A 49374-nucleotide genomic window follows, 5' to 3' on the forward strand; every position below is an offset into this window, starting at 1 on the left:
CCCTTCTTTCCCTTCTTTCCCTTCTTTCCCTTCTTTCCCTTCTTTCCCTTCTTTCCCTTCTTTCCCTAGCCCCTAGCCCCTAGTCCCTAGCCCCTAACCGCTGAAAGCGGTTGCTATATTTGCCATAATTTACCGTTGAATTAACAGCGCAAACGTCTGTAAAAAACCAATTAGTACACCCAAAATTCCTCCTAAATTCACAATTCCTTGTAACTCACTTTTAACTATTCCTTGAATTGCCAGCTCAAGTTCTTCGGGAGAGGTATTCTTAACCCTATCAATAATTACTTGATCGATATTCAAAATTGGGATGGCTTGAGCTACAATTTTCTCTAAATCTCGCTCTAGATAGCGCTCTAAAACTAAAGCCAATTCTTTGCTGACTATTTCTAGAGAAGCATTCATCACTGATGAATTTTGTAATCTGTCGAGAATTAAGGCTGACATATTTTCCCAGTCTATAGATTTGCTCAATCCTTGAATTAAATCAACTCCCTTTTCTTGTAGGTAACTGCGAACGCTATCTCGCATCGTTTTTCGTAACTGCCGTACTGTCGCCACTGGTAAATTTTGCATTGACAGATTTTGCAGCCATTCCTGAATTCTGCCTCGCAATCCGAGAGAAACAATTAATTCAGCCAATCTTTGATTTGTTAGTTCTTTTTCATCTAAACAAAAAGTCCGTAGCCGAGTTAAAGTATTACGCAAACCAAATAAATTAGCTACTACCCAATAAGTGCCGCTAGTCTTTTCTCGAAAGCCTTCATCAATAATTGAAATGTTGCGGTCAGTGAGGAAATCAATCAATACTTGCCGCAGCACATCTGGGGGTAATACTGCCTGCAATAACCAGTCTGCCAATTGAGCAGATTGAGCTTCAGTTAACTGTAATTCTAGTAAAACTTGGTCAAAAATTTGATTGAGTTGGACTTCTAAAAAATCTTCGCGTTGTGATAAAATATTCAGGATTTTTGGTAGAGATTCTCCTAGTAAATCTCGGAGAATATTTGCCAGAATTTTAGCAGTTTTCAGCTCTGTATCTGCTTTTACTTGATCCATTGCCAGTTGCAGTAACCAGAGAATTCCTACTTGCATTCGCTCAGTTTGTAGCAGGCGACGTGCCAAGTTTTCCAATTCTGTTGGTGTTAGCAGTGAACCCATGATCGTGTCAGCAATTCGCTTAGCTAAACGCTCTTGGTTACGGGGAATCAAGCCCGGAGTAAAGGGCATCTGCCGACCGTTAATGTAGATAGGGCGATAGGGGCGAAATAACATTTTGATGGCTATATCATTAGTGAAATAACCGATAATTCCGCCCACGACAGGAGGAGCGATAAGAAGCCAAAGGTCAGACAAGTTCATCACCATTAAAATTTAAAATAACAAACGCAGATTAAGCAGTTTTAACTTGCATGAGAACAGTTTAAGTGCTAATTGTTAATTGCTAATTGCTAATTGCTAACAGTTAACAAAGTGGTAATTAATTATTAAAAGCAGTATCTACCCAATTGCAAACTGCTATTAATAATTTAATGTAAGGTGGGCAATGCCTACTCTACAATTACTTTGTAATTACCAATACTCCCATCATAGCCCCGGCAATGGGGTAGTGTGTGGCGCTAGCAAATCCGGTTTGGCGAGATAAAGCTATTTGCTCCGATCCTGTCGGGAATTTTTCTAAGCTGGAATTGATGTAAGCATACTCTTGGGTCATGCCGAATTGGTTCGCCGCTGGTACTACAAGGGTTTCTAAATACCACTGTTGAAAGCTCCGCATGAGGGGACTGCTAGGACGGTGGAGGTCGAGGATCGCGGCTTTGGCACCTGGTTTAAGGACGCGGTACAATTCTTGCAAACTCCGGGGGATATCTGTGACGTTGCGGAGGCCATAACCCATTGTGGCGCAGTCGAAGTGGTTGTCGGCAAAAGGTAAATTTAAGGCGTTTCCTTCTACCCAAGTGATGGGGCTGGAAGGGGAAAGGATGGGTGGAGCTCGGCGGCTGGCTTGAGCCAATAGTTCGGCCGAAAAATCAAGAGCAAAGACATGGCCCGCAGCACCGACCTGCTTTGCTAAAAGTAGAGCTAAGTCACCGCTACCGCAGCACAAGTCTAGGCAAGTATCGCCAGGGTGAGCATCGCTCCAGTTTACGGTCATTTGCTTCCAGATGCGGTGCTGCCCTAAGCTGAGCCAATCGTTTAACTGGTCGTAAACTGGGGCAATGCGGTTAAATATGGCTTGAATTTGTGCTGGGTCGTTTGTCATCTCTTAAATGAATCCCCAGTAGTCTAATTGTGTAATCTCAACAATAATCTAAATGGGCGATCGCGACAATCAACGCGATAATCAAAGCGATCGCTTACCTAAATAGAACTAGCGATCGTCCTCACTCAGATTTACACCCGTTTGAGCAATTTTTAAATGAGAACGGCAATCTTAAACGGGAAACGAAACAGAACAATACCTGTTTTGGTAAAATCTACATTGGCTATTATGGGGGTGCTGCTACGGAACGCCTGATATCATGTCCGCCAAATTAACTTACGATCTGTCATTGCGAGCGAAGCGAAGCAATCGCAGAGACTAAGCGATTGCTTCGCTTTGCTCGCAATGACAAGTATTTAACCGGACATGATATGACGCGATCGCCAGACAGCACCCTGTTCTGATATATTCAGTTGTCAGGTAAAAAGTGGCTTTTCCCTGCCATGCTTTCCTCCCCATCCAAACCGGATCTGTTCTCCAGCGAAAATTAATATTAATAATGAATTCTGATAATCTAACTCAAATGCTGCAAAAAGGATTCCGCGTGACATTGGGCGCAACTTCCTTTGTGATTGAAACTTTGCAAGACTCCCAAAAACGAGATGAGAACCTCAGCAAACTGAAATCAGAAAATTTCAGCCAACTCACCGAGGAGTGGGCCCAACAAGGAGAAATGACGGAAAGGGAAGCCCGCAATTTTGTTGATACTATTTTGGCTCAACAAAACACCCAGGATAGCGCTCAGACTGGAGCCACTTCTGATTCTCCCGTCAGCACTCCTACTGAACCTGCACCCGACTCCGATCCACGGCCAGAAATTCAAGAATTAACTGCACAAGTAGCCGCCCTCAGAGCTGAGTTGGAAAATCTTCGCGCCGATAACCAATCTCAGGGCTAAATAGTATTTACCCTTGATTGTTTAACAGTCTTAGGGTTGCTCAATAGAACTTATCCTTATTTGACTGCAATCAACCAAGTATTTGCTTCCTGCTTTAATAGGCAGGCAGCAGATTCTAGTTAATCGGGGCAACTTCAGGTTGAGCCAACCTTAAATTTTTCTAGTTTTGCTCCACAATTAGCTAACTGCTGCGCTAATCAAGATTAGCAGGGCGTGTTTTGGCATCAGGCAGCTTCGTGTCTTGTTTCGACTTAGCTGACTGAACGCTGCAAGTCAATGTTAGCGTCTGCCACACTCCGCTGATAGTCTCTGAAGACTATTCAGAGTGGAGTAGAGCTTTAGTCGTTATCCCAGTTTTCAGCACCGATCAGGTCGCCAATTCGGTCTCTGAGTAAAAAGTCGCATTTTTCTAATTCGCCCTCTACGCAAGACCATTCACGAGCTGGAATGTATTGGCAGAGTGTATAAATGGGCTGTTGACGGCTGACGACACCCTCGTGCACCAGTTGACGTGCTTCATCTTGGATGACATCTAAGGAGTATTGGATTGTAGTGTGAATCATAAGCCCTCGTGGGGTTGCCTAAGAAATTTACCGCACTTGTAATACTATAGTGCATATCGAGTGGAGTGAACACAAATTTTGTCCGTATCGTCTGATACAAATTACTTATTCTTGTTGCAGAAATCTCATAAAACTATGAGCGGTCACTATTGTGTTTGCTTAATATTTCATAATTAAAAATTGTGATATTTAATTTTTAATTTTTAATTTTTAATTAATCGGAGGGGAGGTGGCCCGGCGGTTTCATTCTCGGAAAAACCGCGATTTTGTAGGGGTAGTGCCCCGTGCCTACCCCCCTCAACAACTAAAACCTCAAAACTCCCCTCTTTCCCCTAGCTACCAAACAGTGCTTGAAGAGCGATCTCTTGGGCTACTGGCATTTGCCCGTAAGAAAAAACGTAAGGGATTGAAGGCGGTAACGCTGGCAAAAATTGCTCAAGGATATAGGGGCTACCGTAAATGACGACTGCTTGGAGTTCGCCTGTTTTTAACAAACTTTTAAACAAGTCTCCTGCTGCTTGGGTTAAACCTGCACTGCCTCGAAAACAGTTACCGCGAATGAAGACTTGTAGCAATGTAGGCAAAAATTCTGCTTCTGGAGAGGGACGCGGAGTATTCTTAGAAATTATGAATGGCTCTTCCTTGCGTCTTTCGGTGCGATCGTCAATTATTTGCAGTTTGTAACCTCGCTGTTTGGGGACTGCGATCGCAGGAGTATGATGTCCCAAAAACTCACAACCCAAAACATCATCCACAATCACTAAATTACGTAAATTCTCCCCAGTTTTGGGCGCTTCTACCCGCAAAGGCACAGAACCACCAACTTTTAGAGAATCTCGCAAAATATTCGCTGCTACGGTTAAGGAAGAAGGAAGAAGAGAGAGGGGAGATGGGGAAGATGGGGAAGATGGGGAAGATGGAGCAGATGGGGAGAATTTAGCTACTCGATCTCCGGTATCTTTGATAGACAAGCCGACTTTAGCCTTCGCTTGCCAAATCCGTTGCACAGAATCTTCAATGCGCGATCGCTCAATCCGGCCCTGAGCGACAGCATCACACACTGCTTTAATAGTAGCCTCCGGGTCTTGCGGCATCAACAAAATATCAGCACCCGCTGCGACTGCTAAAATCGCCGCTTCCTCAGAACCGTACTGATTCGCGATCGCACCCATCACCAAAGCATCCGTCACAATCAACCCCTCAAAGCCTAACTCTTGGCGCAACTTACCCGTCAAAATTTTGGGCGATAGAGTTGCAGGCCATTCTGCATCCCAAACCGAAATAATTAGGTGAGCACTCATCACCGCATCCACCCCAGCAGCAATAGCCTCAATAAAAGGAGGCAATTCAACCTCAGCCAATCTCGTAGCAGAATGAGGTAGCGTCGGCAATTCTAAATGAGAATCAACCGCCGTATCGCCGTGACCAGGAAAATGCTTAGCTGTAGTTAAAACTGGATATTTCTGGGCCCCATGAATAAAAGCAGTTGCCAGACGGCTTACCAAATCAGGAGTTTCAGCAAAAGCGCGAACATTAATCACTGGATTATCAGGATTATTGTTGACATCCACCACCGGCGCTAGAACCCAATTCAAACCGATCGCGATCGCTTCAGTTGCCGTAATCGCTCCCATTTCTTCAGCATAGCGCTCAGCCTGATTGCCATCTTTCTGAGCAACAGCACCAATCGCCATCGGCGGCGGGAACCAAGTAGCACCTGCAAACCTTTGGCCCACACCTTCTTCAATATCAGCCGCCAACAGCAGAGGGATTTTTGCCCAAGATTGGAGTAATTGCGATCGCACAGCCAACTCCGCCGCACTTCCCCCCACCAAAATCACCCCACCAACACCAAGCTTTTCCAGCCAATAGCGAAGCTTACTAGCAGGCGGCTCCCACTCAGGATATCGAATTTGGTGGTCAAAAAGGTAGCCAGAGGCTCGTACCACCACCATTTGAGCTACGAGTTCTGCTAAAGATAGATTTTCAATCATGGACAGCAAAAAAATAGGAATAGCTAATGGCTATTTAGGCAATAACCCACTAACCATTAGCCTTTACCAATTATCACGCTTGCCCGCAGACAAAAAACTAATCGATTTCCTCTGCGTCAATGTCATCATCCGGCGCAGACTCTTCCTCATCGAGAATGTCAGGTTTCCGCTCTTGCGAGAGCTTATTGAGCAACAACAGCATCTTATCGCCCCGTTCTAGAGAATGGTCTTCTAAAAACACCACCTCTGGCGTGCGCCGCAGACCCACCCGATGACCCAACTCGCTACGCACATAGCCAGTAGCCGATTTCAAGCCGGCCATCGTCTCTGCTTTGGCTTCATCAGTACCGTAGATACTGACAAAGATTTTGGCGTGCTGAAGGTCGCCAGAAACATCCACGTCAGTAACACTGACAATCCCTGCACCTACGCGGTCATCTTTGATACCGTTAAGCAACAGCAAGCTGACTTCACGTTTAATCAGCGAACTCACGCGCTCAACACGACGGCTTGTAGCCACGATCTTTACCCCCTACAGTCTTATTGCCCGTGTTTTTATCTATACTTTCAGTGTTACATAAAGGGAAGATAGGGACTAGGGGCTAGGGAAGAGAAGGGGCTAGGGGCTAGGGACTAGGGACTAGGGAAAGAAGGGAAGAGGTCGAAGATATCAGAAAAGTTATGGTTTGAGCAACTCAGAATGTCCTAATAGTCTTAACCGTTGCTATAAAATAAAATCAATCAGGACTTTGGCACCCAACCAAAGAAACCAGGTTTTTTGACGAAAATACTTCGTCCTACCTCCTGCCTCCTGCATTACCCACAGATTCTCTCAAAAACCCGGTTTCTGGAGCCATGAGCGTAAGTCCTAATCAATAAAAAAACTGGCTTTGCCAGCTTATCTTAAATCGATAGTAGAGATAGAAAACAAACAAATAGAATAATGGAAAAACAATTTACTATTGGCGAGAAAGTTAGAGTTGCAGTCTTACCTCCCTACGTCAAAACTGCTGAACCTATGCCGATGCTGCGACCTCCCCACGTAATTAGCCTTGGTGAAGAGGGAACGATCGCAGATCGCCGTCCAGGGAATTATTGGGGAGTCCGCTTTTCTAAGGGAACATTTTTGATGGACAGCCAGTACATTGAGTCAGTAGAAGTTTCTGGGCAAAATGTCAAGCCAGATGCTCAGGGTTCCCTCTCTGACTAATGGCAAATTACTTAGAGTTGAGCAAGTTTTGCAGATTTCCTGATAAACCCTTGAGTTTTTCAACAGTATTGCCAATATTTCCAACTTCCACATCGATCTCAGAGGTGGGATATTTTTGCAGGACTTCAAGTAAAGATAACTTGTTATTGTCCGCCGCCGAAAGAATCACAGCACCTCTTAAGGCTTTATGACTTTCGTAACGGGAACGAGTCCGAAGACTCTTGCCAATTTCGATCAGTGCATTTTCCCCAACTTTGCTGTTGAGTACGCGGTCTAAAGTGACGATGTTGACTCCAATTTCGAGAGACATCAATCCCCGCACTGTATCAGCATCTTGTTTGGAGATTCGCAATATGGTAGCCAAGGTGGGAGTTTTTGCGCCCGTTTTGACAAAATTTTCTAGATCGCTGATGTTGACTGACTGGGCAATAGGGCCGTACTTAAGTACGATTTTTTCTGCCGCGATCGCACTGTTGCTCGCGAACAGCGTTGCAGTTGCTCCTAAAAGTAATGTGCAACATACCGACGCAAACTTTGGAAATTTCATAGTTAACTACCCAATTAAAATTGATATGCGGAGGTTACTACAGCTTAGATGCAGTCGCTCAATTACACAAGATCGCTAGTGTAACTTGTCAGAGTGTCACACTCACAATCCCCGGAAACAGTAGGAAAATCGTCCTTCTGTATCGAAGTACACCGTCCTAATTCTCTAGTTGTAGGATCTTGATTCTGGTTATCGTCCGTTGCTAAGTACGAGAAGATAATTAAGCGATCGCATATATGGCGATCGCCGCTGCTGTCTCAAGCATTCGCAGATCGCCAGCAAAAAGACAAGGGAATGCCTTAAAATCGATAATTGCGATCGCGCACCCATAGGCTGATCGGTACTGCATTACCCTCAGTATCAATCTTCGTTTCGACTACAAAAGACTGTGGTTGCCGAGATTGAGTTTGAGTGATATCAGCATTGACTTCTTCGCGACGATTTTCGGGCATATAATAAGTTTCTAGTCCATATTCAATGCGCCATCCATTATAGTTTCCCTTAATCGCCACCTGATTTGCTGGCAAGTTAGTGGACTTATTGAAGCTAACCCGCACTGGTTTCCAAGGCTTAGGACGACCAGAATTTGTCACCGTTTTAGGTGCTTCCAGAATTACGTAAATACTGGTTCCTGGCTTTAAATATTTCGGTGATTTTGAGCAATTAGTGTTGTTAGATTGACAAGTGAGCGAGTCATTTGGTAAATCTTTCCAGCCAGGGAGAGCATTAAGATTATTTGGATTAGAAATGTCATAGCCCAGAGTTTGGGAATATCCCCGCAAAAAGTCGTATGGATCTACGGGTGCTGTTTGAAGGATAACGGTCTTTCCTGTAATATGAGTATAAACTGCCTGAGCTGGGACTGAGACAATTAGTGCTATTTGTAACAGCAAGGGAGCCCAGACTCTCCAAGCCGGTAATCTCTGTTCAGAAGCAGACAATTTGAAGGCTGAAGGCTCAACTAAATTCTCGTTTGTCAGCTCAGGATTAGTCTCTGAAATCTCTTGATTTTCAGAATCTACCACAGATTTCTCATTAGATGATTTCATGGTAATGTACCTTTAATAGTTTATGGTTTGTAAGCTAAGCGTATTAGGCTAAACCTCTAGAACGATTAAGATAAATCTTTCGTAACGCCGCCCTCTGGGCGGTGAAATAACGCCCAGAGGGCGGCGTTACGTAAATTTCCCCCTTCAAGATTACATTCTCATTTCTTCTTGCTTTTTCAGTCTGGCAAAGTGTCTCTCATACCAAATTCCCGCAGCAATTACACCAATTCCGCACAAAGCGAACACAAAAGATTTAAGCAGTAATTCAGTGTTGTATTCAAACAATCTGCTGATAATTTGTAGGGTTATCAATACCATCCCGCCCCAAAATGTAGCTCTATTTCCTAGTGCCAAACCTTCTCTAATTAGACCCACAGCCAAGAGGAATAATAACACATTAAAAATAAATGTGGCGAGGATGGGAATAGGAGTAAAAGTCAGATTCCAAAGATGAGTTAAGGCAGTGACAGCTAGGAATCCAGCGATCGCATTCGTTGTCAAATCGACTCCCTGACGTTTGCGACGTTTTCTCTCTTGACGACCCAAACGCAGCCATTCAAACACAGTCAAGCCGGCGAGAAGCGCTACATCCAGCAAAGGAATCCAGTCTATTACAGTTCGATCGTTTATTGAGCTCGGAAAACTATTCCACAGCCCATAAAAAGAGGTGAGGTAAAATAGACTGGCAAGAAATAGGAGTGCTAGAGTACGAGCAATAGGTTGAAATACTCTGCTGTGTGCTTGAGGAAAAATCAAGTCATCGTACCCCCACAGTAGAGCCGGAGGCAAAACGCAAGCGATCGCGAAACCCCAACCTCCTTTCAATTCCTGGAAAATAGAAACTTCTAGAGAAAAAACTATGGCGATCGCAGCCAGGGTAAAAATCGCACGGGAACGACACCAGTAAGCTAGTGGCACCAACATTAAACTGGCTACTACAGGGAAATGTTGCACCAATATATCAAGCCAAGAAAACTCGTCTTTTGACGACCACCAATCAAATACCCCCAGCCAATAACCCAATCCCATCAACAAAATGGCTACAACTCCCAAGGAAGTCAAACGCAGGCTATAAGCCATTGCCAATACGCCTAACCCCCAAACGAGGTAAAGACCATAAGGAGAGCCGCCAATGTGGAACATTTGCGCCATCAGTGCCATATTTGCACCTAAGCTTAAAGCTCCTAACAGCAATAATCCTTCACCAAGTCGCTTTTGCCATCCCATCTGTTGTCGGCTGTTAGATAGGGGAGTTCGCCATAGATAAAAGCCACCTGCATTGACTCCCACGAACACGCTCAGCAGTAAAACAACTCTGAACTCGCGAGGCCACTCTTGCCAATTGGCTGCGACAAAGGTAATTACACCTAAGCCTAAGAGAATGCCGCCCAAGCCAATTAAAATAGCGAGGAAACGATTGCGGGATGCTGTTTCTAGGCTATCGAATTGATAGCGATCGGAGAGTTGTTCGTATAATGGAGCGTTAATAAGTCCTTCTGCCTGCCAGAGTTTGGCTTCGGAGCGCAACTGGCGGCGAAATTTATCTGAAATCATTTGGTAAAAACCTTATTGACCGCGATTGCTTTCTAAAATGTGTCATTTACAAGTAAGTTTTTTTAGAAAGCTAGGACACCTGTGTAAGTTGCACAGTGGGTAATTGCTAATTGCTAATTGCTAATTGCTACTTTTTGATACTAAAGATTTTCCCGTACCCAATTTTTGAAAGCTTGAATAGCGTGGGTTCTGCCAGCAACTTGACTCTGCTGAGCGTACTGATTAACCAGTTCGACAATTGGGATATTGGGGAAAGTGGGACTCACCTCCGATTCAATATATTGTTCGACTTGCAAGAGATTGATTTGTAGCCCTCGTCGTCCGTATCGCCAAAGTTCCGGTACTCCTAGAACTTGATAATTATCCAACTGCGTGCGAGATGTGAGGTCAATTTCTATTGCTAAGTCGGGGGGAGGATCGACACTCAGATCGAGGCGGTTTTTACCGATAACTGCTGCTTGATTTTGAATGTAAAAACAGCTATCCGGTTCGACAGCCTGACTCATACGTTCATTTTTTAACGTTGTCGAACCCAACGACTCAAATGCTATTTGTCGTGCTTCCAACAAAATTTTTACCATGTCCCCAATAATTTCTTTGGCTTTTTCATGTTCGGCCAGAGGAACCATAATTTCTAACCGTCCGTTACTATAGGAAAGTCGAGAAGCACGTCGTTCTCCCAATTCCGCCAAAATATTTTCAAATTGTTGCCAGCTCACACCCTCAACCAGTAATTGCTGACCAGGTTGAATCCTCAATTGTCTTAACTCTAATAGCATAATTGTTCACCCATTTTCTCTACAAAATCTGGTAAACACTAAGTAGAAGGAAGAAGGAAGAAGGAAGAAGGAAGAAGGAAGAAGGAAGAATGCTTATACAACAAGCTTTTTAGCCATCCGTATCTGACGGTTAATTAAGTGGATTCACTTAACAACTAACAACTAACAACTAACAACTAACAACTAACTAATTAGTTTAATGTTTTTGAGGTGGGATATTGCTGTCTAACTGCTGCCGACCATTGCGGATCACTCGCAGCATTTCAGTTAGCTGCTGCTCGATATTATCAAGTGCGTGGTCAGCGTAGTCATCAGCTCCGTTTTGAATTTCTTCGCATTCAGCGATCGCTCTGGCTCTCATTTCCTCTAATTCTTGTTGAGCCTGATAGCGAATCTGTTCAATTTCTGCGATCGTAGCTTGCTGGATTGCCTCGCAATCCAACTGAACTTGTTGCCGTAATTGATCTGCTTCTACTTTCGCCTGCTGGATTAGGCCCATTTCGTTCAAAAGCTCAGAGGCCCGCTGTTCGGCTGCTCCGATGATTTCTTGAGCGTAGAGTTCGGCTTCTTGAACCAGTTCGTCTTTGTGGCGGATGATGAGCTCGGCTTCTTGAAAGGCGATCGGCAAATTCAGCCGCACTAGATCGAGTTGGTCGAGCAATTGTTCTTCATCGACGAGTGTGCGTCGAGTCAGGGGAATCCGAGGACTGTCGAGAACGATTTCCTCAAGGCGGTTGAGTTCCCGCTGAATATCTACCCCTGCTGTTCGCGTGGCTTCTCCGTAGGAGCCTACAGTTTGAGGCGATTCAGTCTCGGTGCTGTGTCCGTTATTATCGGGTTCGATGCGGGTTGAGTCCTGCTGGCGTAACATTTGCAAATATCCTATGTACTGCCTGTTGACGAGGGTTAAGGGCTGTTCACAACAGTTAACAGCCAACGGTCAATTTTTGCAACAAACCTAATGTATTAAAAATAGCTCATTTTTATGGTAAGTTTTTGTAACATTTATAAATATCGACAGCGACGTGCTTCGGTACAAGATGATCGACTGAGCCCCCAAATCTGGCTATCTCTTTGACTACGCTACTACTTAAAAAGCTGTACTCGTTGGAAGTCGCCAGAAACACTGTCTCTATTTCGCCCAAGAGGGTTTTATTAGTATGGGCCATTTGGAGTTCCATTTCAAAGTCTGTTAATACGCGCAATCCCCGCAGCAATACTTTGGCTTGCCGTATTCTGGCGTAGTTTACTGTTAAACCCTCGAAACTGGCTATTTCTACGTTGGGTAGGTGTTGGGTGGAGTGGCGAATCTGATCTATCCTTTCTTCGACGGTAAATAAGGGGCTTTTATTAGGATTTCGTAAAACGGCCACTATTACTTGCTCGAAGAGTTTACAGCCTCTTTCGATGATGTCGAGATGACCGAAGGTGATCGGGTCGAAGCTGCCGGGATAGATTGCTATCACAAATGAGGAATATTTGGGTTACTCAGCAATTATAGGATATGAAGGAATAGAAGTTTTGAGATTGCTGCGTTGCACTCGCAAACCCTAAATCCTGCGAGTAGGCGACACCAACCCAGTTTTGAAGCGATAAGAGTAAGTAATCCTCCCCTCTAAAAATTAAAAATTAAAAATTAAAAATTAAAAATTAAAAATTAAATCTCACAATTTTTAATTTTGCATTTTTAATTTTTAATTGATTAAGTTGCTCCCCCGCTCCCTATCTCCCCTTAAGGGAATGGGCTTTATAGAAAGTTTCTAAGCTGTGGCGATCGCCTACATATCTCCAGTGCCAGGGTTCGTAACTCACGCCTTGGGAATTGTTTTTAGGGAAGGACATCTCGAAGCTGAAGTATGCGGCGTTAGCTTGCAGCCATTTGAAGGCAATTGTATTTTCAAAGCTTTGGCTGAGGTTGGTTTCGGGAGCGCTGCCATCACCGATATCGATCGCATAGCCGGTGTGGTGTTCGCTGTAGCCGGGAGGAGCGCTAACTTCTGCTCGTTTGCTGGGTGCTTGTCCTCGTTCTGCTTTGATGTCGAAAAATACGTGCTGTTGGTCATCTACAGAACGAAAGCCGGAAATAGGGACAAAGTAGATTCCTTCTGCGGCGGCGGCGTTTGCCATTTCTTGATACTTGGCTGCTGCTGCTTTTCGCAATTTGAGGCTACCGTCGGGGGTGATGGCTTGGATTTCGGAGAGAGGTGCTTCTTCGTAGGGGAGATGTCCTAGCAGGTTATCTGGGCTATTCGAAGCAACAGGCGTTTCTGAGGCAGAGGGTGAAGTTTGAGGAGATGGGGAGGGTGAGGCGGGGCTGGTTGAGGCTGTTGAGGGCGAGTTTGCTAATGCGGCTGTGTTTTGTTCGCTTTGGGCGGAGGGAGAAGTGAAGGGGATTAAGTTATATCGCATTTGTAGCCACAGGCTAGCTGCTAATGCGATCGCACCTAATCCAGCCAATCTCCAGATTAGCCATTTTTTTTCTTGCTGACGAGTTTGAGGTTGTACGTCGGGGGTGTCGCGCACTGCCTCTGGAATGTCGTCGGCGGCAAGCTCTGAGGCTTTTGGAGGTTTTCTCTTTAGACTAGCGTTATCCAAGCCAGCTTCACTCCTGCACTTCAATCAAGGCTTAACGTTAAAGATTGTAACTGAGACTGGTAAATCCACAGCTATATCTATAAACGTCATAAATTTTGTCTTATCTGGAATTTTACAGCAACCGCCAGGGCGATTACGGCAAGTCCAACTGTTACCTTTAGTCCATAATCCCTTACGGAGTAACATTTTATCCTCTTTCCTGTTTCATCTTCCCTAGCCCCTAGCTTGGGGCGATCGCGATCGCCCCTTTGTTTGCTTTCTCACCCGCCTGCTCTAGAATCGGCAATCTGTGCAATTCCGTTGTCGATTAACCGCTTGGGTCTTCCCGGTTTGCGCTTGTGCCGCTGATTCATTGATTTTTGACTTGCTGTTGCCATCTCTTCTGGGGTACATTGAAACAACTGTAAGGCTTCTAGGTATTTGTTGGGGGTCATAGTGGGTTCTGTGCGCCCCGTTTCCCAGTTGCGAACGCTGGTTTCACTGATTCCAAGTCTGACTGCAACTTCTGCACGGGTTAGCCCCGCACGTTCTCTCAGGGCTTCCAGATCCATATTTTTGAGGCTCCCTCTTAAAATATCAAACTACTTTTTGAAAATGAGTTTACATTATATAGCAAAATTATCTAAATTTGATCGCTATTAAAGATTAGGAGCGATCGGCTACTTCTTTAAGTGTCCAGCCTTCTCCGGCTTTAACCCTCACTTTAAGCCTCTCACTGCCATTGAGTCCCTTTGACGCGGACAGTGAGCTTGGGTTGGCCTGAGCGCGGTTCGGCTAAGCATGGGGTTCACCGTCGAAGCCAACCAACAACTAACCACTAACAATTAACAACTAACATATTCAGGAGGAGTAACACCCAACTTTTCTGACCACTCCCCGAACTCTAAAGCTACCGCCGCCTCAATCGGAATCCCTACTTCGCGGCGATTTGTTTCCGATTTATACTCAGGTTCCCCAGGAAAAAGAATCGCCTCACCCTGAGATTTTAGTTCCTGAATCGCCTGAGTCACAACCTGCGAAAGCATCGCACCTCCAGCAAACCTTTGGGGGTCAATTGCGATCGTCAAAGAACCCAAACAGCGGTTTCGATCCAAATCTTTATACATATTAGTAACATGAGGCCCAAAAGCCATCCCATTCAAAGGGCCGCACAGCATATCAATCATAAACCCCAAGGCATATCCCTTATGTTCAGCTATAGGTTTAAGCGCCACCATTTCCTTCAAGTCTTCAGTATCTTCTCCCTGTTCATTCACCGCCAATCCTCGCGGAATAGATCCTCCATCGCGACGGGCATTTACAATTCGATTCCAAGGTACTATACTCGTAGCCATATCCACACATAACGGTCGATCTACAATCGTTGAAGGAATCGCAATTGAAATCGGATTAGTGCCAAAAAAAGCCTGCTTTCCTAAATGGGGAACCACCAAAGCATCCGTATGAGTAAAAGCAATCCCGATCATCCCTGCTAAACAAGCTTGGCGGGTATAAATTCCAATCGCACCGCAGTGAGAAGAATTACTAATCCCCACAATTCCTACTCCTGCATTTCTAGCCAGAGCAATTGCTTTTTCCATAGCGAAATGGCACACAAATATCCCTAAACCATGATTTCCGTCTAATTGACCAGTCGCCGCCCCAGTCTCAGTAAATTGTAGTTGAGGGTGAGGGTTAAGAGTGCCACCAGTGAGACGATTGAGATAATGGGGAACTCGCGAAACACCGTGAGAATCTATTCCCCAGAGACTCGTTTGTACTAAACTAGATGCTACAATTTCTGCCTCACTTTCAGGCATCCCGGTTGCCATTAAAACTTGCCTAACCCAAAAAGATAATTTATCTGAAGAGATTGCTAACATTTATTTGTGATTTTGCTCGAAATATGGTTGTGCCTCAGTCCTATTGGGAAATATAGGATTTAATCTCACGGGATTGACAAATTCAGTTAAAACTGGAGATATTCATAAACTGTGGTTTTTTTGAGGAGAAACGTATTCAATTATGGCAAATATATTCGGTACTGACGAAAACGACGAAATTGTAGGAAATCCAGCTAGCGACCGAATTCGCGGCTTAGATGGCGACGATACTATCTACGGAGTAGGCGGAGACGATACTTTAGAAGGAAGCCAAGGTCTAGATTTGCTCTTGGGGGGGGATGGAGCTGATTCAATTCTAGGCGCAGAAGGCAATGATACTTTAATAGGTAACAGCGGTCGCGATTTAGCTTTCGGGGGTATCGGCGATGACTCCATTCAGGGCGGTCTAGGTAACGATACCATCCTGGGCGAAGATAACAACGATACCTTGTTTGGAGACGCTGGAGATGATTTTGTCAACGGCAACCTGGGCTTTGATATCGTCACGGGCGGCACTGGCAACGACACCATCCGAGGTGGTGAAGATGACGATAGCGTGTTTGGGAATGCTGACGATGATTACTTGTATGGAGATACGGGTAATGATTCTCTCAGTGGCGATCGCGGTAGCGACCAACTTTTAGGTGGCGATGGTCAAGACTTCCTCACTGGAGGCGACGGTGAGGACACCCTGTTTGGCGAAGCTGGCAACGATGTACTCAATGGAGATTTTGGCAACGACCAAATCTACGCTGGCAAAGGTAACGATACAGCCTCTGGCGGTGCTGCCTCAGACACCATTTTAGGAGGTGAAGGTGACGACTCCCTATTTGGAAATGACGATAACGATTTTATCTTCGGTGGCAAGGCTAATGATGCTCTTGATGGCGGCTTTGGCGACGATTCCATAGCCGGAGGACTCGGCGATGATACCATCATTGGCGGCTTTGGCAATGACAATTTATTAGGAGCAGAAAATAATGACATCCTGATTGGAGGCGAGGGCACGGATACCTTGACTGGCGGTAGTGGTAGCGATTTATTTGTATTAGGCTCTGGTGCTGGTAGTTTGGCTATAATTACTGACTACGATGATGCCGCAGATTTTGTTGGGTTGCCCAGCAATTTATCTTTTAACGATCTCCAAGTCCAGCAAGGCAATGGTTTAAATCGCAGAGATACTATTGTTTCCATCGGCGGCAAGATTTTGGCAATCTTTGTAGACAATCCTTCGGCGCTGATCACTGTAGATGATTTTATAGATGTTGATGAAACGTTGGTATCAGTACCGACGAGAACACCATCGCCAACGCCAACGCCAACTCCGACACCGACACCAACTCCGACTCCGACACCAACGCCAACTCCGACACCCACACCAACCCCAACAGCTACCCCTGCGCCAACACCGACACCAACAGCTACTCCTACGCCAACAGCCACGCCAACTCCTACGCCCACAACTTCCAGGCTTACTTCCCCACCTGAGATTAATCCGCCAGCGACATTGCCGCTCTCAGGTATGAACGTCAGTCCCGCGTCTGAGCATAGCCTGTTGCCAGTGATTCCTGGTCAAGTACCAACTATCCTGCCGGTGCAGCCCAACCTGACACCATGGATATCCAACCCAACAGTACCGACTTTGTGGCCGTAGAGTTTTACAACTCCAGAGGAGTCTGAGTGGGATAACACTCAGACTCCTCGTGTTCATCTTCTACAAGCGAGAGGCGATCGCAGCCACTTAAAAACGATCGCAACTTCATGCGGTGAATATAAGGCCAACCACCTTCCGCTTCAATATTCCTTAGTAACTGATAAAGTGCTTGGCGGTTATCTGGCAAAGACGATTGAAACAGGCCCTCCCGAATTTCCCGGTGCAAACCCTCCAAAGTCCGCAGTAAAGCTAAAAGTAGCAGACTGTTCCCTTGACAACTCTCCGCTAAACCATAAACCTCTTCAGTAAGGGATTGCAACTCAGACTGCAACTTTCCCGACTCCAAATTTGTGTCCCTGTCCATATCTTGTCTGGTGTCCCCTTGGTGGTTGCTACATTAGCCCACTTTTTTTTCTCAATGCTCAACTGTACCAGTTGATGCTACCATAATGAACTTAGCCTACCAAGTTGGTGAAAAACCTGGCAGTTGGCAACCGTACTGTTAAAAACTTTACAAAAAGTAGCCATAGACTCAATGCTTCGACTAAGCTCAGCAACCATTGAGCGAGTGGGTAGTGGGTCACTGACAGATCCTTTAAGCATCAAGCTTTGGGCGGATTCACCCCCTAAAGGTTGTCCTTGGGAATCCCCGCGTATGCGAGACCGGGGAGTGTCAATTCCACCATAAGTCAGTATGTGAGCACAAGCCATGTACAATTCTGTATTGGGCTATTAACCGAACCTTTTCAGAAATTTTAAGTTATTGCTTAACTTCACCGCACTTGCTCAAAATTTGAGTCGAGTGCAGCGGAGTATTTTGGATGGTTGTGTTGCCGTAGCCTGCCCTGCCTGCACAGCGTCTTGCCCAGAGTAGGGCTTTCTACATTTATTATTCCGATGTTGGATATTGAGGTTGACAATGAGGTATCGCGCTTTAATTGTTGCACTCCTAGCTCTGTGCTTGAGTGTACTGACAGCTTGCTCAGAAGGGCCGACGGTTGCTAGTAGTGAGGCACTAACCTACGACCAAATTAGAGGCACTGGTTTGGCAAATAATTGCCCTAGTTTGCCGGAAACTGCTCGTGGGTCAATTCCTTTGGCTTCAGATAGCACCTATTCGGTGGCTGGTTTGTGTTTGCAGCCAACGAGTTTTTTTGTTAAGGAAGAACCTCTTAATAAGCGACAAGAGGCTGAATATATTCCTGGTAAATTGCTGACCCGGTTTACATCTAGCATCGATCAGGTACAAGGAAGGCTAAAGGTTAGTTCTGACGGTACTCTGACTTTCAAGGAAGAGGACGGCTTAGATTTCCAAGCGATTACTGTTCAGCTTCCCGGCGGCGAACAAGTACCTTTCCTGTTTACCATTAAAGAGCTAGTTGCTAAGTCCGAACCAGGATCGGCTACTCTCAATACTTCTACTGATTTGGAAGGAACCTTTAACGTGCCCTCCTACCGCAGTGCTGGTTTCCTAGATCCTAAAGGTCGTGGCGTGTCTACTGGCTATGACAATGCTGTGGCTCTTCAAGGGAAAGGCGAGCAAGGCGAACTTACTCGCGCGAACGTGAAATTAGCTGACACCCAAACTAAAGCAGGTAAAATTTCTCTGCAAGTCGCTAAGGTGAATGGTAGCACGGGTGAAATTGGCGGGATCTTTGAGAGCGAACAACCTTCTGATACTGACTTGGGAGCTAGACCATCTCTTGAAGTCAAAATTCGCGGTTTATTTTATGCTCGCATTGAACCCTCCGAGTCCTAATTTCGGGGGGTTGGCAGAGGTGGGCGATCGCTTGTCACTGTTGAAGAAAGTAACTGCGTTTTTAAAGTCATAGGCGATCGCGCTACCCGCTCCAAACTAAGGCGAAAGATTTAGCCTCTAGTTTTCAGGGGTTAAGTTTTCTCTACTGACTCTGCTTGAGATACTTGGAGGGGCAATTAGCCCCTCTTTTTTTAGGAAGAAGGGGCTTAGCCCCTAACCTACGAAAGCGGTTGCTTACTTCTGGTGTTAAAAAGTTTGCTCAGTCTACTTAAATAGGGTCTTGCGATCGCATCGCTAATCAAGTAAGATACGCACTTAAGGAAATATAGGAAAGGGCAAAAACTACAGGAAAAAACCTGACAGAGCCAAAGCGCAAAGCATCCTATATTTCCTTTAAAGTGTCTTCGATCACTTCTGTTTGGTGCCGCGATCGCAGCAGTTTAAGCAAAATTTGCCATACTAAAGCTCAAGCACAATCAGTGGTCTACTCTACCAACCCAAACCTCACCATGTCTACCAGAGTTAACAATGACCTAAAAACTGAAAGCTTACAATTGTTACGGGAGTACCAACAAGCTCCTTCAAACGAAGTACGCAACGAATTAGTCAAACTCAACATCGGACTGGTGAGGAAAGAAGTTCACCACTGGCTTCACCAATGCACTGAAAGCTACGACGATCTACTACAAGTAGGTTCTATTGGCTTAATTAGAGCTATTGAGCGGTTTGATATGTCAAAGGGCAATGCCTTTAGTTCTTTTGCTATTCCCTACATCCGAGGTGAAATTCAGCACTATTTGCGCGATAAAAGCCCTTCTGTCCGAGTACCTCGCCACTGGATAACTCTAGAACGTCAATCATCCTCGATAGTCAAGGATCTGCAAGTGCGGCTGAATCGCCACCCTACTGATATTGAAGTAGCAACAGCTCTGAACATTTCTGTGGGAGAATGGCAAGAAATTAAATTAGCCTGCCGCAATCGCGCCCCTCTGAGTTTGGATGCTCCTCTACAGGATGAAGAAGAAGGTGCTACTTGTCTGGGAGAATTAGTACCAGATAATCGCTATCGTAGTTTTCAGTTGGCTCAAGAGGATCGAATTCGTTTACAGCAAGCTCTGGCTAAGTTGGAAGAGCGGACTCGCGAGATATTGGAGTTTGTTTTCCTCTACGATTTGACGCAAAAAGAGACAGCCGAACGTTTAGGTATTAGTGCAGTGACAGTTTCTCGGCGAGTAAAGAAAGGGTTGGATTCGCTCAAGGAAATGATGACTAAATAACTATTAGAAGATTGAAGAAAATAGATTTAAGATTTTTGGGAGCGATCGCAATCTTTCTATTAGATATCGACCGCACTTAAGTATTTTTTCAAACCGAGCAAGCATTTAAGCTCGGATTATTTTTCACATAGGTCTATGTAGCGCTAAATCTTATTTAGAACACAGTACCTCAACCGACCTATGAAGTTCGCCAAGCCTTAATTGGAGTTTATCGGGCTCATGCTCCATAGTAAATACACCTTACGAACATCGACGGTGATTGCATTTAGTGTCTCTTACCTGTTTGTCGAATAAGCTTTCGAGCGATCGCAATCTCGACATGAGTCATTATATCCTGTCCGGCAAATTACTTACGATCTGTCATTGTTCGCTGTGCGAAGCAATCGCAGAGACTAGGCGATTGCTTCACACAGCGAACAATGACAAGTATTTAACCGGACATGATATTACTTAACATGATATTACTTATATTTTTAAAGAAATGTTAAAAATAAATAACTTTATTTAAAACCTTTATTTTTGCTTAAATTCTAAAGTAGTCTAATTATTATAAATACATATAAATTGCAAATTAACGCTTCATAAAAAATTTGTGTATTAATACTTAAAAGAGACTGCAAGAATGATTAACTTAGCTGGTTACGAGATTACCGACCCAATTCATGAAAGTAATAATTCTTTAGTTTGTCGGGGAGTGAGAAAGCAAGACAATCAACCCATCATTCTCAAATTTCTCAAGCAAGATTATCCGATGCCAGCCTCATTAGTTAGATACAAGCAGGAATACGAGATTACGCGCAATCTCAATTTAGAAAGTGTACCTAAAACCTACAGTTTAGAAAGATATCAGAACAGTTTGGTTATTATTTTTGAGGATTGTGGTGGAGAATCATTAAAGCTCTTCTTGGCTTCTCACAAATTTACCTTAGAGGAGTTTTTGTCAACAGCGATAAAAATAACCAGAGCTTTAGGTCAAATTCATCAACATAACATTATTCATAAAGATATCAACCCCAGCAATATTATCATTAACTCAATCACAGGGCTAGTCCAAATCATAGATTTTGGCATCTCTTCTGTATTATCGCGCGAAAATCCTAGTATTAACAACCCCAATATTTTAGAAGGAACTCTTACCTATATATCGCCGGAACAAACCGGTAGAATGAACCGCGTCATAGACTACCGCACTGATTTTTACTCATTAGGAGTTACCTTTTACGAACTACTAACGGGGCAACTGCCCTGTGATTACAGCGATGCAATGGAATTAGTCCATTGTCACATTGCTAAACAAGTCGTCTCGCCACAGGAAATTAATACAGGAATTCCTAAAGGGATTGCGGATATCGTGATGAAGCTATTAGCAAAAACGGCTGAAGCGAGATATCAAAGTGCCTGGGGAATCATTGCTGACTTAGAGGAATGCCTGACTCAATTACAGACAAAAGGAGAAATTGCTGATTTCGCGATCGCGCAAAAAGATATTACCGATAAGTTTCAAATACCCCAAAAACTCTATGGGAGAGAACGAGAAGTTGAAACCTTATTGTCAGCCTTCGATCGTGTCAGCAATGGCATGACAGAAATCATGTTAGTATCGGGTTACTCTGGCATTGGTAAATCCGCCTTAGTGCAAGAAGTTTATAAACCAATTACTAAGGCAAGGGGTTATTTTATTGCTGGGAAATTCGACCAATTTCAACGCAATATCCCTTACTCAGCTATTGTTAAAGCTTTTCAGTCATTAGTCAAGCAACTATTAACTGAGAGCGAAACGCAACTAGCCGCCTGGAAAGAAAAACTTTTAGCAGCTTTTGGTGATAACGGTCAGATCGTTATAGATGTCATTCCCGACGTAGAACTTATCGTTGGCCAACAGCAACCCGTGCAAGAATTAGGGGCTACAGAAGCACAAAACCGCTTTAATTTAGTCTTTCAAAAATTCATCAGGGTATTTTGTTCTGTTGACCATCCATTAACGATCTTTTTAGATGATTTACAATGGGCTGATTCTGCTACCTTGAAGCTGCTACAAGTAATGATGGCAGATGAGGAAACGAAATATTTATTTTTAATTGGTGCTTATCGAGATAACGAAGTTAACCCCACACATCCTCTAATAATGACTTTGGAGGGGCTGCAAAACCAAGGTGTGACTATTAATCAAATCACTTTAACTCCCTTAGATATCGAACATATAGCTAAATTGATTGCTGATACTGTGCGTATGGATAGAGGCTCAATCATGCCACTAGCTGAGTTAGTTGTTGGTAAAACTCAAGGCAATCCTTTTTTTGTCAATCAGTTCCTCAGAACTCTCTATGAAGAAAACCTCCTGAATTTCAATTTACAGAAAAGAAACTGGGATTGGAATATTTCCGAAATTGAAGCAGTAGGGATTACCGATAACGTCGTTGAGTTGATGTTAGGTAAATTGAGAAAAATGCCAAATTTAACTCAGCAGGTTTTACGGTTGGCCGCTTGTGTTGGTAATAGTTTTGACTTAAATACTATCTCTATAGTCAACGAAAAATCTACATCCGAAACGTTTCAAGAGCTATTTCCCGCCATCCAAGATGGATTAATTTTAGCCACTTCTGAATTAGGCGTAACAGAAAAAGAAATTTTTAAGTCTTCTCTAGTCATTACTAATTATAAGTTTTTGCACGATCGCGTGCAACAAGCAGCTTATACTCTGATTGAGAAAACTTCTAAAAAAATAGTCCATTTGCAAATTGGTCGCCTGCTTTGGCAAAATATATCAACCGATATGCGAACGGAAGAAATATTTGCGATCGTCGATCATTTGAATTTAGGAATTGAACTGGTTAGCGACGAATGCGAACGAATCGAACTCGCAAAACTCAATTTAATCGCAGGCCAAAAAGCCAAAGCAGCAATGGCTTATGCTGCGGCGACCGAATATTTGCAAGTAGGGTTGCAACTTTTAGCCAAAGATAGTTGGACTCATAATTACGAACTGACATTAGCGCTGCATGAAGAAGCAGCAGAAGCAGCTTTTTTAAGAGGTGATTTTGAAGGAATGCAGAGATTTGTTGAGATAGTACAAAACTGCGCTAAAACGCTGCTGGACAAAGTGAAAGTGTATGAAGTCCAGATCCAAGCTTACATGGGACAGAACAGGCTGGTAGAAGCAGTTAATAGAGGGCTACAAGTTTTAAAACTACTAGAGGTAGAGTTTCCCTTTCAGCCAAACCCATCAGATATTGGGCAGGCACTAGGGGAAACTGCGGCAATTTTAAAGGAGAAGCGAATTGAGGATTTAGTTGACCTGCCTCGAATGACCGATCCCTATAAATTAGCAGCCGTCAGACTTATGTCAAGTATATTTGCTCCTGCATATATTGCTGCTCCTGCACTGTTACCCTTGACGGTATGCAAACAAGTAGATTTATCCGTCCAATATGGTAATGCTTCTGTTTCTCCCTTTGCTTATGCCAATTATGGTTTTCTTCTTTGTGGAGTTTTAGGAGATATTGATTCAGGTTATCAGTTCGGTCAATTAGCTTTAAGTCTAGTCTCCAAGTTAAACGCTCAAGAAATCAAAGCCAAGACAGCCTTCATCGTAAATTTATTTATCCGACATTGCAAAGAGCATTTGAGAGAAACCTTAGAGCCGTTGGTGTCAGCTTACTCTACCGGGATAGAGACAGGAGATTTAGAATATGCAGGCTATAGTTTATTACAGTCATCGTGTTCAGCTTACTATAGCGGCAAAGAACTGACCGTCCTTAAAAGAGAGATAGCAATCAACAGAGAGGCTATTTATAAAATTAAGCAAGAAACAGCGCTTAATTATATAGAAATATATGAGCAGGCTATATTAAATCTCCTCGGCGAAAGCGAAAATTCCTGCATTCTAAAGGGTGAAGCGTGTGATGAGGAGTTGAAGTTGCCATTGTACCAGCAAGCAAATGATAAAGTGGGAGTGGCATACATATATTTGAATAAAATTTTACTTTGTTATTGGTTTGAAAATTACGCGGAAGCTATTGAGAATACTGCTAGAGCAGAGAAGTATTTAGATGCAGTGGTAGGAATGCCGATTGTTACTATCTTCCATTTTTACGATTCTTTGGTGTGGTTGGCGGTGTATTCTGATACTCCACAGTTAGAGCAACAGGGCATTCTTGACAGAGTACAAGCTAATCAAGAAAAAATGGATAAATGGGCGCATCATGCTCCAATGAATTATCTGCACAAATTCTATTTAGTAGAAGCAGAATGGTATCGGGTTTTAGGTGAAAAAGTAGAGGCAATGGAAATGTATGACAAAGCTATTGCCCTTGCTAAGGAAAACAAATACATTCATGAAGAAGCACTTGCTTACGAACTGGCAGCTAAATTTTACTTGTCATGGGGGAAAGAAACGATCGCCCAAGTTTATATGCAAAATGCTCATTATAGCTACCAACTTTGGGGCGCTATAGCTAAAGTTGAGGATTTGCAAGCGAAATACCCCCAATTCCTAGCTAGAACATCAGCTAAGACAACAACTCAAACAAAAGTTAACCGAACAACGACTGTGCCTACTACCACTAGCACTAATTTGCGAGATACGCTAGATTTAGCCACAGTCATGAAAGCTTCTCAAGCGATTTCAGGTGAAATCGTTTTGAGTAAGTTGCTGGAAAGATTGATGAAAATTGCGATCGAAAATGCTGGCGCTGAAAAAGGCTTTTTGATTTTAGAAAAAGCAGGAAACTGGGCGATTGAGGCTGAAGGTTCTGTTAAGAAAGATGAAGTGAGCGTGTTGCGATCGCTTCCCCTGAATGCAAAAGCTGATTCTGAGGAAATACCCAAACTGGCAAGTGCGATCGCTAACTACGTCATCCGCACCCAGGAAAATGTAGTTTTAAATAACGCCACTCAAGAGGGACAATTTACGCGAGATCCTTATATTGCCGCCACTCAACCGAAATCGATTCTCTGCACCCCTCTGATACACCAAGGTAAGCTGACAGGCATTCTTTACCTGGAAAATAACTTGACAGAAGGAGCCTTTACTACAGATCGACTAGAACTGTTAAAATTGTTATCAGCCCAAATAGCTATTTCCATTGAAAATGCCCAGCTCTACAATAACTTACAGGAGTTCAATCAAAACTTAGAGCAATTAGTAGGCGATCGCACTCAAGAATTATCCAACACGCTGGATGCTTTAAAAGCAACCCAAAGTAAACTCGTGGAATCAGAAAAAATGGCATCTCTGGGAGGATTAGTCGCTGGCGTTGCCCATGAAATTAATACTCCCGTCGGAGTTGGTGTCACTGTTGCTTCAGCTTTAGCAGAACATACCACAGAATTTGCATCTATTTATAATAGTGGCAAAATGAAGCGCTCCGAGCTAGAAGAATTTTTAGATATAGCGATCCAGAGTAGTAATACACTTCTAACTAATCTAAATCAGGCGGCAGCATTGATTCAGAGCTTTAAAGAAGTGGCAGTCGATCGCTCTAGCGAAGAACGCCGAACTTTTCGGGTAAGAGATTATCTGGATGAAATATTAATCCAATTAAAACCCAAATTAAGAAATAGCAAACATTCGCTCAAACTTAATGGAGACCCCCAAATTGCCATCGATTCTTATCCAGGTGCTTTATCTCAAGTTGCCACCAATTTGCTGATGAACTCTTTGATTCATGCTTACGAACCTGGCGAATCTGGTCAGCTCGTTTTTAATTGGCAGCAAGAGGGCGAGCGACTTAGCTTTGAATATTCCGATGATGGTCAAGGCATTCCTCCAGAAAATTTAAGTAAAATTTTCGAGCCCTTCTTTACTACCAAACGGGGTCAGGGTGGTAGCGGATTGGGATTGCATATTGTCTACAATTTAGTTACTCAAAAACTTCGGGGTGAAATAGAATGTAAAAGTGAGGTGGGAGAAGGAACAAAATTTATTATTAAGTTACCTCTGCAAATTGATTCAAAACCTTAGTCGATCAACTCAAAACATCAGTAATTCATAAAGGTGAGCAGCAATGGACAAAAATATTTATAGCTTTTTAAATGAAGGTTCTTCAGAAAAAGTGTTTTTTGCTGAAGAAGTTAACTCAGATGAAGAGTTATTTTTTGCCGATGAAGTAGCTGAAGTAACCCCGACTGAAAGCTGGAAAATTTTGATTGTAGATGATGAAGCTCAAGTTCACACAGCTACCGATATTGCCTTAAGAAAGTTTGTTTTTGAAAATAAATCTTTAAAGTTTATTAGCGCTTATTCCGCTAAGGAAGCCAAACAGTTAATCCACGAATACCCTGATGTTGCCATCATCCTGCTTGACGTAATTATGGAAACAGATGATGCTGGCTTAGAGTTTGTGAAATATGTTCGAGAAGTGTTAGGCAATCATTTGGTGCGAATTATTTTACGCACAGGTCAACCCGGACAAGTTCCTGAAAAAAGCATTATTATCAATTATGATATTAATGATTATAAAACTAAAACCGAGTTAACGACATCAAAGCTATATACTACAGTGCTAACAGCTTTGAGAAGTTTTTCTCTAGGTCAGAAATTGCAGTCTGAAATAGAGCGGCGCGAACAAGTAGAGCAAGCACTTCGTATCAGTGAAGAAAAAGAACACCAAAAAGCTCTCACCTTAGAGCATTTTGTCAAAGAACTGCAAGAAACACAACTCCAGCTAGTTCAAAGTGAAAAAATGTCTAGTCTCGGTCAATTAGTTGCAGGTGTCGCTCATGAAATTAACAATCCAGTTAACTTTATTTACGGCAATCTCTCCTATGCCAATGACTATATCAGAGAACTCATCTATCTGTTGAATCTCTATCAGCGGTATTACCCGCAACCAGAAGCAGAAATTCTCAAGGAAATAGAAGACGCAGAGTTGCCATTTCTCATAGAAGATTTACCCAAACTGCTCTCTTCCATGCAGTTAGGGATCGAACGCATCCGCAATATTGTAAAATCTCTACGAAATTTTTCGCGATTGGATGAAACTGAAATCAAATCAGTGGATATCCACGAAGGGATTAATAGCACTTTGATGATTTTACAGCACCGACTCAAGGCTAAGCCAGATCGTCCTGCTATTAATGTAATTAAAGACTATGGTGTGTTACCACTTGTGACCTGTTATGCGGGTCAGCTCAATCAGGTGTTTATGAACCTTTTAGCTAATGCTATAGATGCTTTAGAAGAGCGAGGAAGTGGAGAAAAGGGTGCAGTTTTTAACCCCCAAATTTTGATTCGTACCGAAGTTGTAGCGGGTAGTTCCCATGAAAATACTAGCTTTGATTCAGGTATTCGGGTAACAATTGCTGATAATGGTATTGGCATGAATGAGAAAGTTCGCTCTAAACTTTTTACTCCATTTTTTACTACTAAGCCAATTGGAAAAGGTACAGGCATGGGATTGTCAATCAGCCGAAAAATCTTACTAGAAAAACACTGCGGTCAATTGCAGTGTTTTTCTACGCCAGAGCAGGGAACGCAGTTTATTATTGAGATGCCGACTATCTGTGTACCAAGTAATCTCGCGGTAGCTATTGCTAATTGATAATTGGTAATTGGTAATGGGTAATTGGTAATGGGTAATTGGTAATTGGTAATTGGTAATTGGTAATTGGTAAGCGTGTAAGGTGGCTATCGCCGCATCAAGCCTATGACTTATAGCTACAGATGGTTGAGAAGATCGCCCATCCTACTAACTGATATCATGTCCGGTTAAATACTTGTCATTTTAAATATTTGTCATTGCGAAAAGCCGAAGCCGCGAGCGAAGCGTGGCGGGAAGCTCCGCAATCGCAGAGACTAGGCGATTGCGGAGCACAGCGAACAATGACAAATCGTAAGTAATTTGCCGGACATGATATGACAACAAACCATCAACTTAACAGTTTAGTTTACAAAGGCATAACTTGCCGGACAAATTTATCTAACCTTTCCATTCCTTTTTCAATGGTAGCTAAATCAGTCGCGTAAGATAAGCGAATGTGGTCATCAGCGCCAAAAGCAATACCAGGAATTACTGCTATTTGCTGCTGTTCTAGCAAAGCATCGCAGAATTCCAAGGAAGTCATGCCAGTTTTGGCAATATTGACAAACATATAAAAAGCGCCATCAGGTTTAGCGCAACTAATTCCAGGTATGGCATTGAGTAAATCAAACATTACCTGTCGCCTTTGTGCAAAAGCTAGACGCATTTTTTCAACACAGTCTTGTTCGCCTTCAAAAGCAGCAATCGCGCCGTACTGTGCGAAAGTACAAACATTCGATGTACTGTGTCCTTGAACAGTGATTGCAGCTTTAATTAATTCTAGAGGCCCTGCCAAATAACCAATCCGCCAGCCAGTCATTGAATAAGCTTTAGCAAAGCCACTGCTAATAATTGTTCTCTCAAAGATTTCTTTGCCAAAAGAACCGATGCTAGCGTGTTCGGCTCCATCATAGATAATTTTTTCGTAAATTTCATCAGAAACAACTAAGATATCTCGCTCAACTACAACCTCTGCCAGAGCTTTAATTTCCGCAGGTGAATACACCATTCCCGTCGGATTAGAAGGAGAGTTGAGAATAAATAACTTCGTGCGTTCAGTAATAGCTTGACGCAGTTGTTCGGGTGTGATTTTATACCCCGTAGAAGCATCAGTCGGAACAATTACAGGCTTACCACTAGCGAGTTTTACCATTTCTGGATAGCTTAACCAGTAGGGAGATGGAATAATTACCTCATCTCCGCGATCGATCAGCGCCATCATTAAGTTGTAGAGAGAATGTTTGCCGCCGTTGGTAACAATAATATTTTCAGCTTGGTAAGAGAGATGATTCTCCTCGCGTAGTTTGCGAGCGATCGCTTCTCTGAGTTTCGGTTCTCCAGCAGCAGGGCCGTATTTAGTTAAGCCAGAGTCTAAAGCAAGTTTAGCCGCCGCTTTGATGCGATCGGGGGTATCAAAATCCGGTTCCCCAGCGCTGAAGCTACAAACATCAATCCCCTGAGCCTTCATCGCCTTAGCCTTAGCTGCGATCGCCAAAGTTAAAGAAGGAGGAACTTCACCCACTCGTGCTGCCAGTTGAATCATGATTATTTTAGATTTTTAGATTTTAGATTTTAGACTTTAGATTTTAGATTTTAGATGGGGTTGCGGCTACCTTCAACCCTAATATCAGGTAATTTTGACACTTCCCTGGCTTTTAAGGCAGAAGATCGCCCAGCTCCAAAGTCAGATAAACTTGTACAAAGCCCTGCGGAGGGTGAAGATTCGAGTCAACCGACTGAAATCACAAGAGTCTTGGATATGTTTAGATAAAATCACATTGCCGCCTAAATTATAGGCGCGACTTACGTCTCATCATTAAAAAATGCTCTCCCTGCATTGGCCTCATAGGTGGAATAACTTGACAGTGAAGCGTTCCCACTTTTTGCGCTACGGGGTCGCGCTCTTAGCAGTGGCGATCGCGCTCATGCTCACACTGTTGCTCAAACCGCTACTAGACCGCACCCCTACGCCATTATTTTTTGCAGCCGTAGTGTTGAGTTCTTGGTACGGTGGTTTTGGGCCTGGCTTAGTAGCCGCAGTCGTCTGTACCCTGGTCATTAACTACTATTTTCTAGAACCGCTCAATTCGCTGCACTTTACAGGTTTTGGCGACATCCTGTTATTGGGCTGTTTCGTCACCGTAGCCGCATTCATCAGTTGGCTCAACGCCAGTCGCCAGAAAGCTGAAAAAACGCTGCTCCTTAGCCTAAAAGAAGTCAGAAATCGCACCCGGCAGCAAGAAGCGATCGCTTTGCTGGGTCAACAAGCGCTTGCGGATACAGAGCTTTCTGCCCTCATGGATGAAACCGTTATCCTCGTTGCCCAAACTCTAGAAGTAGAATACTGCAAACTTTTAGAACTGCTTCCCGACAGCCGCGCCTTGCTACTACGGGCGGGTATAGGTTGGCGTGAAGGACTCGTAGGTAACGCCATAGTAGGTGCAGATCTAGATTCTCAGGCTGGTTACACCCTCTTTTCTTCTGAACCTGCGATCGTTACCGATTTGCGTACCGAAAGGCGGTTCAGCGGCCCACCATTGCTGCTGGAACATCAGGTAATTTCAGGAATGAGCGTAATTATTGGTGGTCGAAACCGACCTTGGGGGGTTCTGGGCGCACACACTAAGGAGCAACGAAAATTTACTAAAGATGATATTAATTTCTTTCAAGCTGTAGCGAACATTTTGGCGGAAACTATAGAACGCAAGCTGGCCGAAGCTGAACGCGACCAATTTTTAGAGCAGGAGCAAGCAGCACGGGCGTTGGCTGAGGTGAACGAGCAGAATTATCGGTTTTTAGCCGAAACCATTCCCCAGATCGTCTGGACAGCTCGGCCAGATGGCTATCTGGATTACTACAATCAGCGTTGGTTCGACTACACGGGAAAGACCTTAGAGGAAACACAAGGGTGGGGATGGCAGAGAATACTGCACCCAGAGGATTTACAGCCTTGTTTGGAGGCTTGGAACCAGGCAGTGGCAACGGGGGAAAGTTACGAAATCGAGTATCGCTTCCAGCGAGGGGCAGACGGAAGTTACCGCTGGCATTTGGGTCGGGCTTTGCCGTTGCGGGACAAAGGGGGTCAAATTGTTAAATGGTTTGGAACCTACACGGACATTGACGACCAAAAGCAGGCGGAAGCAGAGCGATCGCTGCTTTTGGAGCGAGAACAGGCGGCGCGGGCCTTAGCGGAGCTATCTGCCGAGCGGGTACACGGTCTGCAAATGGTGACGGATGCTGCGATCGCCCCTCTGGCGATCGATGACTTACTTTCGGAGTTGCTCAATCGGCTCAGCGAAATTCTGCACGTGGATACAGTGGCGATCTTGCTAGTGGAGGCAGACGACTCTCTGGTAATGAAAGCAGCTCAGGGGCTAGAGGCAGAACTAGAGCGCTCTGTCCGCATTCCCCTAGGCGTTGGCTTTGCAGGACGGATTGCGGCGGATTGCCAACCGCTGTCGATCGAGCGCGACGCTTATACTCAAGTTTATAGTCCCCTACTACGGGAGCGCCGGATTCAGTCGCTGATGGGTGTACCGTTACTGGTGGAAGGTAGAGTCTTGGGGGTCGTTCATGTTGGGACGGTGAATGTCCGGCAATTCAGTTCTGAAGATTTGCAGTTGCTACAGTTAGCGGGCGATCGCGTGGCAATGGCGATCGACCGCGCTAATTTGTATGAGGCGGAACAGATTGCCCGCCAGCAGGCGGAAGCTGCTAACCGGATTAAGGATGAGTTTTTGGCGATGGTTTCCCACGAACTCCGCACGCCACTAAATTCAATCTTGGGATGGGCGCAAATTCTTCGCAACCGCAAAATGAATGAAACGAAGGTAAATAAGGCGTTGGAGACAATTGAGCGCAACGCCAAGCAGCAGGCAAAGCTGATCGATGACATTCTCGATGTCTCCCGGATCATTCGCGGTAAAATTCGCCTTCAGGTAGAGCCTCTAGAGCTGATGCCGATTATTCAGGAAGCAGTCGATACCCATTTAGCAGCAGCTCAGGCTAAAAATATTACCATCGAGTTTTTACGGGCAGATCCTGCGATCGCAGTTTTGGGCGATCCGGATCGCTTGCACCAAATTGTGGGGAATTTACTTTCCAACGCCATCAAGTTTACTCCTGTGGGAGGTAGGGTGGAAGTGCGGCTGGATCGAGATTGGGGATGGGCTGGTAGCGACTGGCACTTAGGGAATCCAGAATCTTCTGGCTTTATCCTTGGAGATATGGGGGCAAAACCAAATCGGAAATTGCAGTATGCGTTGATTCGTGTCAGGGATACTGGTATTGGTATCGCCCCTGAGTTTTTGCCCCAGGTTTTTGAAGGTTTCCGGCAAGCGGACGGGTCGATTACTAGACCTCACGGCGGACTAGGATTGGGACTGACGATCGCCCGGTATTTGACTGAACTGCATGGCGGAACTGTTAAGGCTACTAGCGGGGGGATAGGTGAGGGAGCGACTTTTACTGTCAAGCTACCGATCGCAGAGGGAGTGGGCGATCGCCCGCTGGGGACTCTACCAGCCGAATCACCTACAACTTCTCCCGCAGTAATTCGCGGCCTACCAACTCCTTTATCTGGGGTGCGAATACTGGTAGTTGATGACGATGCGGATACCTGCGAGTTAATTGCTACTGTGTTGGGGCAATTTGGGGCTGTGGTCAAGACGGTAAGTTCTGCAAAACTGGCTCTAGAAGCGATCGAACAGGCGAGGCCGGATTTATTGGTGAGCGACATCGGAATGCCTGGTGAGAATGGCTATCAGTTAATTCGCAAAGTCAGACAGTTGGAGGCCGAGCGGGGGGGACACATTCCTGCGATCGCGCTTACTGCCTACGCTAGGGATGAGGATCGACGACAGGCGATACAGGCTGGGTTTCAGTTGCACTTTCCTAAACCTGTGGAACCAGCTTTGTTAGCAGCAGTACTGGCTAATTTAGCTGGGCACAATTGAATTGGTAATTGCTTCGTTAGACTAAAAGTAATTGCTTCTACTTAAAGTAGAAGATGGAGGTTGAAGGGGAAACAATAAAGATTAAAAATACAGCGGGAACCGCTGTAAATAGAGTACAAGAGGAACTGGAAAAATCTAGCCTTAAAGTTGAGCAACAGCATTTTGTGTGGCAGTGGGTACGACGAGAAATTAACCTTGTTGCTCGTTGACCCCACAAATGATACTTTTAATTTTGATTCACTCGGAATCAATCTTCACTAATAATCTTAGGCACTCTGAAAAAGTCACCATCTTGCTCTGGTGCAGCCGCTAAAATTGCTTCTCGATTAGCAAAGGGTTCCAAGTCATCTGCTCGCGTCACGTTACTAACATCGATCGCTCTTGTGGTAGGTGGAACATCACTCGTATCTAATTCGCTCAACTGCTCGAAATACTCCAAAATACTACTCAGTTGAGTCGTAAATTGCTCTTCTTCTGCCTGCGTTAGCTCCAATCTCGCTAGATGAGCAACTTTACGCACTTGTTCGTTATCAATTTTCATGTCTAATTTGTTAGTAGTTAGTGGTTAGTTGTTAGTGGTTGGTGGTTAGTTGTTATACTAAATCCGGTTTAAATACCCTCTTGTTTCTTCAGTCCGCGCAGGCGGACTTTGCTTGTGTAGTAGCGGTTTCAACCGCCAAGTCTAATATAACAACAGACAACTAACAACTAACCACCAACCACTAACAAGATTTAGAAGTATACATCAATCTGCGATCGCCCAGAAGTTTTGAGCCAATTTTGCACCTCAATGTAATTATTGGGCGCAAGTCTGATCGCTTCCTTCCAGTATTCAGCCGCCTTGTCAAACAACTCTTCTGCTGCTTCTTCGTTGCCAGCTTCCTTTTCTCTTTCCCCTTTGTAATGGTAAATTACAGCAATATTATTCAATGCTTGCGGCATCCGGGGATTGAGATCGATCGCTTGAGCGTAATAACCCAAAGCTCGATCGTGTTCGCCATTACTAGCGTGGATCAGTCCCATATTATAGAGAATATAGCCGCGATCGTAAGGGTCATCCTCTAGAGTAAGAGCTTCATTATAGTTATCCAGCGCTTCGGCATATTCTCCATCTGCTTGAGCAGACATACCATCGCGGTAATAAGCAAAAGCTTCTTTCGCTCTTTTATTAGTAGGCAGAATCTTGAGAAGGATGTCTGCCATCACCGTAAAGCTTTTATCGATAAAGTTATCGTTGCGTTGAGTTCTAGGCATATTTTAAAGATGGAGTTTGGACGTAGTGACTCTGATTATCCGATCTGCGGAAGTTTTTGCTTCCCATTCTTAATAATTTAACCCCAATTGACGGTACTAAAGAACGAACTCTGCTAAAACTGTCTCATGCCATTTGTCAGAGTTGCCCCCTTGAGATCCGTACCGCTCAAGCTCGTGCCCGCTAAAGCGGCAAAACTCAGATCGGCATTTGTGAGTACCGCCCCATCGAGATTAGCACTCCGCAGGTCAGCACCGCGCAAGTCTGCACCTGACAAATTTGCCCCGGTCAAATCTGCGCCGATTAAGCTGGCTTGAGATAGGATCGCTCCTTGTAATTGTGTAGGATAAACTTCGCAGACATTAATGCAACTAGGCTTGTCCAAGTCAATTAAATTCAGTTTCGCGCCGATCAGATTCGCTCTGGTGAGGTTAGCTTCCGTCAAATAAGCACCACCGAGATCCGCCCCGCTTAAATCTGCACCGCTGAGGTTGGCTCTCTGTAAGTGGCTTCTGACCAAATAAGCCCCCTGAAGGTTAGTTCCTCTCAAATCAGCTTGCTGGAGATTGGCATATAAAAGATTTGCCTCAGTGAGGTTGGTGGTAGTGAGGTTGGTTTTATAAAGATTTGCCCCCCGCAAGTCAGCACCCTGTAAGTTGGCATAACGCAAGTCGGCATTTTGTAAATTGGCGTGGTTGGGTTTGCGGCGATCGAAGTTGTGAGCTTCCAAGCGGCCGGGAGCGGCGTAGGCCAACCGTGCATTTTGGAGGTTCGCCCCGTAAAAGTTCGCACCTGCTAGGTCTGCGGCGCTGAGATCGGCTTTGACTAAGGAAGCTCCCTCTAGGATAGCTCCCCGAAGGTCAGCTCCTAGCAAGTCAGCATCTTCTAGGTAAGCTCTTCTGAGATTGGCACCCCGGAGGTCTGCACCTATGAGGTTGGTGCGACTTAGGTCAATTCCTGCTAAGGATATCCCTCGGAGGTCGCATCCGGGACATTCTCTGGTGTCAATTAACCTTCTGTAGTGGTTGGGGTCTGCGGCTTTTGCTTGTGTTGTTAGCAATAGAGATGCTAAGACAGCGATCGCGGCTAAAGTTTTGTATTTCATCTCAATTTTGGTTATTTCTAAACCGGGCTAACAATTCGTCACGGGAGGTTTGAAGCAGCAGTTGGGCAAACTCTTCTGGTAGTAACTCAAGCATGGGCTCAATTACAGCCGAAAGTTCCTCATCTAAGGAGCCAAATCGGACTCTGAGCAGATTCTCTATAGTAGCGCGGCGTTCAGCCCGGATTCCTTGCTGCATTCCTTGCTGCATTCCTTCCCGTAAGGTATCTTCGCGCCATTGCAGATAAGCTGGTGATAATTGCATGATTAACTCCTGCTCCTGTTGAGTTAAATTCTCCTTACTTTCTAAGTTGATACGCCAGACATATAGCAGTTCTAGAACGTTGCTGCGTAAGGGGTTTCCTTGAGGCAGTGAGATCAGTTCGTTGATTGCTTGCTCTTGAGTTGCGCCTCTTCCTAGAATTCTCAGCCATAGAGTTTCCGGTGTTAGCGGCAGTTGGTTAATTGCCACGATCCCGGTTTTGAAGGCTTCGGCTGTCAAGTACACGCCTTGAGGCCAATTGTTGGGATCTATTTTAGCTCCAAAACTGTCCACCAAGGCGGCGGAAGCGGAGGTGGTCAGAATCCACAAGTGCGGAAGTTCTGTTTCGGGTAGGGAGTCGTCTTCCCGTCGCGATCGCCTCTGCAATTGAGCTTGGAGGGAAAATAGCTTGAGGATGCAGTTGCGTATTTCTGTTTTGCTGGGTTGATTGCGGAAAGGTTCGAGCAGGCAAGGATTTAAGGTAAGTTGACCTAGTAATCCTAACCTTTGGCGATCGGCAGCGCGATCGGGGGCGGGGGCAAACCAGAGATCGATTTGACGCACTTCTCCGGGTACTTCGCGACTGATTTCTACGGTTCCGAATGGTGTGAGGAGCTCTTCTAAATATTGTTTGGCAAATTGGTCGTGAGGCTGTCGTGTCATTTCGGTTGGTTCTACCTCGGCTGCCCTGATTATTTCAACTAATAATTTTATAATGAAATTATCCCGGAACTTTTATAGAGAGAAACGCATGGCTCCGAATCCCAACATTATGCAAGCCGTCGAGCAACTGGGCTACCGCGTTACCGTTGGCGACGTAGCGGCCAAAGCTGGATTAGATGTCAATTTCGCTCGAAGAGAACTATTAGCCCTCGCTTCGGATGCTGGCGGCAATTTACAAGTTGCAGAATCAGGGGAAATTGCTTACTCTTTTCCCCAAAATTTTCGCGATATTTTACGCAACAAATTTTTTCAGTTACAGGTACAGGAATGGTGGCAAAAAGTTTGGCGGATTTTATTTTATTTAATTCGCATTTCTTTTGGTTTATTATTGCTGGCTTCCATTATTCTAATTTTTGTTTCTATTACCATCATCCTCACTGCCCTCAACTCCAGTGATAACAATAATTCTGGTGGCAGAGAAGGCGGCGGATTTGGAGCTATGCCTTATTTTTGGTCTAATGATTGGTTGTGGTTCTTTTACTGGAACTCAGACCCTTATTATCGCCGGACACGCCAAGCTGCGGGAGAAGAAAACCAGATGAATTTTCTGGAATCTGTTTTCTCTTTTATCTTTGGAGATGGCAATCCTAATTATAACTTAGATGAGCATCGCTGGCAGGCGATCGCAACTGTGATTCGCAACAACCAAGGGGCAATTGCTGCTGAACAAATTGCACCTTATCTTGACGAATTTGGTAAAGGATATGCTGTAGAATATGAAGAATATATGTTGCCTGCTTTGGCTCGATTTGACGGTCGCCCAGAGGTCAGTCCCGAAGGGGAAATAGTCTATCACTTCCCAGAATTACAAACTACAGCAGCTCAGAATCATCCTCAACCAGTGGCATCATATTTGCGAGAATTACTCTGGCGATTCAGTGAAGCTAGTTCTGGTCAAATTCTGCTGGCATCAGGGTTAGGAATAGCCAATTTAGGCGGTGCATTAATTTTGGGTCAGCTATTAGCTAGTAGCCCTATAGTTGCTAAGCTAGGTGGATTGATTATCTTTGTCCAAGCTATTTACCCAATTCTGCTAGTCTATGGCGCGGCTTTTTTAACAATACCTTTAATTCGCTACTTCTGGATTAAATGGCGAAATAGCCAAATAGAAGCTCGAAATCAAGAGCGGCAACAACGGGCGGCTATTTTAAATAAACCCAATCCTACTTTAAAGCAGAAGCTTAATTATGCTCGTCAGTTTGCAGCCGAAAATGTGATTTCTGGTCAGAATTTGGCTTACACAACTGAGACTGATTTGATCGAACAGGAGTCAGAGCAATCAGCCAAATTAGATGCAGAATGGCAGCGGCGGCTAAATCAATCAGATAGTTAACTGTTAACGGTTAACTGTTAACAGTTAACTGTTAACCGTTAATGTGTGGATATAGCCTGCGATCGCGTTGTGAAACCAGAGACTTATCGCAAATGAGGGGGAACGTCTTAAACTTTGTGGGATTGCAGCAACAATTGTCTGTCTAGGCTTGAGTTTATTAAGCATATAATTTTTTTGTATGCTACAATTTGACATCAGTACAAAAGTACCCACCCACTAAACGACATACGGTGAAATAGTCCGGCGGTTAGATTAGAGAAATATAAGGTTTAAAATCGATGTCTTTTCCAACGACAATCAAGTACGCAATTCCAGAACTTTTTGGGGCAAAGGAACAAAGTTTTGTACTGCATAGTGGACTGACTATTTTCGTTGGTCCTAATGGGGCTGGAAAAACTCAAGTTATGCGCTACTTGAAAGAAAAGAGTCTTGAAGCCCATTCTTCAACACGAAAAGTAAGGTATCTCTCAGCAGGGCGTATTGCTCCTCTTGAATCCTTCATATCTAATTTTGATGGACAACGAGGTAAGCCTCAGTATGACTCTGCTGCGTTAGGTGGGAAGAATTATAGTCAATATCGACATCAAGCGGAAACTGCTTACGGAGATTTTCACACATTAAGTCTTAAACCAGAACTTCAAATTAAAGTGGCTGCTAGACTCCAAGCTCTTTTTAAGCGAGATATGTACATAGAGTGGGATGAAGGGAAGCTCAAAGTAAAATTTAAAAGACTTGATTGGGCTGGTAAGTCCTACTCGTTTGCCCGCGAAGCAAGTGGGTTACTGAATATTGTTGTGATACTTGCTGCTCTATATGATGATGAAGTAAGCATACTGCTATTGGATGAGCCAGAAATCTCGCTTCACCCTCAATATCAATCATTTCTTCTTAGGGAAATTCAAGCTGTTGCAGGAGACCCAACAGATTCTAAGAAGAAAATTGTGATTATGGCAACTCACTCTCCTACTATGCTACCCATTCAAAAGGTAGAAGATCTAACAAGAATTGTTTTTTTCTCAAATGCTGAAACTTCTCCCTCTCAAGTGCCAGATGATGCTGGAGAACTAAAAAACAAAAATCTTAAAGCTCTCATATCTCGTTTAGGAGCAAGTCATAAAGAGGCATTTTTTAGTGAGTATCCTCTGCTGGTTGAAGGACCCAGTGATTCAATTATTTGCAATGCGCTTGACCAATGTTTGAATCTCTACTTGGGAGTCGGAGGCACCCAAATTGTTCCTGTAACAGGGAAAGATAATATGCCTGTTACAGCAAAGTTAATGCGTTTGATGGGTAAAAAACCTATTATTCTTGCTGACTTGGATGGATTAACGGATGGAAACGATTTAGTAGCTATTTTCTTCAATGATCATAGCGCAGAAAAACTTGTTCAAGAAAAAGGGCATACGGATCTTAGCACATTTATAGGCAAGGTAAATACGGATTTCTGCTCAGCAATTAAAAACCATTGGGATGATCTTCAATTAGAGGCTGAAAAACATACTTACTGGAGCAAAAAAGATCCAGAAAAAAACGAAGAAATTTCTCGAAAACGTTCTGGTATGGCTGTGCTACTATCTTCTACTAAAAGTCAAAGAGCAGCTTGGAATTATGCAGACTGGGAAAAATTGTATACAAGACTTAACTCATTACTTGAGTCTCTTGAAAAGGCAGGATGTTTCTTTCTTCGTAAAGGAACTATTGAGAATTACTACCAATGTTCAAATAGAGATCCTTCCAGCGATAAACCGAGAATAGCTGCACAAGAGGCAGAAGAATTTGCCAATAAAGAAAGAAGCTTTTTTGAAGAACATTATGCAGATGTGGTTAAAGCTTTAAACTATGCTGCCCAAGCACCGACAATTGATGAAGCAACCAAAGTCTCTGAACTTCTGCTTGCAGTTGCTGCTCCACTTTTGAGTCAGTTGAAACAGGATACAAATCAAGCTCAATTGGAAGCAATCGCAGAAGGAATCTTGCGAGAGAGAGCTACACTTTTCCAGATAGAAAAAACTTCCACAGTAAATGAGTTATCACTTAAGTTTGATCTCAAACCTAAAACTCTTAATGTTTCTGGCTTTCCAATTACCTTGAATAAAGGTCAAGATCCTATCAAGGATGTTGAAGCTCAAATCAAAGGTAAACATGATCACGATATAGCTGTTACAGGAGATTATTAAGTTCACAATAACTGTTACCAAATTTAACTATCTTTCACCTTACTAGAAGGTTTCGCCCTGCTAGCTTTCTTCACAACTTTAGGTCGCTTAAAAATCAAATAATTATGGTCATATTTTGGATCGTGATGTAGATCGACGAGTTCCCAACCCTCGTCTCCCAATTGATTTACGAATAGATGTAGCGAACCTTCTTTCCAATCTCGCAACTCTTGACCATTGACATACAAGTTAATCAACCTATCCCCAAACGGATAAGGGCTTGCTTCCAGAAATAGATACTCCCACTTTTGCATGGTATCCTTAATTAGTTAACAGTTAACCATTAACAGTTAACCGTTAACTGTTAACTGTTACTGCACTTGAATTTTAGCTAGAGTAGCACCTTGGTAATAGTGCAGCAAAATTTGCTGGTAATTATATCCCTTTTGAGCCATATTGTGAGCCCCCCATTGACTCATTCCGACTGCGTGGCCGAAACCTTTGCCCTTGACTTGAAAAGCAGTTGGCGGCTGTTCGGAATTGGTCGTGGCTGCTACAGTGCCATACTGGGGAGTGACTGTAAAACGGGTACTTCTTAATCCCAATGCTTCCCGTAATGTTGCGCCGCTGACTACTTTTGACCCCTTATCCCCCACTACTTTCATCGTAATCACGCTGCCAAAAGCAGTGGTTCGCTGGGGCGTGATGGAGACTATATTGCCAACTCCAGAAATCTTGCCACTCAATTCCGAACGAGAAAAGGTTTTCGTCCACTCGTAAACGGGTGCTCCTTGGTCAAAGTCGGGAACTCCCCGCAGGTAAGGCAATGGTTGCGTCCAAACGTCTTCGACGTTTTCGGTGTGACCGCCAGAGGAGGAGTGGAATACAGCTAAAATAATTTGGCCGCCGTAGGTCAAAACTTGACCAGCAGTGGCATCAACTGCGGCATAAGTACCGGAAGATTCAGTTTCTAAACCTTTGTAAACTTGCGATATTTGGGTATCTTCTAAGTCGTAAATGTCAGTTTGGCTTTCTGAGCGCTTATTGAGAGCGTAGGAACGCGCGGCAACGGCTTGGGCTTTCAAGGCCTCTTGCGGCCAATTGCCGCTCATTTCCGCACCCAGGACGCTGTAGAGATACTGTTCGAGCTCGACGTAGTTAACGGCAGTCAAGCCTCCCTTTTGAGGGATGAGTAGAGTTTTACCGCGATACCAGCGATCGCCTATCCAAACATAGCCGTTCCCCGTCGGTTCGATCCACATTTGACCCGCTGCCCATCGAGACAGCGCGACTTTACCAGACTGAGGTTGAGCCGCAAACCCGTTCATAGCTGGTAATTCTCCCAAGGTTTTACCGCTAGCATCACGGACTAGAGCTTTGGTGGAACTGCCAATTTTCACTTGACTCGCCGCCTCGGAAACGGCGACTCGCAAGATTAGCGATGCTTGTGCTGGGGCTACCATTACCAGCCACAACAGCAGCGATATCCACCAGTGGCGTTTTCCTACTGCCAAAACGAAGGGAGTCAAGAAGAGTCCAGATTTCATGTTGCAAGGAAGAAGCACGAAGGAACAATCGGGAAAGAAGTTAGTAGAATTGAGGCAAGGGTACTAACTGCACTCTGGATATATTTAACATATTTTGTGTAATTTGATTGAGGAAATTTGAGCTTTGCAGATTACTTTTCTTGGAACTAGCTCTGGCGTACCGACGCGATCGCGCAATGTTTCTAGTATCGCTCTCCGCCTGCCCCAGCGGGCGGAACTTTGGCTATTTGACTGTGGCGAAGGAACTCAGCACCAGTTTCTCCGTTCTGAGCTCAAGGTTAGCCAACTTAGTCGAATTTTTATCACTCACCTGCACGGCGACCACATTTTCGGCTTAATGGGTTTATTGGCAAGCTGTGGTTTAGCTGGCAATGTTAAACGCATTGACCTTTATGGCCCGTCGGGATTAGAGGAATATTTACAAGCTTGCGTGCGCTATTCTCAAACTCATTTTTCTTACCCGATGAAGGTTCACAAAAATCAGCTAGGAGTGATTTTTGAAGATGAGGAATATATTGTTAGTTGCGGCTATTTGAAGCACCGGGTAACAGCTTTTGGCTACCGCGTGACGGAAAAAGATCGGCAGGGACATTTTGATGTAGAGAAGGCGAAAGCATTAGGAATTCCCTTCGGCCCCTTGTACGGTGAATTAAAAAATGGCAAGATAATTACTTTGCCAGATGGGAGAACTTTTAACGGCGCTGATTTCTGCGGCCCGGCGCAAAAAGGTCGGACGTTTGTGTATTGTACTGATACGGTTTATTGCGATGAAGCCGTAGAATTAGCAAGAGATGCTGATGTTTTAGTTCACGAAGCTACTTTTTCCCATCAAGATTCACAAATGGCTTTTGATAGGTTGCATTCAACTTCGACGATGGCAGCTCAAGTTGCTTTAGGGGCGGGCGTAAAACAGTTAATTATGACTCATTTTAGTCCGCGTTATGCTCCGGGAAATTCGATCGTTTTAGATGATTTGTTGCAAGAAGCACGGGCAATTTTTCCCAAGACAAAGATGGCTCATGATTTTTTGACTTATGAGATCCCGCGTCGTCAAGATGCTGACTTAAATAAAGCACTATCGTCATCATCCGCCGGGATAAAGTCCCCTGGCTGATAGCTTTTGCGATCGATATTCTTAATCTACTTTCTCATTAATTATTGTCGGTTCCTAGATTTTCGAGTTTTGGCGATCGCGCAGTAGCTGAGCTAGCGATCGCTAGTACGGTTGTAGGCTACATATAGCTTACTTGCGTAGGTCTTGACTACCAAACTACAGCGCGATCGCTCGGACTTGATATAACTTTTTGATAATCGGGTGGCGATCGGATCGAGTCCAGCTAGTTTAGCTTAACAGACGGGAATCCCTACACTATAACGATCGAAGGTTAGTGTGGGATGAAAGGCGTGTGAGATGAGGATTCCATCTGTTCACAATCTCAAAGCATAGCTTTGAGAAGTGGGCAGATGGATGACGAGACGAACAAACTTCTTATTTGATGGGGTTATTTTGTGCTAAATTAACACCAATTGATGCGTATCGACTGCGATCTAATGAAAGCGACATATCAGTACCAATTCTATCCCGACACCAATCAAAAGTTAACCCTGAACCAATGGCTCAGAATTTGCCGTTACTGGTATAATCGCCAGTTGGGAGATCGCTTTGATTGGTGGGAAAGAAATCGTACTGCCATAAACGCTTGTCCATTGATAGCCAGCATTTCTGCTCCCAAAGAAAAGCCTAACTACTATTCACAAAAACAACAACTTCCCATTCTCAAAAAAGATTTATTGATAGTCTTTCATAGTGGCGAATTGTTGGATTTTAAGCAAGTAGATTCCACCGTACTGCAAGATGTCTCTAAACGAGTAGACAAAGCATTTGAACGGTTTATCGTAGGTGACAGTAAGGGCGGAAAGTCGGGTAGACCTCGATTTAAAACCGAGGCTGACTACCGAACTATGACTTTTTCCACTGCCAATGATGATTGGATTAAACTGATTCGCAAGAATTGGATTTATATTCGATTGCCAAAACTAGGGGTTGTAAAAGTTCGGATGCACCGCCCAGTTCCAAATGGGTTTGCCGTCAAGCAAATTAGCGTCACCAGAAAAGCTGATGGCTGGTTTATTCAGTTAATTCTTGAAGACCTCTCCATACCTGAATTTACACCGGATCGAGTTATTCCAACTTGGGATAATTCAATCGGTTTAGATGCAGTGTTGCACAAAGATGTCTACCTTGCCACATCTGAAGGAGAGAAATTACCATCATTAAAGCCACTCCGAAAAAATCAATCTAAATTAGACCGGATTTCAACCAAACGGAATAAACGGAAACGAGGTTCTAAGTCAAGACGGAAATTGGCGAAAAAAGAGGCGAGGCAACACCAAAAGATTGCTCGTTCTCGCAAAGACTTTCATTACAAAACTGCTCATAAATTGGTGAGGTCGGGAGCAAGGTTCTTTTTCCATGAAGACTTAAATCTCAAAGGTTTGACTAAGCGCAATAAGGTCAAACAAGATGAAGACGGGAAATATTTACCCAACGGTCAATCAGCTAAGTCAGGACTAAATAAGTCTTGGCAAGATGCTGCCTTTGGGCAATTTTTTACGACGCTGAACTACATAGTAGAAAAAACTGGGGCAGTCGTCATTTCACAAAAACCTGCTTATACTTCAATGGTACTCAGTTATCGGAATGAAATTATTTTTACCGATTGTAGTATCCGAGACTATTGGGACGAGCAAAACTCTTTGATGGTCGATCGCGATATTAATGCCGCGATTAACCTAAAAAGACTGGGGTTGGGCATTTTCCCCAGTATAAAACGCCGTAGTGGGAATCTTTCTGTAGTTGGTTCTATGGATGATAGTACCACGAAGGAAATTTTGCATACCCTTCATCGGGCTGCTAAGAAGCCGACATTATACCTGTACTCAGGTTGATGTGGGAGTATGTCACAATGGTCTACATTCGCTCATTTTTAAAACCTTGCCTTCTGTCACGAGCCAGCATCTCTAACACGGCTAACTAAGCAACTTCATCAACAGCCATTATGACTGATAGCATCCAGCATCTGATTGAGCCACACATTCAAGATTTGGGCGGCTTTCAAGCTCGTCGCCTCCTTCCCTCAGACGTTCTCACTCTGGTAGGCCCCTTCATCTTTTTTGACCATCTCGGCCCTGCGGTATTTCCACCAGGTAAGGGTGTGGATGTCAGACCCCATCCCCACATCAATTTAGCAACCGTCACCTACCTATTTGAAGGCGTTGTGCTGCATCGCGATAGTGTCGGTAGCATTCAAGAAATCCGTCCCGGTGCAGTAAACTGGATGACAGCAGGACGAGGCATTGTCCACTCAGAACGCACGCCAGACGATGAACGCAGTCAAGGAACTATTGTGCATGGTATTCAAACCTGGGTGGCGCTTCCTGATGAGTACGAAGAAACTGAACCCTGGTTTCGGCATCATCCGGCAACCGATCTGCCTGCTTGGGAAGAAAAAGGAGTTTCATTCACTCTGATTGCGGGCGATGCTTACGATCGCAGTTCCCCAGTGCAAATATTTTCACCGATGATTTACCTGGATGTGCAACTAGCTGCGGGAACGCAATTTACCTTACCAGGCAATTACAGCGAACAGGCGGTTTACAGCGTCACAGAGGGACTTGCGATCGACGGGATGCCTCTGGAACAACATCGCTTAGCGGTTCTAACTCCAGGCACATCGGTAAACGTTTCTGCCTCTGCCAATGCTCGTTGTGTTGTGGTTGGGGGTGAACCTGTGGGTGAGCGGTATAAGTGGTGGAATTTTGTTTCAAGTCGGCGCGATCGTATTGAGGAAGCTAAGCAGGATTGGAAAGAAGGGAGATTCGATCGAGTTCCTCAAGAGACAGAATTTATTCCATTGCCAGAAGAGCCGCAACCTAAAGCAGAACAGCCGTTGTAGGAATGGGCCGAGCAATCTAATCGAGAAAGAACTAATTGAATCTAAAGTTTTGAGGCAAGATTCAGTATTTCATAAGCGATCGTTCCTCTACCAAGATACATTATGAACAATGTAGAAAATATTAATTTTTGAGACAATCACCATACCCTCCACCCCCCGGAGTCGCGATCGCAAACACATCTCCAGGCCGCATTTCTACTGTCGCCGTCCCCCCTAATTCTTCCAAAGTTCCATCACTTCTTTCAACGTAATTTTTCCCCAGAATACCATCTTCCCCACCTTGCAAACCATAAGGAGAAATTACCCGCCTTCCTGATAAAATACCCGCCGTCATCCCTTCCCGAAAACGAATCCGCCGCACTACCCCATTCCCCCCAGAATGATATCCACTTCCCCCACTATTGGCGCGAATTTCAAAACTTTCTAGCAACACCGGAAACCGCCATTCTAATACCTCCGGATCGGTTAAACGAGAATTTGTCATGTGAGTTTGTACCGCATCCGTACCGTTAAAATCAGCACCAGCACCGGCACCACCGCAGATAGTTTCATAATATTGATAACGGTCATTTCCAAAGGTAAAATTATTCATGGTTCCTTGAGAAGCGGCCATAATTCCCAACGCACAATACAAAGCATCAGTAATATTCTGTGAAGTCTCCACATTTCCCGCAACCACAGCAGCAGGATAACGCGGATTCAACATACATCCTTCAGGAATGATGATTTCTAAGGGTTTCAAACATCCAGCATTTAAGGGAATGTCATCATTTACCAAAGTGCGAAAAACATACAAAACGGCAGCTTTACAAACGGCTGCGGGAGCATTAAAATTACTGTTTTGCTGAGGTGAAGTGCCTGTAAAATCAATCTTGGCACTGCGACTAGATTTATCAATAGTAATTGCGACCTTAATTAATCCACCAGCATCCATTGGGTAAGTAAATTCGCCATCTTTTAAAATGTCAATTACCCGGCGCACTGACTCTTCAGCATTGTCTTGCACATAACCCATATAAGCTTGTACCGTTGCCAACCCATAATGCTTTACCATCTTAATAAGTTCTTGCAATCCGCGCTCATTGGCGGCAATTTGTGCCTGCAAGTCTGCTAGATTTTGAGTGGAGTTGCGAACTGGGTAATTGCCAGATGTTAAAATTTCTAGTAACTCTTTTTCTCGAAAAATACCTTTGTTAACTAGCTTAAAGTTATCGATCAATATGCCTTCTTCTTCAACAGATTTACTGTTGGGAGGCATAGAACCGGGAGTCATACCGCCGATATCGGCATGATGTCCTCTTGATGCTACATAAAATATAGCTTTGGCAACGGATTTGATGGATGTTTGATCGATGGAATTGGTGATTTTTTTGGTGGTAAAAACAGGAGTAATTACAGTAATATCAGGTAAGTGCGTACCACCGTTGTAGGGATTATTAGAAATATAAACGTCGCCGGGTTCGATTTGATTACCTTTAGCATTAATTAAAGCTTCCACGCTTTCACTCATTGAACCTAAATGCACGGGAATATGAGGTGCATTGGCAACTAATTGGCCATTTCGATCGAAGATGGCGCAGGAAAAATCAAGCCTTTCTTTGATATTAACTGAAGAGCTAGTATTCTGCAAGGTGATGCCCATTTGTTCGGCAATTGCCCGAAACAAATTATTAAAAATTTCCAACCTCACGGGATCTTTAGCTGTGCTACAATCGCTGTCAGATAGCTTAATATTAGCGGATTGCCGTTTTAAAATCAAATAATTGCGCTCTGTCAATTCCCCCTGCCAACCTAGTTCGATAACATTCGTACCTGTTGCCTCAATAATAATCGCAGGGCCGAAAATACAACCGCCAGACTGTAAATATTCCCGCTGATAAACTGGTGTCTCATACCATCGATCGCCTGCATACATCCGTACAGTAGAAATCGGCGATAAATCGGTTTTAAAAGAAATAGAAACTTCCGGTTCCTCTAAAATTTTCATCTTCTCCACCACTTCCACCGAAATCGCTTCGACAATTAAGGCTTTTTCTGCTATAAGAAAACCATAGCGCTGTTGGTGCGCTGCTTCAAATTCCGACTTCATCGCAGAGATACGATCGGCGAAATTAACAAGCAATACGGAATCACTTCCCTGATACTTTAAATGCAGCTTGCGAATCACCTCTATCTCTGCACCTTTGCAGTTTAGTTCCTGTTTTCCCTCTGCTTCTAACTCGGCAAATACTGAATGTAATTCTGTTAATAATTCACTATTTAACTTGGCTTCAACTGCCTTTTCCCGCATCACTCGTACATCCGCCAAACCCATCCCATAAGCGGATAAAACGCCCGCATAAGGATGGATAAATACCTGTTTCATCCCCAAAGCATCAGCGATCGCGCAAGCGTGTTGACCGCCAGCACCTCCAAAACAGCACAAAGTATACTCACTTACGTCATAACCGCGCTGAAGTGAGATTTTCTCGATCGCGTTCGCCATTTTTTCAACTGCGATCGCCAAAAAACCCGCCGCCACCTGTTCCGCTGTTCGGCCATCTGCGTAGGCGTAGCCAGCCGTAGACATCGCGATCGCCAATTCCTCAAATTTCCGCCTTACAACCTCTACATCCAGCGGTAAATCCCCCTGCGGGCCAAACACTTTCGGGAAAAATTCGGGGTGAATTTTGCCCAGCATGACATTGCAATCAGTCACCGTCAGCGGGCCGCCTCTGCGATAACAGGCGGGGCCTGGATTCGCGCCTGCGGACTCTGGCCCAACCCGGTAGCGGGAACCGTCAAAAAATGCGATCGAACCGCCACCGGCCGCGACGGTGTGAATGGCCATCATGGGCGATCGCAACCTTACCCCAGCAATTTCTGTTTCAAATTCCCGTTCGTATTCACCATTGTAATGCGCCACATCCGTCGATGTACCGCCCATATCAAAGCTAATAATTTTATCAAATCCTGCCATTAAACTTGTTTCTACTGCGCCAACAATTCCCCCTGCTGGGCCAGATAGAATGCTATTTTTGCCTTGGAATTTTTCAGCATCTACTAACCCCCCGTTGGACTGCATAAACATTAAATTAGGATGACTTTCGTCTCCCTGCGTTATTGATAATTGACTCGTGAATCGCTCTACATATCGCCGTAAAATCGGAGATAAATAGGCATCGACAACGGTAGTATCTCCCCGCGAGACAAGTTTCATTAATGGGCTAACTTCGTGAGATACTGAAATCTGGGTAAAACCAATTTCTCTGGCTATTTTGGCAACTTGTTTCTCATGGTCGGGGTAACGATAGCTGTGCATCAATACAATGGCACAACTGCGGATTCCTTGATTATACGCTTGTTGTAAAGAGGCAATAAATTCTGTTTTAACAGGTGTTAATTCTTCTCCGTCGGCGCTGTAGCGTTCTTCTACTTCCACCACTTTTTCATATAGCATTTCTGGTAAAATAATCTGAAGTGCAAAGATATTAGGGCGATTTTGATAGCCAATTCTCAAAGCATCCCGAAAACCTTTAGTAATAATCAATAAAGTGCGATCGCCTTTTCTTTCTAATAAGGCATTTGTGGCGACAGTCGTACCCATTTTTATGACTTCTATTTGTGCCGATGGGATGGGTTCGCGATCGGGAATTCCTAATATATCTCGGATTCCCTGACAAGGTGCATCCGTGTAGCGATCGGGATTTTCTGAGAGTAATTTATGAATCGCTAATTTACCATCGGGGCGTTTAGCAACGATATCAGTAAATGTGCCGCCGCGATCGATCCAAAATTGCCACTTTTTGTCAGAATTATTAGCCATGATTTCACCTATAATTACCGTAACGCTGCCCTCTGGGTGGTTGCTTTACCGCCCAGAGGACGGCGTTATAAAGTTCTTAACCCACTCTCGAAATAACCTGCGAATTGCCCTTCTGCTTTCTGCGATATTTTGTTGCACAAAACCCGGTATTTCCTTTACAGGAAAGTTGGGAAATGCCAAACTAAACTCCGATTCAATATACTCTCCAGATTGCAGGTGATAAACTTGTAAAACTCCATTCTCGTAACGCCAAATTTCAGGTACTCCTAAACGGGCATAAATTGGCTGTCTATTTAATGATTTGCTGGTATAATCAATTTCTAATACCAAATCTGGCGGTGGATCTTGATTTAAGTCAATATCTAGTCTTCCACGCACCATAATTTCATTCTGGATGTAGAAGCAATTATCGGGTTCCGCACCCACCAATCTATCTTGTCGTTTCCAAGTTGCCGATCCAAAACTTGCATAGTCAATTTCTAGTTCATCTGCTAATTCTTTGATTAAATCCCCGATAATTTCTTTATAACCTTCATGTTCCGGTAATGGCATAATAATTTCCAGCGTACCTCTATCATAAGCAATTCGAGATGAGCGAGTCTCCCCCATTTCAATTAGTATATTCTCAAACTCATCCCAACTAACGTTATGAAGTAAAATTTTTCCTTCAATGGGAATTGTGACAGTCATAACTAAACTTCCTTACAGATAAATTGACAATCCATTCCACTACTTAAATTTGTACGTAACGCCGCCCTC

Annotated in this window: 39 protein-coding genes; 13 read left to right on the forward strand and 26 right to left on the reverse strand. The window is 44.1% G+C overall.

Features of this window, described 5'->3' with window-relative positions; all coding sequences use genetic code 11:
- Positions 1–129: 129 nt before the first annotated feature.
- Positions 130–1368 (reverse strand): DUF445 family protein, encoded by a 1239-nt coding sequence (locus PN499_RS19710; protein ID WP_272033839.1) that lies wholly within the window; start codon positions 1366–1368, stop codon positions 130–132.
- A 193-nt stretch (positions 1369–1561) separates the two neighbouring features.
- Positions 1562–2263, reverse strand: coding sequence for a bifunctional demethylmenaquinone methyltransferase/2-methoxy-6-polyprenyl-1,4-benzoquinol methylase UbiE (gene ubiE / locus PN499_RS19715; protein WP_272033841.1), 702 nt, complete (start codon positions 2261–2263; stop codon positions 1562–1564).
- A gap of 499 nt (positions 2264–2762) precedes the next feature.
- Here ubiE and PN499_RS19720 point away from each other — a divergent pair, with 499 nt between their 5' ends.
- Entirely contained in the window at positions 2763–3161 is a 399-nt protein-coding gene (locus PN499_RS19720; RefSeq protein WP_272033843.1) for a hypothetical protein, read from the forward strand.
- Positions 3162–3499: 338 nt separating this feature from the next.
- Here PN499_RS19720 and PN499_RS19725 read toward each other — a convergent pair whose 3' ends face one another.
- From PN499_RS19725 to rbfA, 3 genes are all read right to left on the reverse strand, one after another.
- Positions 3500–3724: a DUF4327 family protein gene (locus PN499_RS19725; RefSeq protein ID WP_007354445.1), complete on the reverse strand. Its 225-nt coding sequence runs from the start codon at positions 3722–3724 to the stop codon at positions 3500–3502.
- A gap of 332 nt (positions 3725–4056) precedes the next feature.
- A complete protein-coding gene (locus PN499_RS19730) occupies positions 4057–5718 on the reverse strand; it encodes a glycoside hydrolase family 3 protein (protein ID WP_272033846.1) in 1662 nt (553 codons plus the stop codon).
- A gap of 97 nt (positions 5719–5815) precedes the next feature.
- Positions 5816–6238 carry a 30S ribosome-binding factor RbfA gene (gene rbfA, locus PN499_RS19735; RefSeq protein WP_007354447.1) on the reverse strand — a complete coding sequence of 141 codons (423 nt, stop codon included), beginning with the start codon at positions 6236–6238 and terminating at the stop codon, positions 5816–5818.
- A 423-nt stretch (positions 6239–6661) separates the two neighbouring features.
- On the opposite strand from rbfA, the gene sipA reads away from it, so the two are divergent.
- Positions 6662–6928: a regulatory protein SipA gene (sipA, locus tag PN499_RS19740; protein WP_272033849.1), complete on the forward strand. Its 267-nt coding sequence runs from the start codon at positions 6662–6664 to the stop codon at positions 6926–6928.
- Between the two features lie 7 nt (positions 6929–6935).
- Here sipA and PN499_RS19745 read toward each other — a convergent pair whose 3' ends face one another.
- From PN499_RS19745 to PN499_RS19790, 10 genes are all read right to left on the reverse strand, one after another.
- Positions 6936–7475: an alpha/beta hydrolase gene (locus PN499_RS19745; protein WP_272033851.1), complete on the reverse strand. Its 540-nt coding sequence runs from the start codon at positions 7473–7475 to the stop codon at positions 6936–6938.
- A 220-nt stretch (positions 7476–7695) separates the two neighbouring features.
- Positions 7696–7824: a hypothetical protein gene (locus PN499_RS19750; protein ID WP_272033853.1), complete on the reverse strand. Its 129-nt coding sequence runs from the start codon at positions 7822–7824 to the stop codon at positions 7696–7698.
- Entirely contained in the window at positions 7775–8524 is a 750-nt protein-coding gene (locus PN499_RS19755; protein ID WP_272033855.1) for a GDYXXLXY domain-containing protein, read from the reverse strand. The genes PN499_RS19750 and PN499_RS19755 overlap by 50 nt, the downstream gene beginning before the upstream one ends.
- Before the next feature lie 150 nt (positions 8525–8674).
- Positions 8675–10078, reverse strand: a complete 1404-nt coding sequence (locus PN499_RS19760) for a DUF2157 domain-containing protein (protein WP_272033857.1) — start codon at positions 10076–10078, stop codon at positions 8675–8677.
- A 140-nt stretch (positions 10079–10218) separates the two neighbouring features.
- Positions 10219–10857, reverse strand: a complete 639-nt coding sequence (locus PN499_RS19765; protein ID WP_272033859.1) for a Uma2 family endonuclease — start codon at positions 10855–10857, stop codon at positions 10219–10221.
- 196 nt (positions 10858–11053) lie between these two features.
- Positions 11054–11728 carry a DivIVA domain-containing protein gene (locus PN499_RS19770; protein ID WP_272033861.1) on the reverse strand — a complete coding sequence of 225 codons (675 nt, stop codon included), beginning with the start codon at positions 11726–11728 and terminating at the stop codon, positions 11054–11056.
- Positions 11729–11840: 112 nt separating this feature from the next.
- Positions 11841–12323 (reverse strand): pantetheine-phosphate adenylyltransferase, encoded by a 483-nt coding sequence (gene coaD / locus PN499_RS19775; RefSeq protein WP_007357589.1) that lies wholly within the window; start codon positions 12321–12323, stop codon positions 11841–11843.
- Positions 12324–12579: 256 nt separating this feature from the next.
- Positions 12580–13452: a M15 family metallopeptidase gene (locus tag PN499_RS19780; protein ID WP_272033863.1), complete on the reverse strand. Its 873-nt coding sequence runs from the start codon at positions 13450–13452 to the stop codon at positions 12580–12582.
- A gap of 260 nt (positions 13453–13712) precedes the next feature.
- Positions 13713–14003 carry a helix-turn-helix domain-containing protein gene (locus PN499_RS19785; RefSeq protein WP_272033864.1) on the reverse strand — a complete coding sequence of 97 codons (291 nt, stop codon included), beginning with the start codon at positions 14001–14003 and terminating at the stop codon, positions 13713–13715.
- A gap of 273 nt (positions 14004–14276) precedes the next feature.
- A complete protein-coding gene (locus tag PN499_RS19790; RefSeq protein ID WP_272033865.1) occupies positions 14277–15314 on the reverse strand; it encodes an Ldh family oxidoreductase in 1038 nt (345 codons plus the stop codon).
- 142 nt (positions 15315–15456) lie between these two features.
- On the opposite strand from PN499_RS19790, the gene PN499_RS19795 reads away from it, so the two are divergent.
- Entirely contained in the window at positions 15457–16968 is a 1512-nt protein-coding gene (locus PN499_RS19795) for a calcium-binding protein (protein ID WP_272033867.1), read from the forward strand.
- 4 nt (positions 16969–16972) lie between these two features.
- Here PN499_RS19795 and PN499_RS19800 read toward each other — a convergent pair whose 3' ends face one another.
- A complete protein-coding gene (locus PN499_RS19800; RefSeq protein ID WP_272033868.1) occupies positions 16973–17332 on the reverse strand; it encodes a hypothetical protein in 360 nt (119 codons plus the stop codon).
- 555 nt (positions 17333–17887) lie between these two features.
- Between PN499_RS19800 and psbO the strand changes: the two genes are divergently transcribed.
- The 4 genes from psbO to PN499_RS19820 all read left to right on the forward strand — a co-directional run bounded on the left by psbO (position 17888) and on the right by PN499_RS19820 (position 27545).
- A complete protein-coding gene (gene psbO / locus PN499_RS19805) occupies positions 17888–18727 on the forward strand; it encodes a photosystem II manganese-stabilizing polypeptide (RefSeq protein ID WP_272033869.1) in 840 nt (279 codons plus the stop codon).
- A gap of 509 nt (positions 18728–19236) precedes the next feature.
- The gene (locus tag PN499_RS19810) at positions 19237–20004 is read left to right on the forward strand and encodes an RNA polymerase sigma factor SigF (RefSeq protein WP_272033903.1); all 768 of its coding nucleotides are present in this window, start codon (positions 19237–19239) and stop codon (positions 20002–20004) included.
- 622 nt (positions 20005–20626) lie between these two features.
- Positions 20627–25966, forward strand: a complete 5340-nt coding sequence (locus tag PN499_RS19815) for a trifunctional serine/threonine-protein kinase/ATP-binding protein/sensor histidine kinase (RefSeq protein WP_272033871.1) — start codon at positions 20627–20629, stop codon at positions 25964–25966.
- Between the two features lie 43 nt (positions 25967–26009).
- Positions 26010–27545 (forward strand): ATP-binding protein, encoded by a 1536-nt coding sequence (locus tag PN499_RS19820; protein ID WP_272033873.1) that lies wholly within the window; start codon positions 26010–26012, stop codon positions 27543–27545.
- Positions 27546–27891: 346 nt separating this feature from the next.
- Here PN499_RS19820 and PN499_RS19825 read toward each other — a convergent pair whose 3' ends face one another.
- Complete coding sequence (locus PN499_RS19825; protein ID WP_272033875.1) at positions 27892–29067, reverse strand: pyridoxal phosphate-dependent aminotransferase; 1176 nt, start codon at positions 29065–29067, stop codon at positions 27892–27894.
- 280 nt (positions 29068–29347) lie between these two features.
- On the opposite strand from PN499_RS19825, the gene PN499_RS19830 reads away from it, so the two are divergent.
- Positions 29348–32479 carry a GAF domain-containing protein gene (locus tag PN499_RS19830; RefSeq protein WP_272033877.1) on the forward strand — a complete coding sequence of 1044 codons (3132 nt, stop codon included), beginning with the start codon at positions 29348–29350 and terminating at the stop codon, positions 32477–32479.
- Positions 32480–32726: 247 nt separating this feature from the next.
- Here the strand turns inward: PN499_RS19830 and gatC are convergent, their stop codons facing one another.
- The 4 genes from gatC to PN499_RS19850 form a co-directional block, all read right to left on the reverse strand.
- Entirely contained in the window at positions 32727–33020 is a 294-nt protein-coding gene (gene gatC, locus PN499_RS19835) for an Asp-tRNA(Asn)/Glu-tRNA(Gln) amidotransferase subunit GatC (RefSeq protein ID WP_272033879.1), read from the reverse strand.
- 191 nt (positions 33021–33211) lie between these two features.
- Complete coding sequence (locus PN499_RS19840; protein WP_272033881.1) at positions 33212–33733, reverse strand: photosystem I assembly protein Ycf3; 522 nt, start codon at positions 33731–33733, stop codon at positions 33212–33214.
- Between the two features lie 113 nt (positions 33734–33846).
- Positions 33847–34836 (reverse strand): pentapeptide repeat-containing protein, encoded by a 990-nt coding sequence (locus tag PN499_RS19845; protein WP_272033883.1) that lies wholly within the window; start codon positions 34834–34836, stop codon positions 33847–33849.
- 1 nt (position 34837) lies between these two features.
- Positions 34838–35758, reverse strand: coding sequence for an RpnC/YadD family protein (locus PN499_RS19850; protein ID WP_272033885.1), 921 nt, complete (start codon positions 35756–35758; stop codon positions 34838–34840).
- Positions 35759–35846: 88 nt separating this feature from the next.
- Here PN499_RS19850 and PN499_RS19855 point away from each other — a divergent pair, with 88 nt between their 5' ends.
- Positions 35847–37151, forward strand: a complete 1305-nt coding sequence (locus tag PN499_RS19855) for a hypothetical protein (protein WP_272033904.1) — start codon at positions 35847–35849, stop codon at positions 37149–37151.
- A gap of 24 nt (positions 37152–37175) precedes the next feature.
- Here PN499_RS19855 and PN499_RS19860 read toward each other — a convergent pair whose 3' ends face one another.
- On the reverse strand, positions 37176–37316 hold the full coding sequence (locus tag PN499_RS19860) for a hypothetical protein (protein WP_272033886.1): 141 nt from the start codon (positions 37314–37316) through the stop codon (positions 37176–37178).
- Positions 37317–37429: 113 nt separating this feature from the next.
- On the opposite strand from PN499_RS19860, the gene PN499_RS19865 reads away from it, so the two are divergent.
- Complete coding sequence (locus PN499_RS19865; RefSeq protein WP_272033888.1) at positions 37430–39328, forward strand: ATP-dependent nuclease; 1899 nt, start codon at positions 37430–37432, stop codon at positions 39326–39328.
- 23 nt (positions 39329–39351) lie between these two features.
- On the opposite strand, the gene PN499_RS19870 is transcribed toward PN499_RS19865, so the two are convergent.
- Together PN499_RS19870 and PN499_RS19875 are read right to left on the reverse strand one after the other, a co-directional pair.
- The gene (locus tag PN499_RS19870; RefSeq protein ID WP_272033890.1) at positions 39352–39621 is read right to left on the reverse strand and encodes a hypothetical protein; all 270 of its coding nucleotides are present in this window, start codon (positions 39619–39621) and stop codon (positions 39352–39354) included.
- Between the two features lie 57 nt (positions 39622–39678).
- A complete protein-coding gene (locus tag PN499_RS19875) occupies positions 39679–40854 on the reverse strand; it encodes a SpoIID/LytB domain-containing protein (protein WP_272033892.1) in 1176 nt (391 codons plus the stop codon).
- Positions 40855–40978: 124 nt separating this feature from the next.
- Here PN499_RS19875 and PN499_RS19880 point away from each other — a divergent pair, with 124 nt between their 5' ends.
- The 3 genes from PN499_RS19880 (at position 40979) to PN499_RS19890 (ending at position 44810) form a co-directional block, all read left to right on the forward strand.
- Complete coding sequence (locus tag PN499_RS19880) at positions 40979–41968, forward strand: ribonuclease Z (protein WP_272033894.1); 990 nt, start codon at positions 40979–40981, stop codon at positions 41966–41968.
- 437 nt (positions 41969–42405) lie between these two features.
- Positions 42406–43803: an RNA-guided endonuclease InsQ/TnpB family protein gene (locus tag PN499_RS19885; protein ID WP_272033895.1), complete on the forward strand. Its 1398-nt coding sequence runs from the start codon at positions 42406–42408 to the stop codon at positions 43801–43803.
- A 110-nt stretch (positions 43804–43913) separates the two neighbouring features.
- Positions 43914–44810: a pirin family protein gene (locus PN499_RS19890; RefSeq protein WP_272033897.1), complete on the forward strand. Its 897-nt coding sequence runs from the start codon at positions 43914–43916 to the stop codon at positions 44808–44810.
- A 121-nt stretch (positions 44811–44931) separates the two neighbouring features.
- Here PN499_RS19890 and PN499_RS19895 read toward each other — a convergent pair whose 3' ends face one another.
- Positions 44932–48615, reverse strand: a complete 3684-nt coding sequence (locus tag PN499_RS19895) for a hydantoinase B/oxoprolinase family protein (protein ID WP_272033899.1) — start codon at positions 48613–48615, stop codon at positions 44932–44934.
- A 45-nt stretch (positions 48616–48660) separates the two neighbouring features.
- A complete protein-coding gene (locus tag PN499_RS19900) occupies positions 48661–49305 on the reverse strand; it encodes a Uma2 family endonuclease (RefSeq protein WP_272033901.1) in 645 nt (214 codons plus the stop codon).
- Positions 49306–49374 lie beyond the last annotated feature (69 nt).

The organism is Kamptonema animale CS-326 (assembly GCF_028330895.1).
GTDB lineage: Bacteria > Cyanobacteriota > Cyanobacteriia > Cyanobacteriales > Microcoleaceae > Kamptonema > Kamptonema formosum.

What these genes read in the sequence shown, in the direction of transcription:
- PN499_RS19750 (WP_272033853.1), bottom strand. Translation starts at nt 7,824, where the DNA reads ATGCAGTACCGATCAGCCTATGGGTGCGCGATCGCAATTATCGATTTT.
- PN499_RS19710 (WP_272033839.1), bottom strand. Translation starts at nt 1,368, where the DNA reads ATGGTGATGAACTTGTCTGACCTTTGGCTTCTTATCGCTCCTCCTGTC.
- sipA (WP_272033849.1), top strand. Translation starts at nt 6,662, where the DNA reads ATGGAAAAACAATTTACTATTGGCGAGAAAGTTAGAGTTGCAGTCTTA.
- PN499_RS19850 (WP_272033885.1), bottom strand. Translation starts at nt 35,758, where the DNA reads ATGACACGACAGCCTCACGACCAATTTGCCAAACAATATTTAGAAGAG.
- PN499_RS19885 (WP_272033895.1), top strand. Translation starts at nt 42,406, where the DNA reads ATGAAAGCGACATATCAGTACCAATTCTATCCCGACACCAATCAAAAG.
- PN499_RS19725 (WP_007354445.1), bottom strand. Translation starts at nt 3,724, where the DNA reads ATGATTCACACTACAATCCAATACTCCTTAGATGTCATCCAAGATGAA.
- PN499_RS19785 (WP_272033864.1), bottom strand. Translation starts at nt 14,003, where the DNA reads ATGGATCTGGAAGCCCTGAGAGAACGTGCGGGGCTAACCCGTGCAGAA.
- PN499_RS19900 (WP_272033901.1), bottom strand. Translation starts at nt 49,305, where the DNA reads ATGACTGTCACAATTCCCATTGAAGGAAAAATTTTACTTCATAACGTT.
- PN499_RS19870 (WP_272033890.1), bottom strand. Translation starts at nt 39,621, where the DNA reads ATGCAAAAGTGGGAGTATCTATTTCTGGAAGCAAGCCCTTATCCGTTT.
- PN499_RS19875 (WP_272033892.1), bottom strand. Translation starts at nt 40,854, where the DNA reads ATGAAATCTGGACTCTTCTTGACTCCCTTCGTTTTGGCAGTAGGAAAA.
- PN499_RS19840 (WP_272033881.1), bottom strand. Translation starts at nt 33,733, where the DNA reads ATGCCTAGAACTCAACGCAACGATAACTTTATCGATAAAAGCTTTACG.
- PN499_RS19755 (WP_272033855.1), bottom strand. Translation starts at nt 8,524, where the DNA reads ATGAAATCATCTAATGAGAAATCTGTGGTAGATTCTGAAAATCAAGAG.
- PN499_RS19765 (WP_272033859.1), bottom strand. Translation starts at nt 10,857, where the DNA reads ATGCTATTAGAGTTAAGACAATTGAGGATTCAACCTGGTCAGCAATTA.
- PN499_RS19890 (WP_272033897.1), top strand. Translation starts at nt 43,914, where the DNA reads ATGACTGATAGCATCCAGCATCTGATTGAGCCACACATTCAAGATTTG.
- ubiE (WP_272033841.1), bottom strand. Translation starts at nt 2,263, where the DNA reads ATGACAAACGACCCAGCACAAATTCAAGCCATATTTAACCGCATTGCC.
- PN499_RS19770 (WP_272033861.1), bottom strand. Translation starts at nt 11,728, where the DNA reads ATGTTACGCCAGCAGGACTCAACCCGCATCGAACCCGATAATAACGGA.
- PN499_RS19865 (WP_272033888.1), top strand. Translation starts at nt 37,430, where the DNA reads ATGTCTTTTCCAACGACAATCAAGTACGCAATTCCAGAACTTTTTGGG.
- PN499_RS19855 (WP_272033904.1), top strand. Translation starts at nt 35,847, where the DNA reads ATGGCTCCGAATCCCAACATTATGCAAGCCGTCGAGCAACTGGGCTAC.
- PN499_RS19760 (WP_272033857.1), bottom strand. Translation starts at nt 10,078, where the DNA reads ATGATTTCAGATAAATTTCGCCGCCAGTTGCGCTCCGAAGCCAAACTC.
- PN499_RS19730 (WP_272033846.1), bottom strand. Translation starts at nt 5,718, where the DNA reads ATGATTGAAAATCTATCTTTAGCAGAACTCGTAGCTCAAATGGTGGTG.
- PN499_RS19825 (WP_272033875.1), bottom strand. Translation starts at nt 29,067, where the DNA reads ATGATTCAACTGGCAGCACGAGTGGGTGAAGTTCCTCCTTCTTTAACT.
- PN499_RS19845 (WP_272033883.1), bottom strand. Translation starts at nt 34,836, where the DNA reads ATGAAATACAAAACTTTAGCCGCGATCGCTGTCTTAGCATCTCTATTG.
- PN499_RS19745 (WP_272033851.1), bottom strand. Translation starts at nt 7,475, where the DNA reads ATGAAATTTCCAAAGTTTGCGTCGGTATGTTGCACATTACTTTTAGGA.
- PN499_RS19895 (WP_272033899.1), bottom strand. Translation starts at nt 48,615, where the DNA reads ATGGCTAATAATTCTGACAAAAAGTGGCAATTTTGGATCGATCGCGGC.
- psbO (WP_272033869.1), top strand. Translation starts at nt 17,888, where the DNA reads ATGAGGTATCGCGCTTTAATTGTTGCACTCCTAGCTCTGTGCTTGAGT.
- PN499_RS19720 (WP_272033843.1), top strand. Translation starts at nt 2,763, where the DNA reads ATGAATTCTGATAATCTAACTCAAATGCTGCAAAAAGGATTCCGCGTG.
- PN499_RS19815 (WP_272033871.1), top strand. Translation starts at nt 20,627, where the DNA reads ATGATTAACTTAGCTGGTTACGAGATTACCGACCCAATTCATGAAAGT.
- PN499_RS19790 (WP_272033865.1), bottom strand. Translation starts at nt 15,314, where the DNA reads ATGTTAGCAATCTCTTCAGATAAATTATCTTTTTGGGTTAGGCAAGTT.
- gatC (WP_272033879.1), bottom strand. Translation starts at nt 33,020, where the DNA reads ATGAAAATTGATAACGAACAAGTGCGTAAAGTTGCTCATCTAGCGAGA.
- PN499_RS19820 (WP_272033873.1), top strand. Translation starts at nt 26,010, where the DNA reads ATGGACAAAAATATTTATAGCTTTTTAAATGAAGGTTCTTCAGAAAAA.
- PN499_RS19810 (WP_272033903.1), top strand. Translation starts at nt 19,237, where the DNA reads ATGTCTACCAGAGTTAACAATGACCTAAAAACTGAAAGCTTACAATTG.
- PN499_RS19830 (WP_272033877.1), top strand. Translation starts at nt 29,348, where the DNA reads ATGCTCTCCCTGCATTGGCCTCATAGGTGGAATAACTTGACAGTGAAG.
- PN499_RS19795 (WP_272033867.1), top strand. Translation starts at nt 15,457, where the DNA reads ATGGCAAATATATTCGGTACTGACGAAAACGACGAAATTGTAGGAAAT.
- PN499_RS19800 (WP_272033868.1), bottom strand. Translation starts at nt 17,332, where the DNA reads ATGGACAGGGACACAAATTTGGAGTCGGGAAAGTTGCAGTCTGAGTTG.
- PN499_RS19860 (WP_272033886.1), bottom strand. Translation starts at nt 37,316, where the DNA reads ATGCTTAATAAACTCAAGCCTAGACAGACAATTGTTGCTGCAATCCCA.